Annotated in this window: 53 protein-coding genes and 2 pseudogenes (1 of these 55 running past the window's edge); 32 read left to right on the top strand and 23 right to left on the bottom strand. The window is 68.6% G+C overall.

The features are described 5' to 3' along the window. The 4 genes in view from MFF22_RS21220 to MFF22_RS21205 are tightly spaced (at most 39 nt apart) and all read right to left on the bottom strand, a layout consistent with a single transcriptional unit that may run on beyond the window. Positions 1-1,040: the start of a family 16 glycosylhydrolase gene (locus MFF22_RS21220; RefSeq protein ID WP_238252523.1), read on the bottom strand. It extends 1,174 nt beyond the left edge of the window; 1,040 of the gene's 2,214 nt are visible here — the first part of the coding sequence; it begins with the start codon at positions 1,038-1,040; the stop codon falls past the left edge of the window. Next, positions 1,037-2,410 (bottom strand): GumC family protein, encoded by a 1,374-nt coding sequence (locus tag MFF22_RS21215; protein ID WP_238252521.1) that lies wholly within the window; start codon positions 2,408-2,410, stop codon positions 1,037-1,039. The genes MFF22_RS21220 and MFF22_RS21215 overlap by 4 nt, the downstream gene beginning before the upstream one ends. A gap of 39 nt (positions 2,411-2,449) precedes the next feature. Then, entirely contained in the window at positions 2,450-3,298 is an 849-nt protein-coding gene (locus MFF22_RS21210; RefSeq protein ID WP_238252519.1) for a glycosyltransferase, read from the bottom strand. Beyond that, on the bottom strand, positions 3,298-3,963 hold the full coding sequence (locus MFF22_RS21205) for a sugar transferase (protein WP_238252517.1): 666 nt from the start codon (positions 3,961-3,963) through the stop codon (positions 3,298-3,300). The genes MFF22_RS21210 and MFF22_RS21205 overlap by 1 nt, the downstream gene beginning before the upstream one ends. 643 nt (positions 3,964-4,606) lie before the next feature. Between MFF22_RS21205 and MFF22_RS21200 the strand changes: the two genes are divergently transcribed. The 4 genes from MFF22_RS21200 (at position 4,607) to MFF22_RS21185 (ending at position 7,935) form a co-directional block, all read left to right on the top strand. Next, entirely contained in the window at positions 4,607-5,245 is a 639-nt protein-coding gene (locus MFF22_RS21200) for a Crp/Fnr family transcriptional regulator (RefSeq protein WP_238252515.1), read from the top strand. A gap of 386 nt (positions 5,246-5,631) precedes the next feature. Then, positions 5,632-6,561 (top strand): LysR family transcriptional regulator, encoded by a 930-nt coding sequence (locus tag MFF22_RS21195; RefSeq protein ID WP_238252513.1) that lies wholly within the window; start codon positions 5,632-5,634, stop codon positions 6,559-6,561. Positions 6,562-6,932: 371 nt separating this feature from the next. Further along, positions 6,933-7,592 (top strand): Crp/Fnr family transcriptional regulator, encoded by a 660-nt coding sequence (locus tag MFF22_RS21190; protein WP_238252511.1) that lies wholly within the window; start codon positions 6,933-6,935, stop codon positions 7,590-7,592. A 91-nt stretch (positions 7,593-7,683) separates the two neighbouring features. Further along, positions 7,684-7,935: a DUF6894 family protein gene (locus MFF22_RS21185; RefSeq protein ID WP_238252509.1), complete on the top strand. Its 252-nt coding sequence runs from the start codon at positions 7,684-7,686 to the stop codon at positions 7,933-7,935. 37 nt (positions 7,936-7,972) lie between these two features. On the opposite strand, the gene MFF22_RS21180 is transcribed toward MFF22_RS21185, so the two are convergent. Continuing rightward, positions 7,973-8,182, bottom strand: a complete 210-nt coding sequence (locus tag MFF22_RS21180) for a hypothetical protein (protein ID WP_238252507.1) — start codon at positions 8,180-8,182, stop codon at positions 7,973-7,975. Positions 8,183-8,586: 404 nt separating this feature from the next. On the opposite strand from MFF22_RS21180, the gene MFF22_RS21175 reads away from it, so the two are divergent. Then, positions 8,587-10,053 (top strand): 8'-apo-carotenoid 13,14-cleaving dioxygenase, encoded by a 1,467-nt coding sequence (locus MFF22_RS21175; protein ID WP_238252505.1) that lies wholly within the window; start codon positions 8,587-8,589, stop codon positions 10,051-10,053. Positions 10,054-10,090: 37 nt separating this feature from the next. On the opposite strand, the gene MFF22_RS21170 is transcribed toward MFF22_RS21175, so the two are convergent. The 3 genes from MFF22_RS21170 to MFF22_RS21160 form a co-directional block, all read right to left on the bottom strand. Further along, a complete protein-coding gene (locus MFF22_RS21170) occupies positions 10,091-10,924 on the bottom strand; it encodes a 2-keto-4-pentenoate hydratase (RefSeq protein WP_238252503.1) in 834 nt (277 codons plus the stop codon). Between the two features lie 47 nt (positions 10,925-10,971). After that, the gene (locus MFF22_RS21165) at positions 10,972-11,484 is read right to left on the bottom strand and encodes a hypothetical protein (RefSeq protein ID WP_238252500.1); all 513 of its coding nucleotides are present in this window, start codon (positions 11,482-11,484) and stop codon (positions 10,972-10,974) included. Positions 11,485-11,703: 219 nt separating this feature from the next. Next, positions 11,704-11,877: a hypothetical protein gene (locus MFF22_RS21160; protein WP_238252492.1), complete on the bottom strand. Its 174-nt coding sequence runs from the start codon at positions 11,875-11,877 to the stop codon at positions 11,704-11,706. Between the two features lie 45 nt (positions 11,878-11,922). Here MFF22_RS21160 and MFF22_RS21155 point away from each other — a divergent pair, with 45 nt between their 5' ends. The 4 genes from MFF22_RS21155 to MFF22_RS21140 all read left to right on the top strand — a co-directional run bounded on the left by MFF22_RS21155 (position 11,923) and on the right by MFF22_RS21140 (position 14,355). Then, positions 11,923-12,213 (top strand): aldo/keto reductase, encoded by a 291-nt coding sequence (locus MFF22_RS21155; protein WP_238252490.1) that lies wholly within the window; start codon positions 11,923-11,925, stop codon positions 12,211-12,213. A 203-nt stretch (positions 12,214-12,416) separates the two neighbouring features. Next, the gene (locus MFF22_RS21150; RefSeq protein WP_238252485.1) at positions 12,417-13,277 is read left to right on the top strand and encodes a cbb3-type cytochrome c oxidase subunit I; all 861 of its coding nucleotides are present in this window, start codon (positions 12,417-12,419) and stop codon (positions 13,275-13,277) included. Then, positions 13,274-13,900 carry a cytochrome c oxidase subunit 3 gene (locus MFF22_RS21145; protein WP_238252483.1) on the top strand — a complete coding sequence of 209 codons (627 nt, stop codon included), beginning with the start codon at positions 13,274-13,276 and terminating at the stop codon, positions 13,898-13,900. The genes MFF22_RS21150 and MFF22_RS21145 overlap by 4 nt, the downstream gene beginning before the upstream one ends. Then, positions 13,897-14,355 (top strand): cytochrome o ubiquinol oxidase subunit IV, encoded by a 459-nt coding sequence (locus MFF22_RS21140; RefSeq protein ID WP_238252480.1) that lies wholly within the window; start codon positions 13,897-13,899, stop codon positions 14,353-14,355. The genes MFF22_RS21145 and MFF22_RS21140 overlap by 4 nt, the downstream gene beginning before the upstream one ends. Positions 14,356-14,371: 16 nt before the next feature. Here MFF22_RS21140 and MFF22_RS21135 read toward each other — a convergent pair whose 3' ends face one another. Next, positions 14,372-14,581 carry a hypothetical protein gene (locus MFF22_RS21135; RefSeq protein ID WP_238252471.1) on the bottom strand — a complete coding sequence of 70 codons (210 nt, stop codon included), beginning with the start codon at positions 14,579-14,581 and terminating at the stop codon, positions 14,372-14,374. 109 nt (positions 14,582-14,690) lie between these two features. Continuing rightward, positions 14,691-15,050 carry an SH3 domain-containing protein gene (locus MFF22_RS21130; protein WP_238252469.1) on the bottom strand — a complete coding sequence of 120 codons (360 nt, stop codon included), beginning with the start codon at positions 15,048-15,050 and terminating at the stop codon, positions 14,691-14,693. 145 nt (positions 15,051-15,195) lie between these two features. Here MFF22_RS21130 and pufL point away from each other — a divergent pair, with 145 nt between their 5' ends. The 7 genes and pseudogenes from pufL (at position 15,196) to MFF22_RS21095 (ending at position 20,260) form a co-directional block, all read left to right on the top strand. After that, the gene (gene pufL / locus MFF22_RS21125) at positions 15,196-16,035 is read left to right on the top strand and encodes a photosynthetic reaction center subunit L (RefSeq protein WP_238252467.1); all 840 of its coding nucleotides are present in this window, start codon (positions 15,196-15,198) and stop codon (positions 16,033-16,035) included. A 41-nt stretch (positions 16,036-16,076) separates the two neighbouring features. Next, entirely contained in the window at positions 16,077-17,078 is a 1,002-nt protein-coding gene (gene pufM, locus MFF22_RS21120) for a photosynthetic reaction center subunit M (RefSeq protein ID WP_238252466.1), read from the top strand. After that, complete coding sequence (gene pufC / locus MFF22_RS21115; protein WP_238252465.1) at positions 17,075-18,169, top strand: photosynthetic reaction center cytochrome PufC; 1,095 nt, start codon at positions 17,075-17,077, stop codon at positions 18,167-18,169. The genes pufM and pufC overlap by 4 nt, the downstream gene beginning before the upstream one ends. Beyond that, positions 18,166-18,620: pseudogene (locus MFF22_RS21110) on the top strand (hypothetical protein); the annotation flags it as partial. The gene pufC and the pseudogene MFF22_RS21110, both read left to right, overlap by 4 nt. A gap of 24 nt (positions 18,621-18,644) precedes the next feature. Beyond that, positions 18,645-19,106 carry a PRC-barrel domain-containing protein gene (locus MFF22_RS21105; RefSeq protein WP_307441677.1) on the top strand — a complete coding sequence of 154 codons (462 nt, stop codon included), beginning with the start codon at positions 18,645-18,647 and terminating at the stop codon, positions 19,104-19,106. Further along, a complete protein-coding gene (gene puhB, locus MFF22_RS21100; protein WP_238252455.1) occupies positions 19,103-19,759 on the top strand; it encodes a photosynthetic complex putative assembly protein PuhB in 657 nt (218 codons plus the stop codon). The genes MFF22_RS21105 and puhB overlap by 4 nt, the downstream gene beginning before the upstream one ends. A 15-nt stretch (positions 19,760-19,774) precedes the next feature. Next, a complete protein-coding gene (locus tag MFF22_RS21095; RefSeq protein ID WP_238252453.1) occupies positions 19,775-20,260 on the top strand; it encodes an HPP family protein in 486 nt (161 codons plus the stop codon). On the opposite strand, the gene MFF22_RS21090 is transcribed toward MFF22_RS21095, so the two are convergent. The 3 genes from MFF22_RS21090 to MFF22_RS21080 all read right to left on the bottom strand — a co-directional run bounded on the left by MFF22_RS21090 (position 20,257) and on the right by MFF22_RS21080 (position 21,855). After that, positions 20,257-20,997, bottom strand: a complete 741-nt coding sequence (locus tag MFF22_RS21090; RefSeq protein WP_238252451.1) for a Crp/Fnr family transcriptional regulator — start codon at positions 20,995-20,997, stop codon at positions 20,257-20,259. The two genes, MFF22_RS21095 and MFF22_RS21090, sit on opposite strands and share 4 nt — an antisense overlap. A gap of 26 nt (positions 20,998-21,023) precedes the next feature. Next, positions 21,024-21,269, bottom strand: a complete 246-nt coding sequence (locus MFF22_RS21085; protein WP_238252449.1) for a DUF6894 family protein — start codon at positions 21,267-21,269, stop codon at positions 21,024-21,026. 73 nt (positions 21,270-21,342) lie between these two features. Then, the gene (locus tag MFF22_RS21080) at positions 21,343-21,855 is read right to left on the bottom strand and encodes a cobalamin B12-binding domain-containing protein (RefSeq protein ID WP_238252440.1); all 513 of its coding nucleotides are present in this window, start codon (positions 21,853-21,855) and stop codon (positions 21,343-21,345) included. A 438-nt stretch (positions 21,856-22,293) separates the two neighbouring features. Between MFF22_RS21080 and MFF22_RS21075 the strand changes: the two are divergent. The 4 genes and pseudogenes from MFF22_RS21075 to MFF22_RS21060 all read left to right on the top strand — a co-directional run. Continuing rightward, a pseudogene (locus MFF22_RS21075) lies at positions 22,294-22,543 on the top strand (IS3 family transposase); the annotation flags it as partial. 82 nt (positions 22,544-22,625) lie between these two features. Continuing rightward, positions 22,626-24,665 (top strand): YgiQ family radical SAM protein, encoded by a 2,040-nt coding sequence (locus tag MFF22_RS21070; protein ID WP_238252425.1) that lies wholly within the window; start codon positions 22,626-22,628, stop codon positions 24,663-24,665. 449 nt (positions 24,666-25,114) lie between these two features. Next, positions 25,115-26,587, top strand: a complete 1,473-nt coding sequence (locus MFF22_RS21065) for a short-chain fatty acid transporter (protein WP_238252423.1) — start codon at positions 25,115-25,117, stop codon at positions 26,585-26,587. A gap of 182 nt (positions 26,588-26,769) precedes the next feature. After that, a complete protein-coding gene (locus MFF22_RS21060; RefSeq protein ID WP_238252413.1) occupies positions 26,770-29,421 on the top strand; it encodes an MHYT domain-containing protein in 2,652 nt (883 codons plus the stop codon). Between the two features lie 307 nt (positions 29,422-29,728). Here the strand turns inward: MFF22_RS21060 and MFF22_RS21055 are convergent, their stop codons facing one another. Continuing rightward, positions 29,729-31,549 carry an ABC transporter ATP-binding protein gene (locus MFF22_RS21055; RefSeq protein WP_238252411.1) on the bottom strand — a complete coding sequence of 607 codons (1,821 nt, stop codon included), beginning with the start codon at positions 31,547-31,549 and terminating at the stop codon, positions 29,729-29,731. Positions 31,550-32,046: 497 nt separating this feature from the next. On the opposite strand from MFF22_RS21055, the gene MFF22_RS21050 reads away from it, so the two are divergent. After that, positions 32,047-33,405: a glycosyltransferase gene (locus tag MFF22_RS21050; RefSeq protein ID WP_238252409.1), complete on the top strand. Its 1,359-nt coding sequence runs from the start codon at positions 32,047-32,049 to the stop codon at positions 33,403-33,405. A gap of 190 nt (positions 33,406-33,595) precedes the next feature. Here MFF22_RS21050 and poxB read toward each other — a convergent pair whose 3' ends face one another. After that, on the bottom strand, positions 33,596-35,323 hold the full coding sequence (gene poxB, locus MFF22_RS21045) for a ubiquinone-dependent pyruvate dehydrogenase (RefSeq protein WP_238252407.1): 1,728 nt from the start codon (positions 35,321-35,323) through the stop codon (positions 33,596-33,598). 223 nt (positions 35,324-35,546) lie between these two features. Between poxB and MFF22_RS21040 the strand changes: the two genes are divergently transcribed. The 6 genes from MFF22_RS21040 (at position 35,547) to MFF22_RS21015 (ending at position 41,756) form a co-directional block, all read left to right on the top strand. After that, positions 35,547-36,464, top strand: coding sequence for a LysR family transcriptional regulator (locus MFF22_RS21040; protein WP_238252405.1), 918 nt, complete (start codon positions 35,547-35,549; stop codon positions 36,462-36,464). Between the two features lie 148 nt (positions 36,465-36,612). Beyond that, positions 36,613-37,338, top strand: coding sequence for a PIG-L deacetylase family protein (locus tag MFF22_RS21035; protein ID WP_238252403.1), 726 nt, complete (start codon positions 36,613-36,615; stop codon positions 37,336-37,338). Continuing rightward, complete coding sequence (locus MFF22_RS21030; RefSeq protein ID WP_238252399.1) at positions 37,335-38,024, top strand: 4-carboxy-4-hydroxy-2-oxoadipate aldolase/oxaloacetate decarboxylase; 690 nt, start codon at positions 37,335-37,337, stop codon at positions 38,022-38,024. The genes MFF22_RS21035 and MFF22_RS21030 overlap by 4 nt, the downstream gene beginning before the upstream one ends. A gap of 80 nt (positions 38,025-38,104) precedes the next feature. Next, the gene (locus tag MFF22_RS21025; protein ID WP_238252397.1) at positions 38,105-39,415 is read left to right on the top strand and encodes an MFS transporter; all 1,311 of its coding nucleotides are present in this window, start codon (positions 38,105-38,107) and stop codon (positions 39,413-39,415) included. Beyond that, positions 39,412-40,869 (top strand): MmgE/PrpD family protein, encoded by a 1,458-nt coding sequence (locus tag MFF22_RS21020; protein WP_238252395.1) that lies wholly within the window; start codon positions 39,412-39,414, stop codon positions 40,867-40,869. Before MFF22_RS21025 ends, MFF22_RS21020 begins: the two co-directional genes overlap by 4 nt. Before the next feature lie 116 nt (positions 40,870-40,985). Then, positions 40,986-41,756, top strand: a complete 771-nt coding sequence (locus MFF22_RS21015) for an SPFH domain-containing protein (protein WP_238252393.1) — start codon at positions 40,986-40,988, stop codon at positions 41,754-41,756. 437 nt (positions 41,757-42,193) lie between these two features. Here the strand turns inward: MFF22_RS21015 and MFF22_RS21010 are convergent, their stop codons facing one another. Then, positions 42,194-43,162: a GlxA family transcriptional regulator gene (locus tag MFF22_RS21010; RefSeq protein ID WP_238252551.1), complete on the bottom strand. Its 969-nt coding sequence runs from the start codon at positions 43,160-43,162 to the stop codon at positions 42,194-42,196. A 74-nt stretch (positions 43,163-43,236) separates the two neighbouring features. Here MFF22_RS21010 and MFF22_RS21005 point away from each other — a divergent pair, with 74 nt between their 5' ends. Beyond that, complete coding sequence (locus MFF22_RS21005) at positions 43,237-43,896, top strand: DJ-1/PfpI family protein (protein WP_238252391.1); 660 nt, start codon at positions 43,237-43,239, stop codon at positions 43,894-43,896. Positions 43,897-44,242: 346 nt separating this feature from the next. Here the strand turns inward: MFF22_RS21005 and MFF22_RS21000 are convergent, their stop codons facing one another. The 5 genes from MFF22_RS21000 to MFF22_RS20980 form a co-directional block, all read right to left on the bottom strand. Continuing rightward, a complete protein-coding gene (locus MFF22_RS21000) occupies positions 44,243-45,706 on the bottom strand; it encodes an MmgE/PrpD family protein (protein ID WP_238252388.1) in 1,464 nt (487 codons plus the stop codon). A gap of 10 nt (positions 45,707-45,716) precedes the next feature. Continuing rightward, positions 45,717-46,589, bottom strand: a complete 873-nt coding sequence (locus MFF22_RS20995) for an amidohydrolase family protein (RefSeq protein WP_238252385.1) — start codon at positions 46,587-46,589, stop codon at positions 45,717-45,719. After that, positions 46,586-47,941: a short-chain fatty acid transporter gene (locus MFF22_RS20990; RefSeq protein ID WP_238252383.1), complete on the bottom strand. Its 1,356-nt coding sequence runs from the start codon at positions 47,939-47,941 to the stop codon at positions 46,586-46,588. The genes MFF22_RS20995 and MFF22_RS20990 overlap by 4 nt, the downstream gene beginning before the upstream one ends. Positions 47,942-48,006: 65 nt before the next feature. Continuing rightward, positions 48,007-49,251, bottom strand: a complete 1,245-nt coding sequence (locus MFF22_RS20985) for a CaiB/BaiF CoA transferase family protein (protein ID WP_238252375.1) — start codon at positions 49,249-49,251, stop codon at positions 48,007-48,009. Next, the gene (locus MFF22_RS20980) at positions 49,248-50,108 is read right to left on the bottom strand and encodes an HpcH/HpaI aldolase/citrate lyase family protein (RefSeq protein WP_238252374.1); all 861 of its coding nucleotides are present in this window, start codon (positions 50,106-50,108) and stop codon (positions 49,248-49,250) included. The genes MFF22_RS20985 and MFF22_RS20980 overlap by 4 nt, the downstream gene beginning before the upstream one ends. Before the next feature lie 338 nt (positions 50,109-50,446). Between MFF22_RS20980 and MFF22_RS20975 the strand changes: the two genes are divergently transcribed. Then, the gene (locus tag MFF22_RS20975; RefSeq protein WP_238252372.1) at positions 50,447-51,346 is read left to right on the top strand and encodes a LysR family transcriptional regulator; all 900 of its coding nucleotides are present in this window, start codon (positions 50,447-50,449) and stop codon (positions 51,344-51,346) included. Between the two features lie 310 nt (positions 51,347-51,656). After that, positions 51,657-52,853, top strand: a complete 1,197-nt coding sequence (gene pcaDC / locus MFF22_RS20970; RefSeq protein WP_238252370.1) for a bifunctional 3-oxoadipate enol-lactonase/4-carboxymuconolactone decarboxylase PcaDC — start codon at positions 51,657-51,659, stop codon at positions 52,851-52,853. Between the two features lie 515 nt (positions 52,854-53,368). Here pcaDC and MFF22_RS20965 read toward each other — a convergent pair. Next, positions 53,369-54,265: a LysR family transcriptional regulator gene (locus tag MFF22_RS20965; RefSeq protein WP_238252368.1), complete on the bottom strand. Its 897-nt coding sequence runs from the start codon at positions 54,263-54,265 to the stop codon at positions 53,369-53,371. A gap of 90 nt (positions 54,266-54,355) precedes the next feature. Between MFF22_RS20965 and MFF22_RS20960 the strand changes: the two genes are divergently transcribed. Next, positions 54,356-55,237 (top strand): aldo/keto reductase family oxidoreductase, encoded by an 882-nt coding sequence (locus MFF22_RS20960; RefSeq protein WP_238252359.1) that lies wholly within the window; start codon positions 54,356-54,358, stop codon positions 55,235-55,237. Between the two features lie 163 nt (positions 55,238-55,400). Here the strand turns inward: MFF22_RS20960 and MFF22_RS20955 are convergent, their stop codons facing one another. Next, positions 55,401-55,766 (bottom strand): ArsR/SmtB family transcription factor, encoded by a 366-nt coding sequence (locus MFF22_RS20955; RefSeq protein ID WP_238252357.1) that lies wholly within the window; start codon positions 55,764-55,766, stop codon positions 55,401-55,403. Between the two features lie 63 nt (positions 55,767-55,829). Here MFF22_RS20955 and MFF22_RS20950 point away from each other — a divergent pair. After that, positions 55,830-56,009: SDR family NAD(P)-dependent oxidoreductase (locus MFF22_RS20950; protein ID WP_373320304.1), on the top strand; the 180-nt coding region annotated here is incomplete at its 3' end.

The following is a 56,009-nucleotide window of genomic DNA, read 5'->3' as shown; positions in this document are numbered from 1 at the left end:
CCGCCGCGGTAGTGGGGGAACACCCTCTCGACGATGGACGCGATCAGGGGAATGGCACAGGCCACGGCCCCCCCGAGCCCTAAGGCGACCAGGACGACCTCCCGCGCCAGGGCCGCGGCCCGGCGGGGGCAGGGGCCCTGGCGCGCGCCGGCCAGGACGGCCGGATAGCGGACCTGCGCCACCGTCATCAGGATGCCGATGGCCGTGAAACCCAGATTCGCCCCGAAGGCGAAGAGGCCGAACTCGACGGGTTCCGACAGGAGCGACGACAACCATCGGTTGGCGAGGAGGTAGACGAACCAGATCCAGCTGAAGGCGAACAGCGGCAGCGCGGCGCGCAGGATCGACAGGAGCGGAGCGGCATCCGGCCGCCCGCGGCCCGGAGGCGCCAGCAGAAGTGCCGCGAGGCCGAACCACGCCGCCAGCACGGCGAAGCTGCCGGTCACCCCGCCGACGAGGAGGCCGAGGAACCGCGGCGCCGTCATGCCCGCCTGGAGGAGAAGGGCCGCCGCGGTGAACGAGCGGATCCGCCCCAGCGCCCGGTCGATCGTCACCGGCCCCCCCGCCACCATCCCGGCGAAGCCGGCGAACAGGGCGAGGCCCGCGTCGAGGGGAGGGATGCGTCCCGTGGCCCAGGCGCACAGCATGATCGCCGGGGCGATGAGGGCGAACCCGGCGGCGCCCACCGCCCACCGGGCCCGGATGATGTCCTGCGCCCGGTCCGGGCCCGCCGCCCCGCCGCAGAGTTCCCGGTCGGCGAGCTGCGACAGGCCGAGGTCGGTCTTGCCGGCGAACTGCAGCAGGCTGCTCAGCAGGGCGAACACGCCGAAGGCCGTCGGCGCCAGGAGCCACGGCGCCGCCACCATCGTTCCGGCCCCGAGGAGGGAGAGGATGGGCGACCCGATCGTGTAGGCGGCCCGGTGCCCGAGCCAAGCGGGCGCCGCCAAGAACCGGACGGCCCGGGGCTCGGAGGAGCCGGAGGGGTCCGGGAGGGTGGGCGCAAGGGGGCCGGGCAGGGCAGGGGGGATGGCCACGATCATGCCCGGGCGATCCGTCCGGCGAACGCCATCGCCTGCCGCCATGCGGCCGCGATGGCGGCCAGGACCGCCATGGCCAGGGCGGCCAGCGCCGTGGGGACCGGCTTGGGGAAGGAGGCCCGGGTGGCGACCTCCGGCTCGCCGATCACCGTGGCGTCCGCCTCCACCGCCTTCGTCCGCAGGGCCATGGCCTTGAGCTTGGCCGAGCCATCGTCCATCGCCGCCCGCTCGGAATCGGCTGCGCGCTGGAGTTCGGCCGCCACCCGTTCCGCGGCGCGGCGCGTCTCGATCAGGCGCCGCGTCTCGGCCACCTGCGTGCCCAGCATCGTCTCGCGCTGTTCCCAGGACTTGGCCTCCGCCGCCGCCGCCGCGACGATGCGCTCGGATTCGATCGCGATCTGGCGCTCGATGGCGGCGGTCTCGTTGGACCACACCGCCGTCCGCGACATGGCCGCCACGAGGCCGTCCTTGAGCTTCAGGATCGCCGGCGAGGCGAGGATCTCCGGCGCTTGGTCGAGGACGTTGGCCTCCTTCATGGCGAGCAGACCCCGCGAGCGGGCCGTGGCCTCGACCAGATGCCCCCTCGCCTGGGCGGCCTCGACGGCCAGGATCTGCAGGCGCTGGTCGAGTTCCACCTGCGCCCCCGTGTCGAGCAGGCCCGACGCGGCGAGGTGCGCATCGAGGGCCCGGCGGGCGGTCTCGTAGTTCCCGGTGAGAAGGTGCAGGCGCTCCTGAAGCCAGTCCCTCAGTCCGGCGAGCGCCTCGCGTTTGCCGGCGCGCTGGGCGTCGAGATAGGCGGTGAGCAGCGTCCCGCTCATGGCCGCAGCCTTGACGGGATCCTCCGACCAGAAGCCGAGGCGGACCGTGTAGGACTTGCGGTCCCGGGTGACCTGGAGATGATCCGCCAGGGCCCGGCGCAGGTCCGCCGCCGTCCTCGGATGGGGCGGCGGAAGGTACGCCGCGGCCCAGTCCGGCAGGAGGGGCCTGTACTTGTCCAGCCCGGCGAATTCGGGATCCTGGTCGAGCTTGTGGGCGCGGATCACCGTGTCGGCGATCCCCGGGGCCGAGGCGAAGTCGACCTCCGATTGCAGCGCGTTCTCGTCCAGCGGCTGGCGCAGGGTGCGGTCGGCCTGTCCGTCGAGATCGGTCGGCCGCAGGAGGATGGACGCCGCGGCCTCGTAGCGCCGGGGGAGATACGGATAGGCGGCGGCGCAGGCGACGAGCGTCACGGTGAAGGCCAGGATTGCCCTGAACCAAGCCCAGCGGCGCCGGGCCGCCGTCCCCGGCGGGGCGACGACCGGCTCCCACGGGGCCTCGAGGCCGATCCGTGCGACGGCTTGGGCTTGCCCGGGGCCGGGCCATGGCTGATTCATCGTTCTGCCTCGGGAAAGGGAGCGGGGAGCGGCGATGCCTCAGGCGCGGGCGAGGCTGTAGAACCTCCTCTTCAGGGGCCCGGAGACCAGCCGGAACACGAGGTACAGGGGCGTCACGCCGAAGAGATTCCGCAGGCCGAGGAAGCCGCTGCGGTAGCAGGCGAACCGGAAGCGCATCTCCCCGAAGCAGTAAGCGAGGCCGCCCCGGCGCTCCTTCTGCGCGAGGCTCGACCGGACCCGGACGAGCACCCGCGGGATGACGTGGAACTGCGCCCCGGCCTGGATCAGCCGCACGAACAGGTCGTAATCCTCCAGCAGCCCGTAGCGCGACCGGTAGCCGCCGACCCGGCGGAGGACCTCCGTGCGGACGAGGACGGTGGGGTGCACGAGGACGTTGCGCCAGCGCATCGCCCGGGCGACCGCGGCATGGCGGGTGGGCGAAACCTTGATCTGTGGAGCGGTGCCGTCCTCGAAGAACTCCTCGCTCCAGGCCGTGACCACGTCGATCCCGGGGTGGCGCCACGCATAGGCCATCTGGATCTCCAGGCGGTCCGGCATGCACAGGTCGTCGCTGTCCATGCGCATGATCCATGCCCCGCGGCAGCGCTCGAGCCCGGCATTCAGGGCGCCCGCGAGCCCGACGTTCCGGGGGATCCGGACGAGATCCAGGGGCGGCGCGCCCGCGGCGGCGAAGGCGGCGATGGTCGCCTCCTGCTCGGGATCGACCGGGCCATCGACCACCAGGACGACGCGCCCGGGCCGGAGGGTCTGTTCCCGCAGGCTGGCCAGGGAAGCCCCGAGGCGGGACGCCGTCTCCCCGGCATAGGTCGAGATCAGCACGCAGACGTCGGGCGCCGTCGGCCTGTCCGGGTACGGGTCCGGGACCATCACGAGACCCCCTTCCGCCGGACGACCACGATGGTGGCGCGGGCCAGGAGGGCGATGTCCCTCAGGAACCCCCACTCCCGCAGGGAGCGTTCGTCGGGCTGGCCGCGGTCGCCGACCTGCCAGGGCCCCGTCAGCCCCGGGAGAACGCTCGGGCAGGCGGACGCCGGTTCCCCGGGGAGCGGGGCCTCCGCGGCGCTCCCCGCCCGGGGGCCGACGAGGCTCATCTCCCCGCGCAGGACGTTGAAGAGTTGGGGCAACTCATCGAGGCTGGTCGCGCGCAGCCATCGGCCGATCGCCGTGACCCGGGGGTCGAACGACACCGTCCGCTCTGAGTCCCATTCGGGCCCGGCCGGGGGATGGTAGGACAGATATTCGGAGAACGCGGCCTCCGCGTCGTCGATCATCGTGCGGAACTTCAGGCAACCGAAGGGGCGCCCCCCCTTCCCGATCCGTGGATGGCGGAACAGGACCGGTCCCCCATCGAGCGCCACGAGGATCGCCAGCATCGTCATCAGCGGCGCGAGCAGGATGAGCGCCGTCAGGGCGACGCTCACATCCAGGAACCTCCTGATGGTGCGCGCCGCGCCCCCGGAGGTGCCAGCGACGGCGGCTTGGGCGATGTGCTTGGAGGGTCCCTCTTGTTGACGCAACGAGACTTGCAGCATGTCACGTTCCTCCAGGCACGCGTTCCTTGAGCTGGAACCGAGCGGGGCACTGTCATGGGGCGTTGCAGCGACTGCGATATGGTTAGCGCAACGAAAACGATGGCATCACAACAATTGTACAAAGCGCCGCAAAAATTCCGCCAATTCTGGCTTACGTCCAAATGGCGGAGCATTCGGCGAATTCCAATTCATACCATTGGCCGTCTCACGATGAATAAGACTGTTTTCGCGCATTTCAATGGCCAAGCTTGGCGCTGTTTTTCAAAATTGGATGCCGACTTTTCATTTTTGCACTAGCAATTGATAGTGAATTTGTGGAAATCAGACATGTAACTGTCGAATCGTGTGTTTTGATATCAAATGTGATTCATGAATGACTGACGAGCGTTCGCAATCGGGCCAATCAGCCGCGGTGCATTGGATTTGTCGTCAGTATCAAGTCTGCACAGCCAAAGTCATTTGATCGTAGTCGGATCGACTTCCCCAGGCTGTGATTCAAAGGGAGCGACTTCAAGCAGGAGGGCGTAAGATGAAGCCTAGTCTTGGTATTGCCTCTAGACCTGGGCGTGAAATTCGTCTTGGCGTGCGGGTCAACCCTCTCGCTGCCGCGCTGCGGCGCAGCGGTCTCCTCGATGAAGAGGACATGGAGTTTCTGCGGGCGCTGCCGTACCGGGAGGCGTCGTTCCGGCCGGGGCAGATGGTCCTCGATGGGGGGCTCCGGACGAGGCGCATCCTCATCGTCGCCGCGGGGCTGGCCGCGGTCCAGACCGAATTCCCGAACGGCACCCGTCAGATCACCGACCTGCTCGTCGCGGGCGACGTCCACGGCCTGTCCGGCGTCCTCGGTCAAGCCATGGACCATTCGGTGTCGGCCATCACGCCCGTCCACTGCGTGACCCTCGCCGCGGACGACCTCGCCGGGGTCCTCGCATCGCGTCCCCGGATCTACGGGGCCCTGTTCTGGGCGCAGGCGCGGCGCGAGCGAGTCCTGCGCGACCATATCCGGATCGTGGGGGGGCGAACGGCCAGGAAGCGGGTGACGCAGCTGCTCTGCTGCCTCCAGGAACGGCGCGAGGAATTCTGCTCCGGCGCCAACCTCCCGTTCAGGCTCGAATTCAACCACACCATCATCGCCGACGCCGTCGGCCTGACGCCCGTCCACGTGGGGCGCATCCTGAGGAAGCTGTCGGATGAACGCCTCGTCCGGATGGGCCGTGGCAGGATCGACGTGATCGACGGTCCGCGCCTGAAGACAACGGCCGATTTCGCCGGGATCCACTGACGGGGCGATCGGCGCGGCGGCCTCCCCCGGTCGCCGCCATCCAGACCAAGCGACCGCGTCCCCGGCCCAGACCGGGCGCTCTGCGGGGCTGCCCGGCTCGTCCTCCATCGCCGCTCGGGGCCTCGGCCGCGTCGGATCGTGCCCTGGCCGGCCCCCCCCTCTCCACACCCCGACGGTGACGGCCGAGGCCGGCGCAAGGCCGCTGTCCGGTCTGGCGGATGGTCCTGCCCGGGCCTGCCCGCGCCATCACGGGCGGGCGTCAATCCCTCAAATTCTCAGTAGATTTCTCTCATGGTCATTCCGGCCATTGTGCATTGTAATGTTCGTGGGGAAGTCGGCTCTCGAGGGCGAGGGGGAGGACTGCAAGAACGACTGGTGTGGGGCGAATGCTCGACTGGGACGATCTGAGATTCTTTCTGGCACTCGCCCGGCACGGCACGTTGTCCGCCGCCGGCAAGGTCCTCCATGTCTCGCAATCGACCGTCGGACGGCGCCTGAGCTCCCTAGAGGCGACGCTGTCCGTCCGCCTGCTCAACCGCACTCCGGACGGCTACGTGCCGACCCTCGCCGGCCTGGAGGTCCGCGAAAGGGCCGAGCATGTCGAGGCGGAACTCATCGCCCTCGAACGCGAGGTGACCGGGCGCGACACCCGCCTGCGCGGCCTCGTCCGTGTCACCTGCTCCGAGACGCTGGCCGCCCACGTCCTGGCACCGGGGCTGGCCCGCCTTCACGGGCAGTATCCCGACATCAAGATCGAACTCATCCCCAACTCCCGGGAGCTGAGCCTGGCGATGCGGGAGGCCGACATCTCCCTGCGCATGCGGCAGCCCGAGCAGCACGACCTCGTCGTACGGCGCATCGGGAGCATCGCCTTCGGCATCTACGCGACGCCGGGCTACCTGCGGGACCAGGGGGAACCGGACCTCGCGGACGGGTTTGCCGGTCACCGCCTCATTACGCAACTCGACGACACGCAGGAGATGACGCAATCCGCGTGGCTCACCGAGATCGCGTCCCGCGCCACGGTGGCCCTGCAGACCAGCAGCCACGAGGCCGCCGTCGTGGCGGCGGCCACCGGCGGGGGGTTGGCCTGCCTTGCGCGATTCCGGGCGGACCGGGAGCCCAGGCTGATCAGGCTGCCGATGCCGACGGACCCGCCCTGCGCCGACATCCTGCTCCTGGTGCACAAGGACAACCGCCACACCCCGCGCATCCGGGCGGTGCTGACCCACATCACCGAGAGCGTCCACGCCCTGGCCGTCAGGCTGCAACCCGCCGATGCGGAGATGCCGGAGACTCACGCCGTCGGCGTGTGACGCACACGCGTCCGCTTGGGGAAATCAACGCGCGAGAATGATCTGGGTTCGGGCCCGGCGGCCAGGGCAGATCAATGCGAAACATATATTAGTGTGTCAGCGATGGATCTTGGTCTTCTCGGCGAATCTGCTGTGAGACCTTGTTGAATTCAACATATGAGTTATTATACATATCATGATCGGCTTGTCGGAAAAGTTGTCATATATTCGAATCGGTATAATCGCGATACGCCGCCTGGATCGGGGCGAAACGACCGTCGAAGAGTGCAACATGAATCATGGTCAATGTCTTCATACGCAAACTCGACGCCGCGGGTGGTCTCAACGAAACTGATCACGAGACATTGCGCCGCCTGAGTTCGCATGACCGCTTGGTCCCTGCGCGTCAGGATCTCATCCGCGAAGGGGACCGGACGGAGACGGTCTATCTCGTCCTCTCCGGCTTCGCATGTTGTTACAAGATCCTCCCGCGGGGGCGGCGCTGCATCTCGGGACTGATGGTGCCAGGCGATTTCTGCGATCCGCGCGCCTCGATCCTCGACGAGATGGATCATTCCATCGCGACCATGACCGACTGCACCGTGGTGGAGATCCCGCGCCAGACGATGTGGCGGCTGATCGAGGATCACCCGCGCATCGCCCATGCCGTGTGCTGGTCGATGCTCGTGGACGGCGCCGTCACGCGGGAATGGCTCATCGGCATCGCACGGCGGCTGGCGCCGGAGCGGATGGCCCATCTGTTCTGCGAGTTGCTGCTGCGCCTGAGGGCGGTCGGCTTGGCGGCGAGCAACGAGTACGCGCTCCCGTTCACCCAATCCGACCTCGCCGACATGCTCGGCCTGACCCCCATCCACGTGAACCGCGTGTTGCGAGACCTGCGGTCGAGGGGGCTGATCGTGCTGTCGCGGCGCCGCCTGCGGATCCTCGACGAAGCGCGGTTGATCGCGTTTTGTAGCTTCAATCCGAACTATCTTCATCGAATTCCTGTCATTGATCGAATTTCGACAGAAAAGGCGATGAACGACTACTAATGTGATATGACTAGTCGTGCTGCATCAGGTGAATTCCAGATTACCTGGCTGGGAGACTTGCTGCTTGACCCCGTGCTGAGCAGGAAATCCTATGCCACGCTATTTCTTCAATACCGATGACGGCGAGACACGCCTCCAGGATGGGGAAGGCATGGATCTGCCGGATGTTCAGGCGGCCCGCGCCATCGCGATGAGTTCGCTCCCGGACATGGCGCGCGACAAGCTCCCCAACGGGGACCATTTCACCTTTTCCGTCCAAGTCTGTGACGGGGTGGGAACGCTGCTGTACTCGGCCACCCTCGAATTCGCCGGACAATGGCATGTCCCGCCCGGGGGGGCCTGACGTCCGCAGCGTTCCCGATCGACCGCGCGTCGGCGCTTCAGCGCAGGGTCGGCGATTCGCCGGGCTTCAGGTGGGGTTCGCCCCCGTCGGGGCCGGCGAGGGCGACGTGATCGTTCAAGCGTCCCAGGTGTTCGAAAACATGTTCGAAGGCGTTCGTCACGGCCTGCTCGAAGGACCCGTCGCCTTTGCCCTGGGCCTCCTTGAGGGCGCTGAGCAGGGCGCGGTGCGTCTCGGTATCGCTCGACATGTCATCCTCCCGGCCGGCGTGGGCGCCGGTACGGTAAGCCAATTTCCCTGACCCATCCCGGTTCCGGCGCATCACCGGCGTCATCCCCGCCGGGGACGGCACCGCGTCATCGGGGCCGCGGTTCGCCCGACGGGAACCGCGCGTTTCCACCGCGACTAGCGCAGAGACCGATCATGGTGAGGCGGCCCCCAGCCTCTCACGTCAGGATGAGGGGAAGATCTGGCGAAGGCTTGCTGAACCAACTCGCTCGGGTTCGGCTCTAGTGCATCGATCCAGACGGAGGCGTCTGCCGGGTCTGGGACAATTGATGCCAAGACAAAGAGCTGGTGCTCAGGCGCATGAACGACGTGAGTGCGTCACTGCACTAGGTCCCTGCCTGTCATCTCGATCGGGGAGCACCGCCGATGCCAAATCCAGTCCAGGCGGCCGTCCGGGCCGCCCTCGAAGGCGGCATCGCCGTGGTGGCGGCCTGCAACAGGCTACGCCTGCCCGACACGCCGAACCCCTTCGTGGTCGGCGTTCACGAACCGATGCGGGAGGAACTGACCCTGCGCAACCTGCCCGTGACCGGGTCGATCCCGCCCAGGCTCGAAGGCCTCTACCTCAAGATGGGGGCCAACCCCGCCCGGCCGGTGACGCGGGGGCACGACTGGTTCCTCGGCGACGGCATGGTGCACGGTCTCGCCATCGGGGAGGGCAAGGCGCAGTGGTATCGCAACCGCTGGATCGGGTCGCGGACGGCGGCCGCCGCGCTGGGCCGGCCCCCCGCGGGCGGACCGCGCCGGGGCGGCAACGACACCGTCAACACCAACGTCGTCGAAATCGGCGGTCGGATCTTCGCCGTCGTGGAGGCGGGGAGCTTCCCCGTCGAACTCTCCCGGACCCTGGAGGCGCAGCACTTCAACCCGTTCGACGGGACGCTGGCTGGCTCCTTCACCGGGCACCCGCACCTGGACCCGCTGACCGGCGAGACCCACGCGGTCGCCTACGATGGCCGCGTCTGGGACAGCGTCCGCCATGTCGTCGTGTCGCCGGCGGGCCGGGTCGTCCGGGACGTGCCGGTGGCGGTCGAGCATGGCCCCTGCATCCACGACTGCGCCATCACGGCGCGCTTCGCCATCGTCCTCGACCTGCCCGTGACGTTCTCCCTGCGTGCGCTGGTCTCCGGCCACCGCTTCCCGTTCCGCTGGAACCCGGCCCACAGGGCCCGCGTGGGCCTCCTCCCCCGGCAGGGCGACGGCGCCGATATCGCATGGTGCGACGTCGACCCCTGCTTCGTGTTCCACGCCGCCAACGCCTACGACGACACGGACGGGCAGGTGGTCCTCGACGTCGTCGCCTACGGAACGGTGTTCGCCACGGCCGGGGGTGGCCTCGACGAGCCGGGTCGGCTCGAACGCTGGAGGATCGATCCGGCGACCAGGCGGGTCGAGCGGGTTGTGCTCGACCCCGCGGCGCAGGAGTTCCCGCGCATCGACGAGCGGCTCTTCGGGCAGCGGCACCGGTACGTCTACACGGTCAGCGTTCCCGCCGACGGCAACACGCAGCTGGCCGGCGCGACGCAGCTCTACAAGCACGACCTGGAGACGGGCGCCCGGCGCGTGCACGATTTCGGTGCCGACCGCATCCCGGGGGAGTTCGTCTTCGTGCCGGCCCATGCCGGGGCCGGCGAGGACGAGGGCTGGCTCGTCGGGCTCGTCATCGACACCGCCAGCAACACGACGGCTCTCGCCATCCTCGACGCCCGGTCGTTCGAGGCGCCGCCCGTCGCCGAAATCCACCTCGGGCACCGGATCCCGCCGGGCTTTCACGGCAACTGGTTTCCTGCCCGCGATCCCGCGCATGAGCGTCGCCACGATCCGCACCCGTGAGGGCAGGGCGGCGTCGGGCCGCCCTGCCTGCCGCCGATCAGAACGACATCCGGATGTCGGACAGGGGCAGGCCGGCGACCGCCGTGCTCCATTGCTCCCCGGCCGTGATGGGAAAGGCGTTCGTCAGGGTGCCGGTCGTCACGACCTCGCCCGCCGCCAGCGCCGGGGTGTCCGGGTTCCCGTGGAGCACCTCGACCGCATGCCCGAGCGCAGCCAGGGGGCCGCCTTGCAGGACGTTTTGGGCGCGCCCGGTCTCGATCACCCTTCCGTCGCGCCGCAGGGCGATCCGAAAGTCGCGGAGCGAATCATACCACCCATCCGCCGAGGCGGGGGTGATGACGGCCGGCTCGCCGAGGCAGAGCGCGCCGTGGAGACCGAAGGCGGCGACCGTGTCGGGTGCCCGGAAGCGCCAGCCGGGGAACAGCGATTGGACGATCTCGAACCCGAGGGCGACCCACTCGACGCAGGTGAGCAACTCCCGCTCGTCCATCCCCGGAGCGGGCTCGCGCGCCAGGCGAAACACGATCTCCGGTTCGATGCGCGGCTCGACGAAGGACGACGGCCGCACCGGGCTGGCCCCGTCCGCCAGCCGGTGAAGGGTCGTGTCGTACACATCGCCGCAGATCGGCGCGGCCACGTTGTACTCCGCCCAGATCGTGGTGTTGGTGAAGCCGATCTTGCGGCCGACCACCCGCTCGCCACGGGCTTCCCGCAGACGCCGGATCTCCGCGGCAATCCGGTAGGCGTCGGCGAGGCCGAACGTGGCGTCCGCCTCGGTCAGGGGTGGGATGGACGTCCGCCGGTCGGAGGCCGACAGGATCGTCGCGGCCCACCCGGACGGATCGGCCTCCCGCGGCTGGGTGATGCTCATCCGATCCTCCTGTCACGCCTTGCATCCCGGACCGCACCCGGTGCACGTCAACTCCCGGCAACGGCCACGATGCGCCGCGAGACCGTCCCCACGAGGACGAACTTGTCACCGATCTGGATGAATCCCAGGGGATCGCCGGCAATGGCGAGGTCGGCGAGTTCGGGCGGCGTCGGGTGCAGGTAGACCTGCGGCGGGACCGTCGTCCCGGGCTCCAGGGGGAACGACATGCGCGTGACCGGACGGACGTGCCGGCGTTCCGCCTGGGCCCGCAGGGCGTCGACCTGGGCGGGGGAGATCGTCGGGGCGCCGCTGCCCTCGGCCGCGTCCCGCGGCCTGAGTTCGCTGAGCGTGCGAGCGACGTCGGCCGCCCCGTCGGGCGTCGCCGGAGCGGGAGTCGTCGCCTCGCGCGGCCGGGTCGGGATCGACCTCACCGGATTGGCCGCGACCGCGGGCGCCTGAGCCGTCTCCGGGGCTCGCCCGCCATGGGGCATCAACCGGTACGTCAGCAGACCGACCGCCGCGATCGCGGCAACGAGGCTGATCAGGAGTAATCGGCGCATCTCGGACCCACGCTGGGAAAGGCACGGCCGTCTAGCCCGATGCAACCCTCAGGAGTAGTGCGGCCTCGGAAGGCTCAGCGTGTCCTGCGCCGCATGGCGGACGACGAACGCCGTCCGGACGTGGGGAAACCGCGTCCGTCCCGTGGGCCCCGGCCGATCAACCCACGACGAAGCGAATGATGAAGATGAGGATGCTCGACGCGAGGAAGTAGCCCGCGCTCAGGAAACCGTAGCGCACAGGGGACGCGGGATGTTGGGGTTGATCCCCATGTTCACGGCCGTCGAGGCGCGCAACCCGACTCCGACGAGCATCCCCAACCCGGCGGCCTGCGGAAGGGTCAGCACGGCGGGCCATCGCATCAGGACGGCGAGCGCCACTGTGGTGCCGAGCATGCAGAGCGACGGGCCGAGAGGCGCGGTACCGCGGTGCTCGCGGCGATGGACGGGGTCGCGGCGGCGCACGGCACCACGCACGAGGCCATCGCCCTCGCGTGGTCGAGACAGCAGCGGGCGGTCACCAGCCTCATCGTCGGCGCCCAGGGCGTGGATCAGCTCGACGCCAATCTGGCGAGCCTCGCCATCACCCTCAGCCCATCGGAGCTGGCCCTCCTCGGGGAGGCGGGTGCCCTCACCCTCGAATACCCTGGCTGGATGCTCGCCCAATCGAGCGCCGCGCGGGCGGACCTGCTGCGGACGGGCGAGATGCCACCGTGCCATCGGGCGTCGTGACTGCTCCACGCCCTGATGTCCCATGGCTGTGATCGTGGAACACCCGGCCTCGACTTGATTTAAGTTGTATGCCGCGGGGCCGAATAGGGGCTTTGAGGGTCTCTGGACCAGTCGCGCCCCGCGGGACGCGGCCCAGCTTCGCGCCGACGCCGAAGGTTGCCTCGAACCGAGCATTCCACCCTGAAACAGGCCGGCTGTTCGTCGTGGCGACGTCGCGCCTTCCGCCCCTCGACCTCGTGGTCCACAATTCGGTGTTCCTGGTCGCCCACTTCCACAACGTGCTGATCCCCGGTCTCCTCTCCGGGATGATCGCGGGATATCAGTACTGGTTTCCCAAGGCGTTCGGGTTCCGGCTGTCCGAGGGCTGGGGCAAGGTCTCGTTCGGCTGCTGGGTGGTCGGGTTCTATCTCGCCTTCATGCCGCTCTACGTGCTCGGGCTCGGCGACATGGCGCGCCGGACGCAATCGATCCTCGATGCGGATTTCCAGCCCTGGCTCACCGTGGCGGTGGTCGGCGCGTTCATCCTCCTCGCCGCTCTGGTGACGCTGTTCGTCCAGCTCTTCGTGAGCGTCCGCGACCGTGAGCAGAACCGTGTGCCGGTGGGCGACCCCTGGGACGCCCGCGGCCTCGAATGGTCGATCCCGGCCCCGCCCCCCGAGTACAACTTCGCCACCATCCCGACCGTGGATCGGCTCGACGCCTTCTACTGGTTCAAGGCGCGGGGCGAGGCCTACAAGCCCGCCGCGACCTACACTGACATCGTGGTGCCGAAGAACAGCTGGGTCGGCCCCATCGTCGGCGGCGCCGGCGCGGTCTGCGCCTTCGGCCTCGTCTGGCACATCGGCTGGATGAGCCTCCTGGGCTTTGCCGCGGCCTGGCTCGCGGTGATCGCCCGCAGCTTCGTGCGCGACACCCACCGGACGATCCCGGCCGCCGAGGTGAAGGCCAGGGAGGCAAGCTGGCTCGCCCTGGCGGCGCGAACGCGGCCGATCCCGCGCCGGCTGGAGGAGAGCCCCGCCAACCTCGGCTTGGCGGAGCCCTTTCCGGCGGAGGTGGCGGCGTGAACGGACGGAAATCCGCCCATATCGGGCTGAACCTCACCGGCTCGGAGCAGCGCTCTCCGGAGGAGGCCGAACTCGGAATCTACGGGTTCTGGATCTTCCTGATGAGCGACGCGGTGCTGTTCGCGCTGCTCTTCGCGATCTACGGCACGCAGATCGCCGCCACCGTCGGCGCCCCGGGGCCGGGTGCGGAGTTCAAGCTCGGCCCCGCCTTCACCGAGACGGTCATCCTGCTGACCAGCAGCCTGACCTTCGGGCTGTCCGGGATCGCCCTGAAATACGACCGGACCGGCGCTTCCCTCGTGCTCTGGCTCGGCGTGACGCTCGTCCTCGGCCTCGCCTTCCTCGGGTTCGAGTTCCACGACTTCGCGACGATGGTCGGCGACGGCGCCGCGCCGGACCGCAGCGGCTTCCTTTCGGCCTTCTTCGCCCTGGTGCCGACCCACGGGCTTCACGTCGCGGCCGGCTGCATCTGGATCGTCGTGATGCTCATCCAGATCGCCGTCCACGGGGTCGATGCGCGGGTCAGGCTCGATCTCTTGAGGCTCGGCCTGTTCTGGCACTTCCTCGACATCGTCTGGATCGCGATCTTCTCGGTCGTCTACCTGCAGGGAATACTCGGATGAGCGGGCGAGCCCCGTCCCGCGAGCAAGCCCCCTCCAGGGGTTTGGTGCTGCTGAAAGCTGTCGGCGCCGCGGCGCTCCTCGGGGCGACTCGCGCCGTAACGAGCGGCCCGCGGGCGCCCCTCGAAGGCCGCGGGGAGACCCGGTCCGAAAGGGCCGCCGCGAAGCGCCGCGACCTCGTCACCTACGGCGTCGGCTATGTCCTGGCGCTCGCGCTCACGGGCGTCGCCTTCGCGGTGGTGACGTGGGGGTGGGCCGCGGGGGCGAGGGCGCTCGGCATCGTCTTCGCCCTGGCCCTCGTCCAGGCCGTCGTGCACTTCAGCTGCTTCCTGCACATCGACCTGCGGCGCTCGCACCGCGACGACCTTCAGTTGCTCCTGTTCTCGACGCTCATCATCTGCCTGATGGTGGGCGGCACCCTGGTCGTGCTCTTCAACCTGCGCATGCGGATGCTGTAGCCGTCCAGGTCGCCGCTCACGCCGCCTCAGACGCGCCGGCAGGGTCCGCCTGCGGAATGGCGATGCGCCGGGCGCGGAACTGTGAGTAGAGGATCACGCTGGCCGCCGCGGCGTAGAGGCACCAGACCGACGTGAAGGCGTAGCCCTTCACGATCAGCGTCGTGATCACCCCGGCGAGGTTGAGCCAGCCGAACCAGCGCACCACCCAGTGGCTCGAGACGACCAACGCGCCGCAAGAGCGTCCCGCTTGAGCGGCTTCGGAAATCCTTGGATCGCGTGCTTTCCGTCCTTGCGAGCGGAGCGGAGCAATCCAGGGCCGCGGGACCTCAAACGCTCTATCGCTTCGGGAGGCAGAACCGCTCGTCCTGCCACGCCCCACCGCCCGGCTGCACCGCCTTGAAACAGGCCCCCTCCGGCCGGTGGCCGTCCGGCAGGACGTCGTTCGACGGCCCGTGCACGATCTCCTCCCGCACGAAGCCTTCCGTCTCGCCATACACGACCCGGCACCAGCCCTCTTGGCACGACTGGACGTCGAGGGGGGTCTCCCGCTCGACCTCATCGAGCACGGGGGCGCTGTTGTGGGGGGCCGCGTAGAAATATGTGTCCCAGCGGGCTGCCTCCGTGGCGGCGGATGCGGGCGACGCCCCGCCGCAGAGCAAGCCGGCCATCAGGGCCATCGGCCAGATCCGTCCCATCGACCCATTTCCCCGCTGGCGCCGATCCCGTTGGCGCGCTTTTCGGTAGCCCGTCCGCACCGCGTTCGACTTGATAAATGTCACACCGGGATGACAGTTTCAGTGTCATTTCAGGTTGACAGATGGGGTGCCAGGGGCCGCAGGCATGGCGATGCTCTCGTTCGAGCGGAAGTACCGGATCGCCGGCGGGACGCTGGTGGGCGGGAGCCTGTTCGATTTCTGGGTCGGGCCGTTCTACGTCGGCTTCTTCGGCGTCACGGCGGCGTTCTTCGCCCTGCTCGGCACGTTGCTGATCATCTACGGCGCCGCGATCGGCCCGACCTGGGCGCTGTTCCAGATCAGCATCGATCCGCCGCCCGTCGCCAACGGTCTGGCCTTCGCGCCGCTGAAGCACGGCGGCCTCTGGCAGATCATCACGGTCTGCGCGCTCGGCGCCTTCGTCTCCTGGGCGCTGCGGCAGGTGGAGATCTGCCGCAAGCTCGGCATGGGCTACCACGTGCCGGTGGCGTTCTCCTTCGCCATCCTCGCCTACGCCTCGCTCAACGTGGTGCGGCCGATCCTGCTCGGAGCCTGGGGCTACGGCTTCCCCTACGGCATCATGAGCCACCTCGATTGGGTGTCGAACGTCGGCTACCAGCACCTGCACTTCCACTACAATCCCGCGCACATGATCGCGGTGACGTGCTTCTTCACCACGACCTTCGCGCTCGGCCTCCATGCCGGCGAGATCCTGGCGGCGGCCAATCCCGGCAAGGGCAAGCCGGTGAAGTACGACGAGTACGAGAGCGCCTACTTCCGCGATACGATCGCGTATTCGATCGGCGAGATCGGCATTCACCGGCTCGGATACTTCCTCGCCCTCAATGCGGGGCTGTGGAGCGCGGTCTGCATCATCATCTCCGGGCCGTTCTGGACCCAGGGCTGGCCCTATTGGTGGGACTGGTACCTGAACCTGCCGATCTGGAGCACGGGCGGGAAGATCTGACCCACCCCCGGCCTCGACGACATCTCACGGAGATCACCCGGATGCCGCAGTTCCACACCCTGTGGACGCATATCGAGCTGCGCGGCCCCGACGAGGCCGGCCCGCCGCTCCAGATCGGCTCGCCCGGCCGGATCGGTAAGCCGTTCCACTCGCAATGGCTGGGGCGCATCGGCGAGATGCAGGTGCTGCCGACCCATCTCGGGCCGACCGGCGTCGCCTCCCTGCTCTGCGGCTTCATCGCCATCGAGATCATCGGTCTGAACATGCTGGCCTCGGTGGATTGGAACCCGGTGCGGTTCATCCGGCTGCTGCCGTTCCTGTCCCTCGATCCGCCCCCGGCCAAGTATGGCCTCAACCCGTTCCCGGCGCTGCGCGAGGGCGGCTGGTGGCTGATGGCGGGGTTCTTCCTCACCGCCGCGATCCTGCTGTGGTGGGTGAAGATGTACCGCCGGGCGCGGGCGCTCGGCATGGGCACGCACATCCCGTGGTGCTTCGCCAGTGCGATCTGGCTCTACCTCGTGCTCGGGTTCATCCGCCCCATCGCCATGGGCTCGTGGTCGGAGGCGGTGCCGTTCGGGGTGATCCCGCACCTGAACTGGACCGCGACGTTCTCGGTCCGCTACGGCAACATCTTCTACAACCCGTTCCATATGCTCTCGATCTCGTTCCTCTACGGATCGACGATGCTGTTCGCCATGCATGCCGGGACGATCCTGGCGGTGACGCCGCTCGGCGGCGAGCGCGAGACCCATCAGATCACCGACCGGGGCACCGCCGCCGAGCGCGCGGCCCTGTTCTGGCGGTGGACCATGGGCTTCAACTCGAACTACGAGTCGATCCACCGCTGGCTGTACTGGTTCGCCACCCTCGTCACCCTGACCGGCGGTATCGGCATCCTGGCCACCGGGACGCTCGTCGACAACTGGTACCTCTGGGGCGTCAAGAACGGACTCGCGCCGCAATACCGGCCGGCGCCGGACCTGCCCGTCGCGCCGCCGGCGAAGGCGCTCAAGACCATGCAGGACAAGGTGCTCGGACGATGAGAATCGGCCCTCCCATCCTGGCGGTCGGCCTCGTCTGCGCCGGCCTGTTCACCCTGTTCGTGCCGACCTGGAACCTGCCGACGAAGGGCACCCAGACCGGCCCGAACGGGCCGTCCCTCGTTCAGTATGCCCCGACGGGAAGCCCGCTGTTCCAGACCCGGAACGGCCCGCCGCCGGCCAACCCGCCGCTGGTCGAGGACACCCGCCCGGCGACGGAGGCGTACAAGAACGTCACCGTGCTGACCGATCTGAATGCCGGGCAATTCATGCAGTTGCAGCAGGCGATCACCAATTGGGTCGCCCCGCAGCAGGGCTGCGACTTCTGTCACGCGGGGGGCGATTTCGCCTCTGACGCGAAGCCGGCCAAGGCCGCCGCCCGGGACATGATCAAGATGGTCCGCCACCTCAACGCGGACTGGACTGAGCATGTCGGCGTGGCCGGCGTGACCTGCTGGTCCTGCCACCGGGGCCAGCCGGTGCCGGCGGAGATCTGGTTCTCGCGCCCGCCTCACCCCCAGGGCGCCCACATGGACAAGCCGGAGAACTGGAACGAATCCGGCGACAGCGTGCGCCAGTTCTTCCCGAATGCCGGCTACGAACTCTACCTGCTGCAGGACACGCCGGGCCTCGCGCAATCCTACACGGCGCTGCCCAACGGGCAGGTGGCCGACCAGGTCGTAGTGAAGCGCCTCTACGAGGTGATGATGCAGATGTCGGCCGGCATGGGCGTCAACTGCACCTACTGCCACAACTCCCGCGCCTTCTACGATTGGGGCCAGAGCCTGCCCGCCCGCTGGACCGGCTATTCCGGCATCCAGATGACCCGGGACATCAACCGCAATGTGCTGCTGCCCCTGGCCGTGCGGATGCCGGAGATCCGGGAGACGGCGGACGACCCCCACACGATCGTGCTGCCCGCCCGGATGCGCGGTCCGCAGGAGGGCAACGGCTTCGTGCTCTGCGCCACCTGCCATTACGGGCTGCCGAAGCCCGCCGACCACGCGCAGGAGCTGCTCACGGTCTTCCCCGGCCTGAAGGGCCCCGGCCGCGAACACGCCGCCTCCGCCACCGACCAGGGAGGCCAGCCGTGAACGAGGGCGTCAGCCAGATCGCCGGATCCGCCGGCCACGGGATCGACCCGGCCACCGGCATCGTCGGCAGCACGACCGCCAGCGAGGCGGTCGGGGCCTGGGGGTTCCACCTCGGAGCGGTGACGCAGCACGTCGACGGCGTCGTGGTGCTGTTCTGGGCCTTCGCGCTCTTCTTCGGCACCCTGTGCTGGTATCTCCGGGCCGAGGACAAGCGCGAGGGCTATCCGATGGAGGACCCGGCGCAGCCGCCCCGCGCCCATCCCCTCGTCGGCTTCCCGCCGCCGCCCGCGCCCAAGACCTTCACCCTCCAGAAGGGCGGGACCGTCACCCTGCCGAACTTCATCTCCCCCCGGAGGTGCCGGTCCGCCATCTCCATCCGTTCCCCGGCTCGGCCTTCGTGCCGACCGGCGCCAACCCGATGCGCGACCCCGTCGGCCCGGCCTCCTACGTGCTGCGCGACGAGGAGCCCCTCCTGATGGAGGGCGAGAAGCTGCAGCTCGTGCCGCTCCGCGAAGTCGGCGACGAATGGCATGTCCAGGGGGGTGATTCCGATCCGGTCGGGATGCCGGTGGTCGGCCGGGACGACAAGGTCGCCGGCCATGTCCGCGACCTGTGGGTGGATCGCGGCGCCAAGCTGCTGCGCTACCTTGAAGTCGAGTTGAACGACGGCCGGCGGCGGCTGATGCCGGTGTTCTTCGCCAACGTCAGCCCGAAGTTCCGCCGGGTGAAGACCCGCTCGATCTTCGCCGAGCAGTTCGCGGCGATCCCCGAACTGAAGGATCCCGACCGGATCACCGCCCGGGAAGAGGATCGGATCAGCGCCTACTTCGCCGGGGGCAAGATGTTCGCCGAGGGCGTGCGCCGGGGCGCGTTCGGCGGCCCATCCCGGGGCGGGCCGGACGTCCGCGACGGGTTCGGCCGGAGGCCCAGGGCATGACGATGCACACGCCACACCGCACCACCCCGTCCGGCGCCCCCGCCCGCCCCGTGGGCGTCCGCCTGGAGCCCGGCGAGCAGATCCTGTGGCAGGGCCGCCCGGAGGCGTCGGCCCTGCGCCGCCATCTCCTGAAGGGGCGCTGGCTCGCCGCCTATTTTGCGGTCCTGCTCGGGTGGAAGCTCACGCTGATCGTCGCTCTCAGGGGCCTGCACCCCCAGGAGATGTTCGACATGGCGGTGCTGCTCGGCCAGGGCGCGGCCCTCATGGGGATCCTCGCCTACCTCGCCTGGGCGCTTGCCCGCAGCACGACCTACACCGTGACGACCCTCCGCGTCGTCATCCGCCACGGGATCGCCCTCCAGGGCACCGTCGACATCCCCCTCCGGGCGATCCGCAGCGTCGCCGTACGGATGCATGGCGACGGGACCGGGGACGTGGCCCTGGCCGTCCGCGACGGGGGCGGGGTCGGCTACAGCAAGCTGTGGCCGCATGTCCGCGGCCTGAGCCCGTCCGCGCCGGTGCCGATGCTGCGCGGCCTCCGGGACGCGGCGATCCTCGGGACCCGGCTCGCCCGGCGCCTCGACGGTCCCGCGCCGGCCATGTCCGGGCAGGACATCCGTCCCGAGGCGGCGCCGCACGCGACGGCGGCCTGACGACGGGATGCGCCGATGACGTTGGATCTCATCCAGGCTCTCCTGGCCGCGCTGGTGCTCGGACTCGTCGGTGCCGTCTCCATCGCCCTGGGCGAGCCCCTGCTGGTGCCGAGCCTCGGGGCCGCGATCCTGCTGCAGGTCCACCTGCCGGATCTGCCGAGCGCCCGGGCGTGGAATACGGTCGTCGGGCAGCTCTGCGGCGCCGCCTGCGGCTTCGCAGCGCTCACCGCGCTCGGCGCCGCGCACGACCCGAGCTTCAGCGGGGTCAACCCCCTGACGGTCGGCCGGGTGGCCGCGACGATGGTCGCCGTCGCCGGAACCCTGCTGCTGCAGGCCCTCCTCGGCGCGATCAACCCAGCCGGCGGCGCGACGGCGCTGATCGTCACCCTCGGCTCCGAGGCCGCCACCCTCGCGGGGGCGCTGCGCCTGACGGGGGCCGTGCTGCTGGTGACGGCCCTCGGGGAAGGCGCGCGCCGGATCTCCATCAGGCTGCGCCGCTAAGCCGAGACCTTTTCGGCGGACTGGTGCCGATCCTCGTTGAAATGCAGGTAGACGGGATCGAACTCGGCCATGGCCACGAGTCCCATCCAGTCCCTGATCGTCAGCTGGCCGCCCTGGAGGGTGATCCGCCGCTGCGACCGCAGGGTCCGGAGCGACCGGTTGAAATGAACCGCCGTGACGCCGACGGCATCGGCGAGTTCCGCCTGCGTCGGCGGCAGCGGACAGGACAGGTCGTCCGCCAGTCCCACGGCGCACTGGCGCATGTACATCTCGCAGAAGAGATGCGCCGTGCGGCCCAGGGATTGCCGGCGGCCGAGGGTCATGATCCGCTCGCGGTAGACGGAGGCATCGACCAGCGTGTCGCGCCACAGGGCCGCCATGACGCCGGGCCGGCCGACGACGAGGGCGCGCATGGCCTCGTGCGGGATGAAGGCCAGGGTGCACGCCGTGAGGCTCGCGAGGGAATGGTCCATCACCGGCAGGTAGAGGTGCTGCAGGTCCGGTATGTCCCCGGCGATGTAGAAGGACAGGATCTGCCGGTCGCCCGCCGAGGTATAGGCGTAACGGTGGGCCCAGCCCTCCAGGACGAGGCAGCAATGGGCCGGCCGCTCTCCGACCGTGGCGACGTCCGTGTGAGGGCCGACCTGCCGGATCGTGTGCGGCAAGGCGAGCACGGCCCGGCGCTCCTCGTCGTCCAGGCGGATGACGCTCTCGAGCTTGCGAAGTAGCGGCGTCAAAGTCGGAGGGGGAGATCCGGCCACGGCTACGCCCCGTCCCGGTTCGACCAAGCGGTCGCCAGGGTCAACGTCATGTCCAACAGGGAGGCCCCGGCCGCATCGCGGACGCTGACGACGACCGTCTGCCGGTCGTGAAGGGCAGCCTCTTCCGCCGCGATCCCGATGAGCGTCCGCACCGCGATGGCGCGGACCTCGTCGAGATCGCGGCACTCCGAGCCGGTATCGTCCCTGTGCTGGCCCCCATTCTCGATGTCGAAGAAGTAGCGGGCCACAGCTGGGTCTCGGGGCGGGATCGTCCGCTCCAACCGGGCATGAGTGGAAAAGTTGCAGACCGTTCGGCGCCGTTCACACGGCCGAGTGTACCGGCGTCAGTAGGGCGGGATCGGTGAGGCAGGCATCGGCACCCCACAGGTCGGGCTCGGCTCCGCCCCGGGCGACGAGGGCCCCTCCGACAACGACGCGCAGCGTGGGATTGCGCGAGGCGCGGCGAAGCGCCGGCATCGCCCGCCGCAGGGCGGACGAATGGACGTCGCAGGCCAGGGAGAGGCCGAGGGCGTCGTACCAACCGGTCTCCAGCGCCCCTATGAGGGCCGCCAGGGGATCGGGGCCATTTCCTTCAACGAAGGCCGTCTCGCAGCCCGCATCGCGCAGCAGCCCGCCGACGTGTTGAAGGCCGTGGGTGTGGGTTTCCCCCGGCGCCGCGGCGAGAAGGATACGGCATCCGGGCCGTGCCTGGCCGTGCCCGACCTGGGGGCCGATCGCCTCATGCAGGACGGATTGAAGCCGTCCCATCCCCTCCGTCACGTCGAGGAAGTCACAGAGATCCTCCTCCCACATCACGCCGAGATCGCGCGCCACCGGAGCCAGTATCTCCGCGGCAAGAACGGGCCAAGGGGCACCGCGAAGCGCCTGCCGCCTGACCTCTGCCTGGAAACGCGCAGGATCGTCGAGCAGAAGGCTCGCCAACGTGCGGGGATCCTTAGCGACGGCTTCCACGGGGTCGCGGAAGAGGCATCGGAGTTGCGGCAGGATCTCCCGATCAACGATTCCCGATAGTATTCCGGCAGAAATTCCGGCGGCGAAAGATCCCTCGCGCCCGTTCGATTCCTGCATGAATTCGCAGAAAATCCTGTGTGATATTGATTTGTCACGCGAGAACGACAAATCATGCCGCCGAATCGCGTCGTTTGAGAATGCCGCGCTCATTGGGTTCTAGAGTGTCAGACATTTGAAATAGACGCATTGATGAAAATCAAGCTTGGTGAGGACAGTATCGCCACATTGTGCCGGCAGCAGGGCATCACGCGCTCGATGTCCTCCCGCTGGTACGACGCCTCACAGCGAGGCGGCCCCGAGGCCCTGGCGAACCGTCCCTCTCGGCCCATCCGGTTCGAGAATCGTCAGCCGACAGAAACCCGCGAGAGTGACGGGCCGCTTCATCGACGAGCGGCGCTCCTTCGTCTCGGAAGCGAGCGTCTACTGCCTGCTCACGGCCCAGGATCTGATCACCAGCCCAGCTTACATCGTGGTAAAAGCCGCTGATGACTCCTCATCGGTGGCGACTGTAGACACTTTGCCCGCTGGCTATTCATTGAGCTCGCGGCGTTGGAGGTCTATGCACCGACCCCATGGACCTCCAAGCTTCCACGAGCCGATCCCTGGCTCCCCTCGCCGGCAAGGTGCCGCCTCTCAGGAAGGCGGCGCCGTTCCTGCCCATGAGCCGCGCCGAGATGAATGCGCTCGGGTGGGACGCCTGCGACATCATCCTGGTGACGGGTGACGCCTATGTCGATCATCCGAGCTTCGGCATGGCCATCATCGGCCGGCTGCTCGAAGCGCAGGGTTTCCGCGTCGGCATCATCGCCCAGCCCGACTGGCAGTCGGCGGAGCCGTTCAAGGCGTTGGGCAGGCCGACGCTGTTCTTCGGCGTCACCGGCGGCAACCTCGATTCGATGGTGAACCGGTACACCGCGGACCGTCGCTTGCGCCACGACGACGCCTACACGGCAGGTGGCGAAGGCGGCCGGCGCCCGGACCGCTCGACCATCGTCTACACGCAGCGCTGCCGCGAAGCCTTCAAGGACGTGCCGATCATCCTCGGCGGAATCGAGGCTTCGCTGCGCCGCATCGCCCACTACGATTACTGGTCCGACAAGGTGCGCCGCTCGATCCTGGCGGACGCGAAGGCCGATCTGCTCATCTACGGCAATGCCGAGCGCGCCGTCGTCGAGGTCGCCAACCGCCTCGCGGCCGGCGAGGCGCCGCACGACCTCGACTCCGTCCGGGGCGTCGCCCTGTTCCGCCGCGTGCCCGGGCACTACACCGAGCTGCCCGCCGACGATCTGGACTCGGCCGACGAGGCCGCCACCCGTCGCCCCGGCGAGATCGTGATCCGGCTCCCCGCCTACGAGCAGGTCAAGGACGACAAGGAGGCCTATGCCCGCGCCTCTCGGGTGCTTCACCGGGAGGCCAACCCCGGCAACGCCCGTCCCCTCGTCCAACGCCACGGCGACCGCGATCTGTGGTTGAATCCTCCGCCGATCCCGCTCTCCAGCGAGGAGATGGATGCGGTCTACGATCTGCCCTACGCCCGCGCGCCCCATCCCTCCTACGGCGACGCGAAGATTCCCGCCTGGGACATGATCAAGTTCTCGGTGACGATCATGCGCGGCTGCTTCGGCGGCTGCACCTTCTGCTCCATCACCGAGCACGAGGGCCGCGTCATCCAGAACCGCTCGGAGGGCTCGATCCTGCGGGAGATCGAGCAGATTCGCGACAAGACGCCGGGGTTCACGGGCGTGATCTCGGATGTCGGCGGGCCGACCGCGAACATGTACCGGATGGCGTGCAAGGACCCGAAGATCGAGGCGGCCTGCCGCCTGCCGTCCTGCGTCTTTCCGGACATCTGCCCGAACCTGAACACCTCGCACGACGACCTGATCCGGCTCTACCGCAAGGTCCGGGAGGTGGAGGGCGTCAAGAAGGTGATGGTCGCCTCCGGCGTGCGCTACGACCTCGCGGTCCGGAGCCCCGAATACGTCAAAGAGCTCGTGACCCATCACGTCGGCGGCCGTCTCAAGATCGCGCCCGAGCACACCGAGCGCGGCCCCCTCGACCTGATGATGAAGCCGGGAATCGGGACCTACGACCGCTTCAAGGAGATGTTCGACGCCGCCGCCAAGCAGGCCGGCAAGAAATACTACCTGATTCCGTATTTCATCGCGGCGCATCCGGGCACGACCGACGAGGACATGATGAACCTCGCCCTCTGGCTCAAGAAGAACGACTATCGCGCCGATCAAGTCCAGACGTTCCTGCCCTCGCCGATGGCGACGGCCACGACCATGTATCACACCGAGATTAACCCGTTGCAGGGCGTGCGGCGCGGCGGCAGCGAGCCGGTCGACGCGATCAAGGGGATGCGGCAGCGCCGGCTCCACAAGGCGTTCCTGCGCTACCACGACCCCGAGAACTGGCCCTTGCTGCGCGAGGCGCTGCGGGCGATGGGCCGCGCGGATCTCATCGGGCCGAGGCCGGACCAACTCATTCCGCTCTCGCAGCCGCCGGGAACGGGGTCCGGTGCGGGCAAGGCGAAAGGCCAGCCGCGACCCATGCGCCATCCCGGCGCGCCGCGCTTCACCACGAAAGGCGTGCCGCTGCGGAAGTGACGCCCTGAAAAGCAGAACGCGGCCTGGGCGATGCGGCAGACCGCTCGTCGCGCTCAGGTCCCGTCGGACGCCGGCAGCCTCTCAGACGAATCGCGCTCTGCCTGCGATCACATTCGCCTCGGGCGTTTTCCGTCATCCTCGGATCACGTCATCTCCCCGGTCCTTGCGAGCGAAGCGAAGCAACCCAGGAATCCGCAACATCCTGAGGCGGCCCGCTGCCCTGGATTGCTTCGCTTCGCTCGCAAGGACGGAGAGCAGGGGATCCAACGGTTCCCGAAAATGCTCGCGGGCGTTGATCTTGCCGCATTATCCAACGCCGAACCGGCGTCCATTTCGGCGGAAAACGCTCTCGCTGTCACATTCTTGTTCGACCCGAGCTCTTGAGGGGTATCGATCGCGCGCCATCCTTCTTCCGCCGGCCTGGAAGAGCCGGACTCCGGAGGAAGTTCATGGCAGTCGCGCCAGCCGATCGAGCCGCGTCCACGCGTGTCGGGGCCACTGATTCTGGGCCCTCGCCCACTGTCGGAACACTCGAACGGCTCGGCATCCGCTTCACCGCCTGGGCGGAGCGCTGGTTTCCGGATGCATTCATTTTCGTCGCGATCGCGGTGGTGATCGTCGCGCTCGGCGCCCTGGCCAACGGCGCGCCGGCGGCGGCCATCGCCAAGAGCTTCGGAGACGGCTTCTGGAGTTTGATCCCCTTCACCATGCAGATGGCCTTCGTCACCATCGGCGGCTACGTGGTGGCGACCTCGCCGCCGGTGCGGGCGCTGATCGAGAGACTGGCACAGATCCCCCGGACCGGGCGGGGCGCGGTCGGCTTCGTCGCCGGCGCGACGATGATCTCGTCGTTCATCAGCTGGGGCCTCAGCCTGATCTTCGGAGGCCTGCTGGTGCGGGCGCTCGCCCGCCGAACCGACCTGCGCATGGACTACCGGGCCGCGGGGGCGGCGGCCTATCTCGGGCTCGGGGCGACCTGGGCGCTCGGCCTCAGTTCCTCGGCGGCTCAGCTTCAGGCCAACCCGGCGAGCCTGACCAAGAACCTCCTCGCCATCTCGGGCGTCATCCCGTTCAGCGAGACGATCTTCCTCTGGCAGTCGATGCTGATCGCTGCGGTCCTGTTCGTCGTCTCGGTCGGGATCGCTTACGCCTCGGCGCCGAGGCAGGAGACGGCTGTGACCGCCGAAGCGATGGGCGTCGAGGTCGCGCGCGAGGATACCGACATCGCGCCCCCGCGCCAGCCCGGCGAGTGGTTGGAGCATTCGCCGCTCCTGACGATCCTCCTGGTGATGATCGCCGGGGGCTGGATCGTGCAGGAATTCGCCCGCCAATCCTGGATCGTCGCGATCTCGAACCTCAACACCTACAATCTGCTCTTCATCACCCTGGGCCTGCTGTTGCACTGGCGCCCGAAGCGGTTCCTCGTGGCCGTGGCCAAGTCGGTGCCGGCCACCGCCGGTATCCTGATCCAGTACCCGCTCTATGCGGCGATCAGCGGCATGCTCACCGGTCCGAAGAATGCCGGCGGCGCCTCGGCCTCGGACGTCATCACGCACGCCTTCGTCAATCTCAACACCACCGGCAGCTTTCCGCTGACGATGGGGGTGTACTCGGCGATCCTCGGGTTCTTCGTGCCCTCGGGCGGCGGCAAGTGGCTGCTGGAGGCCCCCTACGTTCTGCAGGCGGCCAACGAGTTGAAGGTCCATCTCGGCTGGGCGGTGATGATCTACAACGCCGCCGAGGCGCTCCCGAACCTGATCAACCCGTTCTGGATGCTCCCCCTGGTCGGCATTCTCGGCCTGAAGGCGCGCGACATCGTCGGTTTCAGTTTCCTGCAGCTCATCGTGCACCTGCCGTTGGTGCTGTTCCTGCTCTGGGCGTTGGCCTTCACGCTGACCTATCACCCTCCCGTCATGCCGTGAGGGGCGAGGTCCTCGCCACGAGGACGGAGACGGCGGTCCCGTCGGCGACCTGCCCCAACGGTCGGGCGGGCTGAATTCAGTCCCGGCGCCGATCCGCCGTCGAAAGGCGTCCCGTCGCGCCTACATCATCCGCCCGTGCCCGAAGCGCCCCTGGCACGTCGTCTCTCCGGACTCGGTCCCCCATGGTTCATACCGGCTACAACCCGGCCCTCGTCGTGCTGTCCCTCGTGATCGCGGTGTTTGCCTCCTATGCGGCGCTCGACCTGGGTGCGCGCGTGCGCAAGCCCGACGTCGGGCCGCGCTGGGCCTGGGGCGCCGGCGCGGCGGTGGCGATGGGCGGCGGGATCTGGGCGATGCACTTCGTCGGCATGATCGCCTTCGAGATGGGCATGCCCGCCGCCTACGACCTGGGGCTGACGCTCCTGTCGTTGCTGATCGCGGTCGGCGTCACCGCCGTGGCCTTCGCCTGGGTGGCCGTGCGCGGAACCGGCATGCGCGGGCTCCTCGTCGCCGGGCCGCTCATGGGCGTGGGCGTCGCCGCGATGCACTACACAGGCATGGCCGCGATGCGCGTGCCTGGAAACCTCGCTTTCGACCCTGCCATCGTCGCAGTGTCCGTGGCCATCGCGGTGACCGCAGCGACGGTCGCCCTGTGGCTGACCTTCCGGCGCAACCGCCCCTGGCAGAAGCTCGCCGCCGCCTGCGTCATGGGCCTGGCGGTGGCCGGCATGCACTACACCGGCATGGCGGCGGCGACCTTCACTGCGGAAGAGGCCGGCGCCCACGCGGCGCATGCGATCGCCCTGGGCGCCAACCAGCAGAATCTCGCCCTCTCCGTGGCGGGCGTGACCTTCGTGATCCTGTTCCTGGCGATGATGGCCGGCTCCCTCGACCAGCGCCGGGTGCAACGCCGCCTGCATGTCAGCGAGGCCCGCTTCCGCTCCGCAGTCCAGGCGGTGGATGGCGTGATGTGGACGGCCAACGCCTCGGGCGACCTCGTCGAGGAGCAGCCCGGCTGGGAGCAGATCACCGGCCAGACCTCCGCGGAGTACCGCGGCAGCGGTTGGGCCGCGGCCATCCATCCCGACGACCTGCCGGACACGATGCGGGCCTGGACGGAGGCCGTCCGTTCGGGCGGATCCTTCGCGGTCGAGCATCGCGTGCGCGCGCCGGACGGATCCTGGCGCTACTACGCGGTCCGCGCCGTGCCGGTGCACGACCTCGACGGCACGATCCGCGAATGGGTCGGCGTGCACGCGGACATTACCGCCCGGCACCAGTACGAGACGGCCCTGCGCGAGGCGCGCGACGCGGCCGAAGGGGCCAACCGCGCTAAGAGCGCATTCCTGGCCAACATGAGCCACGAACTCCGCACGCCGCTCTCTGCGGTGATCGGCTATGCCGAGATGCTCGAGGAGGATGCCGAGGATTCGGGCGAGGACGGCCTCGTCGGTGACCTTGGCAAGATCAAGTCCAACGCCCAGCACCTGCTCGGGCTCATCAACAACGTGCTCGACCTGTCGAAGGTCGAGGCCGAGAAGATGGACATCTACGCCGAGGACGTGCCGGTCGAAGCCTTCGTCCGCGAGGCCGCCGGGACCGTCGAGGCGCTGATCGCCAAGAAGGGGAACCGCTTCGAGCTCGATCTCGCGCCGGAGCTCGGCCAGATGCAGACCGACGCGGTGAAGCTGCGCCAGTGCCTGTTCAACCTATTGGGCAACGCGGCGAAGTTCACGGAGGCCGGAACCGTCACGCTGCGGGTCCGCCGCGAGGGCGCCCCGGCGGGTGACCGCCTCACGTTCGAGGTGTCCGACTCCGGCATCGGGATGACACCGGAGCAGGTCGCAGGCCTGTTCGAGCGGTTCAAGCAGGCCGACGAGACCACCACCCGCCGCTTCGGCGGCACGGGGCTCGGCCTTGCCCTGACCAAGGCGCTCGCACGCCTGATGGGTGGCGACGTCAGGGTCACGAGCACCAAGGGCGTCGGCACCACCTTCACGTTGATTCTGCCTGCGGCCCTCCCGGACCTGGAGGACGGTGCGCCCGCGGCAGCGTCCGCCGCGGACGCCGAGCCTTCCGGGGAAGGCCGCGTGGTCCTGATCATCGACGACGAGCCGAGCCAGCGCGATCTGATGGTGCGCTTCCTCACCCGCCAGGGCTTCGTGGCCCGGGCCGCCGCGAATGGACGCAGCGGGATCGACTTGGCGCGGACACTCCGCCCGATGGTGATCCTGCTCGACGTGATGATGCCGGAGATGGACGGATGGACCGTCCTTGCCACGCTGAAGGCTGACGAGGTCACGCGGGACATCCCGGTCGTGATGGTCAGCTTCGTCGCCGACGCGGCGCTCGGAGCCTCGCTCGGCGCGGCTGAGTCGCTCCCCAAACCCGTGGACTGGCCCCGGCTGCGGAGTGTTCTCGACCGCATCGGCACCGATGCAGGCGACGTGCTCGTCGTCGACGACGACCCGGACATGCGCCTCAGGCTCCGGACGAACCTCAGCCGTCACGGGTTCGAGGTCCGCGAAGCCTGCGATGGCGCCGAGGCGCTCGCCCGGGTGCGCGAGGCACGCCCGGGCGTCGTGCTCCTCGACCTGACGATGCCGGTCATGGATGGTTTCACGTTCCTGCGCGAACTGCGCGCCATCCCGGCCTGCAGCGAGACCCCTGTGGTGGTGCTCAGCGCCAGGGACGTGTCCGCCGAGGAGCGACGCCAACTCGCGGGCGCGGACAGCGTCCTGCGCAAGGGAGACGCCAGCCTGCAGGACGTGGCGGCGGCCGTGGAGCGCTTGCGTCCACTTCCGGTCGACCGGGTCTCGTCATCCGCCCGCTGACCGCTCATGGAGCATCTTCCGCCGAAGTGGACGCCGGTTCGGCGTTCGAAAATGCGGTAAAAACAATCGTCTGAAGCGTTGTCCGGGAATTTTGGATCACGTCATCACCCCGGTCATTGCGAGCGAAGCGAAGCAACCCAGGGATCCGCTTAAGTTCCGAGATGTCCCGCTGCCCTGGATTGCTTCGCTGACGCTCGCAAAGACGGAAAGCGCGCGATCCAAGGATTTCAGAGCCGTCGCTCCAGACCTTCGCCTGTGCCGCCGTTTCTGATGCCGAACGGCCTCTGCGATCGGGATCAACCGCGTCTCACCGGTAGGCGGCGGCCTGCAACTCGAACAATTCGGCGTAGCGCCCGCCGTAGCGGACCAGGTCCTCGTGCGTGCCGGCCTCCCACACCCGGCCGTCCCCGAGCACGACGATCCGGTCGGCGCGGCGCACGCTCGAGAAGCGATGCGAGATCAGGAGGGCGGTGCGCCCGGCCGCAAGGGCGCGGAGGCGGGCGAACACCTCGGCCTCCGCGCGGGCGTCCAGGGCCGCGGTCGGCTCGTCCAGGACCAGCACCTCGGACTCGCGCATGTAGGCCCGTGCGATCGCGAGCTTCTGCCACTCGCCGCCGGAGAGATCGACCCCGTCCTCGAAGCGCCGCCCCAGGCGCTGGCCGTAGCCCGCCGGCAGCCGCCCCACCACGGAATCCGCCAGGGCGCGCGCCGCCGCGTCCTCGATGCGAGATGCATCCGCCCGCGCCTCGATGCGCCCGACCGCGATGTTCTCGGCCGCCGTGAGGTCGAAGCGGACGAAATCCTGGAAGATCACGCCGATGCGCGTGCGCAGCACGTCGGGGTCGTAGTCGCGCAGGTCTCGCCCATCGAGCAGGATACGCCCCTCCGTCGGGTCGTAGAGGCGGGCCAGGAGCTTGACGATGGTGGTCTTGCCGCTGCCGTTCTCGCCCACCAGCGCCACGACTTCCCCGGCCTTGATCGTAAGCGAGAGGCCGCGCACCGCCCAGCGTTCCGCGCCCGGATAGCGATACCCGACCGCCTCGAACACGAAGCCGTCGCGGATCGGCGTCGGGAACGGCGCAGGATGCTCGGGGGCGCGCAGCCGGGGGGTGATCGCGAGGAACGAGAACAGGTCGTCGAGGTATTGCGCTTGGCCCGACAGCTGGGAGAGGCCGAGGAGCAGGCCTTCGACGAGACCGCGCAGACGCAGGAAGGCGCCGGTGAGGAAGGTGAGATCGCCGAGCGTGAGCGCGCCGGTGGCCGCCCGCAGCGCGATCACGAGGTAGGCGAGATAATAGGCCAGGGTGCCGAGGCTGGCGAAGAGCCCGCCCGCCACGGCACGGCGCAGCGCGAGGCGGGTGTTCTCGCTCAGGGCGCGTTCGGCGAGCACGGCGAAGCGCTCGGCGAGATAGCCGCTGAGGCCGAACAGCTTGACCTCCTTGGCGCTCTCGGCCCCGGCCCCGAGCTGGCGCATGTAATCGCCCTCGCGCCGCTCCGGTGATCGCCGGTAGGCGAGGCGGTAGCCCTGCCGGTTGAAGTGGAGTTCGTTGAGGAAGGCCGGGATCAGGGCGAGCACGAGCAGGACGACGAGCCAGGGCAGGAACGCGACGACGGCCACGGCCAGCGAGAGCGCCGTGAGGCCGTCCTGCATCTGGCCGAGCAGTTGCCCCATCGGGTTCGCGCGCCACGCGACCTGACGCCGGGCCCGCTCCAGCCCGTCCTGCACGGCGGGGTCCTCGAACTGGGCGAGATCGAGGGTGGCGGCGTGCGCCATCAATCGCAGCGTGGTGGCGTTGCCGGTCATCTCGGACAGCACGCCGTCCACGAGGCTCGTGGCGCGCCCGAGGAGGTCGGAGGCGAGGGCGAGGGCGAACTCGATTCCGATCAGCAGGCCGACGTGCCGCACGAGCGGATCGGCGAACCAAGCCGAGGCGTCGGCCCGCGCAGCCGCATCGGCCCGGCCGGCGACGACCGTGTCGACGACGAGCTTGGCGACGTAGAGCATCAGCGTGGGCATCGCCGCGCGGGCGATGCGCAGCCCGACGCTGAGGAGCGTCAGGGGCCGGCTCGTCGACCATGCGAGCCGGAACAGGGCCGGCAGGTGCCGGAGCGAACTGATCCGGCTCACGGCCGCGCTTCGGAGCCGTTCGGTGGTGGATACAAGCAAAACGAGTCTCGTGCCGCCCGCGCGTTCCCCCCTGTATCGAGGACATTCGCGCGAAGTTCTGAGGGACGGGATGTAGGCGCACTCTTTTCGAGAACGACAGCCGGACCAGGACTTTTTAGATGCGGATGCTGACCGCCGGTCGCGCCATCGGCCGCCACCGGGCCGACACGAGGCCGGCCTCGACCGAGCCGGCGGCCCCATTGGGGATGCGGTAGGGGACCGGCATCGGCGGCAGGCGTATCCCCGGCCGAAAACAACTTAGGAAAGGAACGGATTGCGCCCAACCTGGTTTTGCGCCGCAATCCGTGGGGTCGGGTCCGACGAACCGCCCAGCAGGTTGCCGCCCGCGGAAACCCCGGTTGGCGCTCGGCGACCCGTGGAACCCATCCGCCTCGTCGTCGCCGGGCACTGCGCGGTGCCGCCCTGCGCGAACGATCTGACTTGGAAGTGCCGGCGACATGAGTCGAAACGATCGCAGACCGACGCGGATCCTCCTATCGACCTTCGGGAGTCATGGGGACGTTCTGCCGTTCATCGCCATAGGCAGGGGACTGGCCGCACGCGGACATGAGGTCAGCGTGGCGACATCCGGAAACTTCGAACGACACGTCTTGACGGCTGGCCTCGGCTTTCACGCGCTTTGCCGTGCCGAGATCATGAATGAGCTGCATGCCGATCCGCACCTCTGGCATACGACCAAGGGCTTGCGGCTGATGTTCGATCTCGCCGTCAAGCTGGCGCCGTCCGATCTCGGCATCCTCAGGCGCGAGATGTCCCGGGCCCAGGCCGACGGGCGCCCTTTCTCTGCCGTCGCCGGCACGCTGAGCTTCGGCGCGCGTCTGGCACGCGACACCGGCCGCTTTCCGCTCATCACGGCCTATCTGGCGCCCTTCCTCATGCGCAGCCGCCACGCGCCTCCCGAACTCCCCGGCATCGCTCTACCGTCCTGGCTGCCCGGTCCGGTCACCCACACCCTGCAGCGGATCATCGAGCATACGATCGTCGATCCCCCCCGCCTGCCTGCGTTGAATGCTCTCCGCAGGGAGCTTGGCCTGCGCGCGATCCGCAATCTGTCGGATTGGTTGCCCTCGCCCGATCGTCTGCTTCTGATGGCGCCGTCGTGGTTCGCGCCGCCGCAACCCGATTGGCCGAGGCAGACGACCCAGGTCGCCTTTCCACGCACGGGTTCCACCGGAGACAGCGATCGGATGGGCAAGGCTCTGCAGGATTTCCTGGACGCCGGTCCCGACCCGATCGTCATCACCTACGGGTCATCCATGCAGCACGGCCGCCGCTTCTTCGAGGCCGCCGCCCACGCCTGTGCAGGGGCTGGGCAGCGCGCCGTGCTCGTGTGCGGACGGCCGGAAGGGATCGAGGATATCCGCGGGCCGGATCAGATGATCGTCCGTTACGCGCCGTTCGATACCCTGTTCCGGCGGGCGCGGGCTGTCATCCATCATGGCGGGATCGGAACATGCTCGGAGGCTTTCGCGGCCGGCATCCCGCAGATCGTCGTGCCCAACGGCTTCGACCAGGGTGACAACGCGGCGCGCGTCGCGACGCTCGGCCTGGGCGCCCGCCTCAAAAGCACGGATCTGGCGTCTGCCGGCTCCGACATCGTGAGGCGAATCCTGTCCGATCCTGCCATGCCGCACGCCTGCTCACGCGTGCGGGCGCTTTGCGCGGACGCGGAAGGAATCGCCGACGCCTGCGACGTGATCGAGGCAGCTGCCACCCGATGCGATCCGATCCCGCCGCACCAGGGTTCGCGGGCATCGCGCGATGCGTCGCGAGGCTGTGCCGTCGCGGACATCTGAGCGCGCGCGAAGGACGGTCTCATCCGTTCTCATCTGCCGGCAACTAAGCCTTTCCAAGACTTGGAAAGGCTTGGACGGGCCGAGGAAGGATTCGGTCTTCGCCGTCTCCCGGATCGAGGGCGCCCCCCGCTGAGACGCGCGGGACGTCCGGCGGCTCCGGGGCGGGAGGCCGGTCACCGCCCGAAGCTGGTCATCGCCAGAGGTTGGTCTTGGCGAGATCGAGGATCTCGGTCCCGCGCCCGTCGATCACCGCACGGGCGAGCCACATCCCGAAGCCCGTGGCCTGCTCGAGGCCGATCTTGGGCGGCATCGCGAGTTCCTGGCGGGCCGAGACCACGTCGAGCAGGGCCGGCCCGTCCTGGGCGAGCATCTCGCGCATCGCGCCGGGCAGATCGGCCGGATCCTCGACCCGCCGGGCATGGATGCCGGCACCCCGGGCCATGGCAGCGAAATCGGGGTTCACCAGCGCCACGCCGGTCTCGAGGAAGCCGGCGGCCTTCATCTCCATCTCGACGAAGCCGAGCGTGCCGTTATTCAGCACCACGATCTTCACGGGCAGCTTGTGCTGGTTGAGGGTCAGAAGGTCACCCATCAGCATGGCGAAGCCGCCATCGCCGGAAAAGGAAATCACCTGCCGCCCCGGATAGGCCGCCTGCGCGCCGATCGCCTGCGGCATGGCGTTGGCCATGGAGCCGTGGTTGAGGGAGCCGATCAGCCGCCGCCGGCCGTTCATCGCGAGGTAGCGCGCCGCCCAGATCGTCGGCGTGCCGACGTCGAAGGTGAAGACGGCGTCCTCCGCAGCCGCCTCGCTGAGCGTCCGGGCGACGTATTGCGGGTGCATCGTGCCGCCGGGCTTGCCGACCGCCAGGGCGTCGAGGCCGGCGCGGGCCTTGCGGTAATGGGCGAGGCTGTCGTCGAGATGAGCCCGGTCGGTCTTCGGCCTCAGCTTCGGCAGCAGCGCCGTGATCGTGGCGCCGACATCGCCGATCAGGCCGAGGTCGATCCGGCAATGGCGTCCGAGGCTTCCGGCGCGCAGATCAACTTGCGCGATCTTGGCCTTCTCCGGGTAGAACTGGCGGTAGGGGAGGCCCGTGCCGAGGAGCAGGAGGGTGTCGCAGTCGAGCATCGCCCGGTAGCCCGACGAGAACCCGATCAGCCCAGTCATGCCCACGTCGTAGGGGTTGTCCCACTCGACATGCTCCTTGCCGCCGAGCGCGTGGACTACGGGCGCCTTCAGCGCCTCGGCGAGTTGCAGCAACTCGGCATGGGCCCCGGCGCATCCGCGCCCGCAGAGCAGCGTCACCCGGCCGGCCGCATCGAGCATCCCGGCCAGCGCGTCGAGGTCGGCGTCCCGGGGCCGCACCACGGCCGGGGACGGCACCAGGGCGCCCGACAGGGCCGGCGCGTCGTCGGGCATGGTCATGAGGCCGACATCGCCGGGGATGACGACCACCGCCACGCCGCGCTCGGCGACGGCGACGCGGATCGCGGTCTCGATCACGCCGGGCAATTGCGCGGGCGAGGAGACCAGTTCGCAATAGTGGCTGCACTCCTGGAACAGGTTCTGCGGGTGGGTCTCCTGGAAGTAGCCGCGGCCGATCTCCGCCGAGGGGATCTGGGCAGCGATGGCCAGGACGGGCACGCGGGAGCGGTGCGCGTCGAACAGGCCGTTGATGAGGTGCAGGTTCCCCGGCCCGCAGGAGCCGGCGCAGACCGCGAGCGCGCCGGTCAGGTGGGCCTCGGCCCCGGCCGCGAAGGCGGCGCTCTCCTCGTGGCGGGTGTGGATCCAGGCGATCGAGCCGTCCTGGCGCAGGGCTTCGGTCAGCCCGTTGAGGCTGTCGCCGACCACGCCGTAGATCCGCTTCACGCCGGCCCGTGCCAACGCCTGGACGAACAGATCGGCGACCTTCGTGCTCATGGGGGACCTCTCCAATGGCGTGACGGGTGCGAACCGGCGCGTCCGACGGATCGGGCTCCGCCGGCCCGTGTCCGGGTCGCAGGCCGCATCGAAGCACGCAGCTTCGGATTGACTGACGTATCTCGCAAGCGGCGAACAAGTTCCGGCACGCCGCGCGGGACGGGCGGCACGGCTTCTCGCCGGATCGCAGGCGTGCCACTCCGGTGACCGGAGTCGCGATCGCGTGGGAGGACGGCAGGGCACGATGGAGCGCGTGGATTTCCTGGGGCTCCAGGCTTTTCTCAGCATCGCCAACTGGGGGAGCTTCAACAGGGCCGCCGCCAGTCTGAACCTGTCCCAGGCCGCCCTGAGCCACCGCCTCAGGAAGCTGGAGGACGAACTCGGGGTGAAGCTCGTCGCCCGGACGACGCGGCAGGTCACCCTCACCCCGGCCGGCGTCGACCTGCTGCCGAGCGCCCAGCGCATCGTCGAGGAACTGTCCCAGATCTTCGGAAAACTGCGCATGCAGGGGCGCGAGAGCCAGGACCTCGTGCGCATCGGCTGCCTGCCGACCATCGCGAGCTCCCACCTGCCGCGCATCCTGCAGCGTTTCGGTGAACGCGACCCCGGGGTGCTCGTGCGCATCCTCGACCATTCGGCGACCGCCATCGTGGAGCGCGTGCGGGCGGGCGAGGCGGAGTTCGGCGTCACCATCATGACCGCGCAGCACTACGACCTCGACATCACGCCGATCCATCAGGAGCCCTTCGTGCTCGTCTGCCGCGCCGACGACCGGCTCGCGGGCGAGAAGGTGGTGACGTGGAGCGATCTGCGCGGCGAGCGCTTGGTCAAGATCGGCGAGCAGACCGGCAACAACCTGCTCATCGTCGCAGGGCTTGGCGGGCGCTATGCCGAGATGGGCTGGACCTACGAGGTACACCGCGTCGCCACGGCGATCGGCCTCGTGCGTGGCGGCCTCGGCCTCACGGTGGTGCCGCGCCTCGCCTTCGAGACGGCCCCAGGCAGCGACCTCGTCGCCGTGCCGCTGCGGGCACCCAGCATCTCGCGCACGATCGGCATCGTCACCCGGCTCGGCCATACGCTTTCGCCACCGGCCGAACGTCTCGCGCGGATCTTTCGCGAGTATTTCCTGACGATCTGAGCACACACAGCGGCCGGACAAGACGCGGTCCATTCATCGATTTCGTGCAACAAAACCGACAATCATTTCATTTGTCTCATACATCGACGTCTCCTAGTCATCGCTTCCGACAATCGCTCGCGGGCAGGATCACGGAGAGGCCGGCGTCATGACATCAGCGCACAAGTCGGGTCTCGTGGTGACCGCGCATCCGGGGGACTTCGTCTGGCGGGCCGGTGGGGCCATCGCCCTCCACGCGGCGAAGGGCTACCGCGTCAGGATCGTCTGCCTGTCCTACGGCGAGCGCGGCGAGAGCCAGTGGGCCTGGAAGAAGGCCGGGGTGCGCCTGGACGATGTGAAGGCGCAGAGGCGCGCAGAGGCGGAGGAAGCCGCCGCCATCCTCGGCGCCGAGATCGAGTTCCTGGACGTGGGTGACTATCCCCTCCGCGTCGGCGAGGCCGAGCTCGACCGCTTGGTCGATGTCTACCGCGAGCTGAACCCGGCCTTCGTGCTGACGCACGCGCTGGAGGATCCCTACAACTTCGACCATCCGGTCGCCGCCCACCTCGCGCAGGAGGCGCGGGTCATCGCCCAGGCGGCGGGCCACAAGCCCGATCCCGAGCGTCGCTACAGCGCCCCGCCGGTCTTCCTGTTCGAGCCGCACCAGCCCGAACAGTGCAACTTCAAGCCCCAGGTGATCCTCAACATCGACCCCGTCTGGGAGACGAAACAGCGGGCCTTCCGCGTGCTCGCCGCCCAGCGCCACCTCTGGGACTATTACGAGCGCGTCGCCCTCAACCGCGGTGTCCAGGGCGGCCGGAACTCCGGCACGGCAATGACCTACGGCGAGGCCTATCAGCGCCTCTTCCCCGTGGCGGCGGAGGTGCTGGCATGAGGACCATCGTCGTCCGGAACATCCCGCGCATCGCGCCCGAGGTGGCGCAGCGCCTCGCCGGGCACGGCGTCTCGACCGTGCACGAGGCCCAGGGCCGCACGGGCCTGCTGAAACCGTACATGCGTCCGGTCTGGGAGGGCGCCGCCGTCGCCGGGAGTGCCGTGACGGTGCTCGCCCAGCCCGGCGACAACTGGATGCTGCACGTCGCCATCGAGCAGTGCCGGCCGGGCGACGTCCTCGTCGTCGCCTGCACCGCCGACAACACCGACGGCATGTTCGGCGACCTGCTCGCCACCTCGCTGAAGGCCCGGGGCGGCATCGGCCTCGTCATCGATGCCGGCTGCCGCGACGTGCGAACCCTCAAGCAGATGGGCTTCCCGGTCTGGTCGCGGGCGATCTCGGCCAAGGGCACCGTGAAGGCGACGCTGGGCAGCGTGAACGTGCCGGTGGTCTGCGCGGGCGCCCTGGTCAGGCCGGGGGACGCGATCGTGGCGGACGATGACGGCGTGGTGGTCGTACCCTGCGCCGACGCGGCCTCGGTGGCGGAGAAGGCCGATGCCCGCACCGCCAACGAGGAGGCGAAGCGCGCCCGCCTCGCCTCCGGCGAACTCGGCCTCGACCTCTACCGGATGCGCGAGACCCTCGCGGCCGCCGGCCTCGACTACATCGACGACCCACAGGACTGACGCCCCGTCCCCGCAGCCAGTCAGACCGCCCGAAAGAGGCGGCGCGGGGCACGATCCGTCGCGGCAGGAGGACACGCACCATGATGAAGCTCGGCTGGTACCACCAACTCGACGCCACGGAACGGCGGACCTACTGGGCCTGCTTCGCGGGCTTCGGCCTCGATGCCATGGACACGACGATCTACGCCCTCGTGATCCCGGCGCTGATCGCCACGCTCGGCCTGACGCAGGCACAGGCCGGATACCTCGCCACGGCCTCGCTCGCGGGAGCCGCCATCGGCGGCTGGACTGCTGGCATCCTGGCCGACCGGATCGGCCGCGTGCGCATCCTGCAGCTCACCATCCTGATGGTGGCGGGCTTCACCTGCATGGCCTCCTTTATGAGCGACGTCTGGTCGCTCGCCATCGTCCGGTTCCTGCAGGGGGTGGGCTACGGCGGCGAGGCGGCCGTCGGCGGCGTCCTGATCAGCGAGGTCATCCGGCCGGCTCTCCGGGGGCGGGTCGCCGCCTCCGTTCAAAGCAGCTACGCGGTCGGCTACGCGATCTCGGTCGGCCTGCTGCCGGTCATCGCCGCGCTGTTCTCCGAGGAGATGGGCTGGCGGGTGTTCTTCGCCCTCGGCATCGTGCCCGCCGGGCTCGTGTTCTTCATCCGCCGCCTCGTGCCCGAATCCGGCATCTACACGCAGGCCAAGGCGGCGCGGCGCGACGGTGCGGTCACGCCGCCGTTCTGGACGATCTTCAACGGCCGTCACCGGCGCCGCACGCTCGCGGCGGCGGTGATGTCCACGGGGATCTTCGGGGGCGCCTACGTGATGATCACGTGGCTGCCGACCTACCTGCGCACGGCGCTTGGCCTCTCGATCAAGTCGAGCACCGGCTACCTTGCGATGAACATCCTCGGCTCCCTCGTCGGGCCCCTGCTCTACGGCTGGCTGTCGGACCGGATCGGCCGCCGTCCCGCCTTCATGGCGTTCCTCGTCCTGCAATCCTGCAACGTCGCGATCCTCCTCCTCGCGCCGATCGGCCTCGGCACCACCATCGTGCTGAGCTTCTTCCTGGGGGCGTTCCAGGGCGCCCTGGCATCCGGCATGCTGCCCACCTTCGCGGAACTGTTCCCGACGACGATCCGGGCGAGCGGCCAGGGCTTCTGCCTGGGCGGCGGGCGCGGGTTCGGATCGGTGGTGCCCGCGACCGTCGGCATCCTGGCCGCCGGCCTGCCCCTCGGCACCGCCATGGGCGCCTGCGCCCTGTGCGCCTACGGCGTCGCCTTCGGCGCGGCGCTGCTCCTGCCGGAGACCGCCGGCGCGGACCTGCACGGCGACCCCGGTGCCAGGGACCCGCGCTCCGCCGCGCCTCCGGCGGCGACGCTCGAGACGAGGAGCATGGCATGACCCGCAACGCCTCGGCACGCGGCCCCGCCCGACGACGCCTCCTGCAGGGGGCAGGTAGCCTCCTCGCCGCCGCCGCCTTACCGGCCCGGGCGGCCCCGGCCGGGGCGGAGATCACCGGGCGGCTCGCCCGCTACATGGTCGAGGCCCGCGACCGGCCGCTTCCACAGGAGGTGACGCTCGCCTGCAAGCACCGCATCCTCGACACGCTCGGCGCCATGATCTCCGGTGCCCGCATGCGGCCCGGCGAGATGGCGATGGCCTATGTGCGTGGCCTCGGCGGGGTCGAGGAGGCCACGATCGTGGCTTCGAACCTGCGCACAACGGCGATCAACGCGGCGCTGGCGAACGCCATGTGCGCCCATTCCGACGAGACGGACGATTTCGAGCCCGTCACGAAGGCGCATCCGGGCTCGGCCACCGTGCCGGCGGCGCTCGCCATGGCCGAGAAGGAGGGCCGCTCCGGGTTGGAGATGATCCGCGCTGTGGCGCTCGGCTACGACCTCTGCTGCCGCCTCCTCCTGGCGCTCGGGCCGGATCTCGTCCGGGGCTCCCACCGGAGCGCAGAGGGGACGAGCTCCACCTTCGGGGCACTCGGCGCGGCGGCGGCCCTCGCCCGCCTCGACGAACGGAGCACGCGCTTCGCGCTCTCCTACGCCGCCCAGCAGGTCTCCGGGCTCTGGAGCTGGGTCAAGGACGAGGACCATATCGAGAAGGCCTTCGATTTCGCCGGGATGGGCGCCCGCAACGGCGTCACCGCCGTCACCATGGTCCAGGCCGGCCTCACCGGGGTCGCGGACGTCCTCGACGGCACGCACAACCTGTTCATCGCGCTCTCGACCGACCCGAAGCCCGAGGCGATGCTGGACGGGCTCGGGAGCCGCTATTTCGTGACCGAGACCGCGATCAAGACCTTCTCGGTCGGGTATCCGATCCAGTCGCCCCTCGATGCCACGCTGACCTTGCGCGAGCGCTACGACCTGCGCGCCGCCGATGTGCAGCGGGTCGTCGTGCACCTGCCGACCGACGCTGTGGGCATCGTCGGCCACAGTGCCATGCCGGATGTGAACTGCCAGCACCTTGTTGCGCTTGCGCTCGTGAAGGGGGCCGTCTCCTTCAGCGACAGCCACGATGCGAGCCTGATGCAGGACCCCTCGATCCGCGCCGTGCGGGAAAAGGTCGAGGTGCTGGGCGATCCGGCCCTGATGATGCGGGAGGCCCCGCGCAGCGCGCGGGTCGAGCTGTTCCTCGCGGACGGGAGGCGGCTCGAACACGTCACGAAGTTCCCACCCGGAACCAAGGAGAACCCCCTGACCACGGAGCGGGTGAACGCAAAGGTGCGCGATCTGATCGCGCCGGTGCTGGGGGCGCCGCGCGCGGACGCGCTGATCGCGCAGGTCAACGACCTCGAAAACCTTTCTGACGTCCGCGGGTTACGGAATTTGATCGCACCCTGACGCCAAACCGAAGGGCGCTCCGCCGCAGCGGAACCGGATCGGCTTTCGCCGGCCGGGCGCGGTATGATCGCGGGCGTATCCGCTCCAGCTGGATCCGCAGGACCGGAGAGCGCGACATGGAATACGCGATCATCGCCACCTTGGTCGTCGTCGTCCTGGGGCTCGCGCTCAAGACGCTCGGCATCAACCAGGAATACGAGCGGGCGGTACTCTTTCGCCTCGGCCGCCTGGGAACGACGAAGGGGCCCGGCTGGTACTGGCTGATCCCGTTCGTCGACCGCGTCATGAAGGTCGATACCCGGACGATCACGGTCCAGCTCGAGACGCAGGAGACGATCACCCGCGACGGCGTCGCCGTGCGGGTCAATGCCGTGCTCTGGTATCGGGCGGTCGATCCCGCCCGCGTGGTCACGGCGGTCGAGAATTGGCGCGTCGCGGTGATCCAGGCGGCGGAGACCGGGATGCGCGACGCCATCGGCCAGAGCGACCTCGATCAGATGCTGAAGGATCGCATCGCCATCAACCGGCGGCTCCTCGAACTGCTCTCCGCGGCCGCGGAGCGGTGGGGCATCGAGGTCGATGCGGTCGAGATCAAGGATGTCGACATCCCCGAGCAGATGCAGCGCGCCATCGCCCGCGAGGCCGAGGCCATCCGCGAGAAGCGGGCACGCATCATCAAGGCGGAGGGGGAGAACGAGGCCGCGCAGAAGCTCGCCGAGGCGGCCGCCACGATCGCGACCGCGCCAGGCGCCCTGGAACTCCGTCGGCTGCAGACGCTCACGGAGATCGGCGTCGAGCACAACAGCACGATCATCGCCATGCTCCCCGTCGAGCTCCTGCACGCGGCCGCGAAGATCGCCGGATCGGGCAACAAGACCGCCGATTGAGATTTCGCCGGTCAGACCGTGCAGCAGGTTGCGCACGCGCCTGCGGCCGTGCCCATTCCAGAGCGGCGATGTCTGAGTGCGACGGTGGGAAGAGGTTCCGTCGTCCTCGCTGCACAGCCCGATGCCTTTGACCCGCCCACCGAGAATGCGTGCAAACGGCGGGGGGGGGTGATGTGCGCGACGCCGTTGCGCCTCCTTGGGATGGCACAGTCGTCGATTATTCCGCCTATGGTTCCCGGCCATGACAGGACGCTGGTCCCGGCGCGGGGGAGCGATCCGAATTGCACCGGCCGGCCTGTCCTGCGGTGAATGATGAGGCCACAGCCTCGCAGCCTGCCGTCGACGGCGAGATCCCCCATCGCGGGATCGCGCACGCGCCTTTCGCGGTCGAGCCAGAACCGAATGGCCCAGACCTGGCGGACATCGCCTCCTCCATGTCACCCATGGAACCGGTCACGGTAGGCGCTCGGGCCGACGCCCAAATGGCGTAGGAATGCCCGTCGCATCGTTTCCGTGGAGCGGAAGCCGCAGCGGGTGGCTGTTCGTGTCACGCTCGCACCCTCCTCCAAAAGCTGTCGGGCCCTTTCCAAACGGATGAGCTCGACCCCTTCGCTCGGCGTGCGACCCGTCCCGCGCCGATAGCGGCGACAGAACGTGCGAAGGCTCATGCCGGCGCGCTCGGCCAGTGTGGTGAGCGCCAAGTCGCCGCCTAGATGAGTGGCGATCCAAGCATGCAGCTCCGCGAAAGTTTGGTCCGACGCTTGAAGCGTAAGCGCGTCGCTGAACTGTGCTTGACCGCCAGGACGCTTGAGGAACACCACGAGCTGTCGTGCCACTGCCAACGCCAGCGGGCGGCCCAGATCTTCCTCGACCATGGCAAGTGCGAGATCGATCCCCGCCGTGACGCCTGCTGAGGTCCAGATCTCTCCGTCGCGCACGAAGATGGGATCAGGGTCGAGACGCACTGCTGGATAGCGCCCCTGAAATTCCGCGCAGCGCTGCCAGTGCGTCACTGCTCGCCGCCCATCCAGAAGCCCGGCCTCGGCCAAAAGAAACGCTCCGCTGCAGACGGAGGCGGTGCGCTCAGCCATCGATGCCCGCCGACGGATCCAGTCGATCAGCACCTTATTGCGGCGAGCTGCGTCCACACCGTAGCCGCCGGATACGATCAACGTTCCCAGCGAGCTTTGGCAAGCCGCCGCCTCGGGCTTCAACACCACGCCAGAACTGGTCACGACATCCGGCTCGAGTGACACGAGCGCGACCTCATAGGGCCTGGGCATGCTCGGGGGTGTCAGGTCGTTGGCCGTGGCGAAAACCTGTGCCGGTCCCGTGACGTCCAGGATTTGTCCCTTGGCAAAAGCCAAGATTTCGACGCGATGGGCAGGCTTCTCTCGCATTGGCATGAAACGAGCGATGATTGGCGCAATGGCCAACTGGTCCCGCGCTAGGGTCGGTGCGTCAAGACAGGACCCGATACATGACCCTTCGTTTCGGCATTCTCTGCTTTCCCGGCGTCCAGCAGCTCGATCTCACCGGGCCCTACGAGGTGTTCGCCTCCGCCAAGGGCGCGAGCGTCCATCTCGTCTGGAGAGACACGCAACCAATCCGCTCGTCCGCTGGGCTTACCCTGATCCCCGACATGACATTCGCCGAGGCCCCGAACTTCGATGTCCTTTGCGTACCGGGAGGCGGCGGGGTGAACGCGATCTTGACCGACGAGCCGGTGCTTGCCTTTGTCCGCGACAAGGCAGCAAAGGCTCGTTTCGTCACTTCGGTCTGCACTGGGGCGCTCGTTCTGGGCAGGGCGGGAATTCTCCGCGGCAAGCGTGCTGCGACGCATTGGAATGCGATGGACCTTCTTCCCCTGCTCGGCGCGATCCCGGTCGCAGAGCGCGTCGTCCGGGATGGGTCCCTGATCACCGCGGGGGGCGTGACGTCCGGTATCGACTTCGGGTTGGCCGTCGTGGCGGAGCTTCTCGGGCGTGAGGAAGCCGAGACGATCCAGCTCGCCTTGGAATATGCGCCTGCGCCCCCTTTCAACGCTGGAACGCCCGACACGGCCTCAGCAGCGATCGTTGAGGCCGCCAAAACCCGGATGGCCGGCTCACGACGGGAGCGGGAAAGGCTACTTGCGTGAGCGGCGAACCCGTTCGAATGCCTCACAGCCCCAATCCAAGAGGACGATTGGCGGCGGACAAACAATTGGTGGCCATTTACGTCCGCTGCGACGCAATTCTGTCTGTGAGCGGACCGTCCCAAAATCGCCCAGCCCGGACGCTCATGCGCGCGCGGCGCAATGGCAGAGCATGGCCGCAAGCGGACTAGCGGCCTCGGAGGAAGCGAGACGCAGAAGCGGACGGACTGCTGCCGAGCGAAATCTCGACAATCGTTCGATCCCGCTTTCGGCTTTGCACCCATCTCGTGGTTGGGCGCCGAGAAGCATACCGGCGCGCTTCGAACTCGCGCGCAACGCAGTCGCTCGCTTAAGCTAGGAGCGCCATGACGCCGGTAAGGTCGTGCCGCGTTTCGATTGCCCAGAAGGCTTCAAGAGCTTGTCGGATCCGGCGCTCGTCGAGGCGCTTGCCCGCATTCATTCGGAACTTGCGTTCCACGTCGACGCGGGTCATCGGCCGCGCCACGAAGCCCGGCACGTCATCGATTTGGCGGACGATCTCGCGCCCATCTGTCAGTTTCGCAGTGATGCGATTCGGCACCGCCCTCGGTTGGAGGGCCGTAAGGGCGGGATCCTCGGCGACGGTGATCCGGTCGATGAGGGCCAGCAGCGCGGGATCGCTCAGCTTGTCGGGGGCGTAGCTGTCGTTGGTGATCGCGCCGTCGAGCAATGCCCGCGCCGTGATATAGGGCAGGCTGTGATCGGCGGTGTCCTTCGTGGCCGGGCGCCATTTCTCCCGATCCCGGCCGGCGGTGACGTAGCCGAGATGAGTCGTGTCGATGTGCAGGTCGCGGATGGTGGCGGTCCCGCCGGCTTCCGACGCCACCGCGATGGCGGCCGGGATCGCCGTCAGGCAGTAGACCTGCGCCGGATAGGGCTTGATCCCGCATCGCGTGACCCGGAAGGGTCGCCCCGCCCCGCCGAATTCCGCGACATCGACCGTGAATGGGCCGGAGACCTGCTTGAAGAACCCGGCACGGCCCTCGAAGATCGGAGCGGGCCCGCTAAGGCCGGCGCGGGCGAGCCTCGCTGCGAATACACCCGCGCGGGTTGCCTCGGCATCGGCGACCCCCTTCCAGTCCGAGAGCGTCTGGACGCGGGTCTGATTCAGAGCGATGTGCCCATTGATCGCAAGGTTAACGGCCTGGGTCAGGGCTTCGGGCGCGAGGTGCATCAATTGGCCGGCGGCGAGCGCCGCGGCGGGCAGGCTGTAGACGGGGTGATCCCAGCCCCGCCCCGTGACCTCCGCGGCGTCGAGGAGACGGCAGTCGATCTCGTAGGCGAGGGCGATCGCCGTGACCAGCTCACGGCCGGTTGCGCCCTCGGCCTCAGCCACCGCGAGGCAGGCGGAGATGTTATCGCTCGGATGGCCGGGCTCCCGCCCGACATAGACGTCGTTGAAGTCCTCATAGCGGATCGCGACGCCGTTGGCGAAGGCAGCTAGGTCTGGGCTGGTGCGCCGGCTGGTGCCAAGGATGGTGGCGGAGCCTGCCCCATCCGCGAGCGCGACCTCCCGGCAGATCCGAACCGGGCCGGCATCCAGGGCGGCGAGCCCGCACCCGAGGGCGTCGATCAGATGGACCTTGACTGCCTCGACGGTGTCGGGAGCGAGGTCCTCGAAGCGCAGGGCATGGGCGTAGCCGGCGAGGCGGTCGGCCAGGGGAGGCTCCCCGCCGGGATCGGCCGCCGCCGAGCCCGGCATTAGGCCGGAGGCAGCCCCCGCGGCGAGCCAGGACGCGATTTGGCGGCGCGAGGGTTCGACGGGTGAGCGCATCGGTGCCTCGTCAGATGAAGCCGTAGAGCGTAGCCGGATTGTCCACCAGGATCCTGTCCCGGGCGGCGCCGCTGCCGGCCCAGTCGGACAGGAGATCGAACAGCACCGCATCGTCGGGCTTGTGCGCTTCTGTGACGTGCGGCCAGTCGCTGCCCCAGACGAGGCGCTCGGGCGCCAGCCGCACGAAGGACCGGGCGATCCGGGTCGCGTCGGCGTAATCGGGTGGACCATCCTCGGTATTGAGGTAGGCCCCCGACAGCTTCACCCAGGTGCGTCCCCCCTCGACGAGCCGGGCGATCGCCGCGAAGGCCGGGTGGTCCGGTCCCTGCCGTGGGGGAAGGCGGCCCATGTGGTCGATCACCACCGAACAGGGCAGGCGCGCGATCAACCCGGCGTGGTCCAGGATCTGGGCCGCCGACAGGTGGAGCTGCACGTGCCAGCCGAGGTCGGCGATCCGAGGGCCGAGCGGGGCGATCATCTCGATCGTCGTCACCGTATCGGCCGGATTCCACAGGCTGAATCGCAGGCCGCGCACGCCCCCGGCATGGAGGCGCCGCAGCTCAGCATCTGTCACGTTCGGGTGGACCACTGCGATGCCGCGCCCGTCGCCGCCCATCCGGGCCAGGGCATCGAGGAGGCAGGCAGGATCGGTGCGGTGGTACTTGGCCTGCACGAGCACGCCCCGGCGGGTCCCGATCCGGGTCTGGAGCCTCCCGTAATCGGCGAGCGTCATCCCCTCCGGGCGCCACGCGTCCGGCGAGGGGAAGCGCGGGTCGAGCACATGGAAATGGGCATCGCAGGCGTCCGGCGGCGCCGGCCGGCTAGCTGGCGGCGCGGTGCCCGCCGAGTTCGGGACCGCCAGCCCGTCGGCCGCAGCGGTCATGCGAACACCAGCAGGGCGGCGCCGTAGATCACCCCCGCCACCGCGAAAGTCACCACCGTGAAGCCGAGGACCCGCTGGATGCCGATGCCGGCCATCGCCACGACGGGCAGCGCCCAGAATGGCTGCATCATGTTGGAGACCTGTTCGCCCATCGCCACCGCCATCGTGGTGGCCGGGATCGAGGCGCCGAGGGAGACAGCCGCGGGGATGGCGAAAGGGCCCTGCACCGCCCAGTGTCCGCCACCGCTCGGGACGAGGAAGGTGATGAACAGCGAGGCGAGGTAGGTCCAGAAAGGCAGGGTGTGCTGGGTCGCGATCGCCACGAACCCCTTGGAGATCATCGCCGCGAGCCCGGTCGTATCCATGATGCCCATAATGCCACCGTAGATCGGGTACTGCAGCATCATCGAACCGGTCTGCTTGGCCGCGTTCTTCATGGCGTCGACGTAGGCGACGGGATAGCCGTGTAGCGCAATTCCCGCGATCAGGAAGATCAGGATCACCGTGTTGGCATCGAGGGACACGCCCTTGGCCGTCCAGGTGATCGCGAGATAGGCGGCCCCGAGCGCCACCAGGAACAAGCTCAGGAGCCGCGAATGGTTGAGGCGCCCGGCGGGGGTGTCGGGCCTCATCCGGGCCGGCGCCTCGGCCTCGTCACCGGGTACGAAGACCTGCATCTCGTCCTCGCGCGGGCGCAGCCGCAGGAACACGAAGGGCAGGACAATCACCACGAGGGCGGTGGGCACGAGGTTGAAGGCCGTGAACACGGTCTGCGAGAACGGCAGGATCATGCCGGTCAGCTTCTCGACGACGTTCAGGGCGTTCCCGTGGGTGGCCTGCGACAGGGCGATCGAGCTCGACGGGCCGCTCGCCCAGATCACCCAACCGGAATAGGCCGCCGCCACCAGCCAGCCGAAATCGAGGCGCACCCGCTTGGCGACCTCACGGGCCAGCACGGCCCCGATCACCAGGCCGAAGCCCCAGTTCAGCCAAGAGGCGACGGCCGCGACGAGGAAGGTGGTCACGACCGCCCGGCCGGGGCTCTCGATCGGCGCCACCAGGGCCTTCAGGGCCAGCTGAACCGGCGGGGCATGGGCGAGCGCATGTCCCGTCACCAGGATCAGGATCATCTGGAAGGCGAAGCCGAGGATGCCGAACACCCCCGTGTACCAGGAGGAAACGATCACCGTCGGGGCGCCGTTCGGGGCGAACAGGAACGCGGCGAGGGCGACGACGAGCGTGAGGCCGATGGCCAGCACGAACGGATCGGGCATCAAGCGCTCGAACACGTAGACCGAGCCGGCGACGAAGCTCCGCCGGTGTGAGGGGGGCGCAGTGGCGGGGGCGAGCATGGCGTGTCCTCCAGTCTTTTTTTTAATCCTCACCGCGTGCGCGTCGGAGCGCGCCGGGCTTCGGCTCAGGAACCTTCGCGTTCGCCACAGACGATGCCATCCCGCACGAGTTCCTCGAAGGCGTCGTCCGTGATTCCGACCTCGGCCATCAGCGCCCGGTTGTGCTCGCCGAGCCGCGGGGCGGGCGTCCGGATCGAGCCCGGCGTTCCCAGCATCCGTGGGACGACATGGTGCATCGGGATCGTGCCCATGTCGGGGTCGGGGTAGTCGGCGATCAGCTCGCGGGCGATGACGTGCGGGTCATCCACGAGCTGCGCGGCGTCGTTGATCGGGCCGATGGTCACCTCTGCCGCTTCGAAGAACGCGACGTTCTCGGCCTGGGTGCGCTCGGCGATGAACGCTCCGATGATCGCGTCGAGGGCCTCGACGTTGCGCAGACGGTCGGCGTTGGTGCGGAAGCGCGGGTCCTCCACCAGATTGGGCCGCCCGATCGCCCGAAACAGCCGCTCGGCCATCCGCTGGATGGAGCCCGACAGTCCGACATAGAGGCCGTCGCTGCAGCGGTAGGCGTTGCGCGGCGCCGAGTTCGTCGAGCGCGAGCCGGTGCGCGGCTTGACCTTTCCGGTGAGCCGGTAGTTCGCGGCCTGCGGGCTGAGGATCGCGAAGAGCGGGTCGAGGAGCGGCAGATCGATCACTTGGCCTTGCCCGCCATTCACCTCGACCTGCCGAAGGGCGATCATCGCCGCCGAGGCCCCGGTGAGGCCAGCCACCCCGTCGGCGAGATACATCGGCGGCAGCACCGGCTCCCGGTCGGCGAAGCCGTTCATTGCGGCAAAGCCGGAGAAGCCTTCGATCACCGTGCCGAAGCCGGGCCTCTGGGCGTAGGGGCCGTCCTGGCCCCAGCCGGAGATGCGGATGATCGTGAGGCTGGGATTCAGTGCGTGCAGCGTCGCGGGCGAAAGGCCCATCGTCTCCAGTACGCCCGGTCTGAAGCTCTCGACGAGCATCTGGCAGGAGGGCACCAGTGCTCGGATCACCGCGATCGCCCGGGGATCGCGAAGAGACAGACAGAGGCTCTTCTTGTTGCGGGCGTAGATCTTCCAGTGAGTCTCGACCCCCACCGTCTTCCAGGCGCGCAGGGTGTCGCCTTCCGGGGGTTCGACCTTGATCACCTCGGCGCCGAAATCGCCGAGCATCTGGGTCAGCACGTTGCCCGCGAACAGGCGAGACAGGTCGAGGACCCGCACGTCGTCGAGGATTCCCCGGGCTTCGGGATGGTAGTCTCGCCGGTGCAGCTCGCGCATGGTCATCGGGACTTCGCTTTGGCGTGGAGGTCGGCCAGCGCCACGACGGCGCGGGCGCGGCTGAGGAAGGGCGCATCGATCATCCGGCCATCGACGAGGATAGCACCGTGGCCGTGTGCCTCGCCCTCGGCGGCGGCGACCAGGATCCGCCGCGACCATTCCACTTCGGCCGGTGTCGGGAGGAAAGCCGCGTTGGCCATCGCGATCTGACTCGGGTGGATGCAACTCTTGCCGGCGAAGCCGTGCCGGCGGGCGGCCTCGCACTCGGCGCGGTAGCCGTCCGGATCCTTCACGACGGGAAAGGCCGCGTCGTAGGCCGGCAATCCCGCCTCGGCGGCGGCGAACCTCACGACGAGGCGGAGATGGGCCAGGGCAGCTTGGTCGGTACGGTCGATGCCGGTCGGCTCCAGCAGGTCGGCATAGCCGATCTGCAGGCCGGCGACGCGGGGATGGGCGCCCGCGAGCTCCGCCGCCCGGCGCAAGCCCCGCGGCGACTCGATGTTGACGAGAAGGCGGATATGCCCCGCCTCCGGCAATCGGTCCAGGCGGGCGGCTGCCTCAGCGATGGCGGCCGGTTCCTCGACCATCGGCAAGTTGATCAGGTCCGTGCGCGCGAGGGCGACCGCGGCCAGATCCTCCGCGAAGAAGTCGGTGCCGACCGCGTTGACCCGCACCACCATAATCTTATGGGTGAACGCCGCCCCGGCGAGATAAGTGCGGAGGTTCTCCCGTGCCTCGGCCTTATGGGATGCCGGCACCGAATCCTCCAGGTCAAAGGACAGAGCGTCGGCATCGCTCGCGGCGGCCTTCGGGAACAGCTCCGGACGCGATCCCGGGACAAACAGCTTGCTGCGCATCAGCATGGTGACGGGTCCGCTTGGGCAAGCAGGTCGAGAGAGGCGCGTAGCGGGATGATGCCGACCCATGCCTCCATGGCGCGCGTCCAGAGGGGCGCCGGGGATACCGCAGTGCGAGGGGCCGAGGTCGCAGCGAGAGGTCCGGCGACGGCGTCCAGACTCATCGTTTCCTCCGCGTCGCCCGGTTCACCCGGTGCTGTGCGCGTCTCGTGCCTGTCTCCAAACGAGGGCACCGGTTCGGACCGCGTCCGCGCCGGTAGCCCCGTCCAGGCGGCATCCGCCTTGTCCTCCCGACAGGATCGCGAGTAAAATGAATTGATCGCATCAATTCATGATTTTTTGGCATGAAACTCCCTGTCGATGGCGTACAGGCCTTCGTGCAGATCGCGGAACTCGGTAGCTACCGCCGGGCGGCCGAAGCCCTCGGGTTGACTCAGACGGCTCTGACCCGCCGCATTCAGAAACTGGAGGGATTTCTCGGCCTGACGCTCCTCGACCGCACGACGCGGACGGTCCGCCTGAGCCCGATGGGTGAGGAATTCCTCCCGCTGGCCGCACGGCTCATCGCCGACTTCACGCACGGGATCGAGCGCTTGCGCACCACCTCTCGGTTGGCGGTCGGCGACGTTACGGTGGCGACGATCCAGTCTATCGCGTTCCGCCGGATGCCAAACGTCCTGCGCGCCTACGCGTGCGACTATCCCCAGAACCGAGTGCAGATCCTCGAACGCTCCGGCGCCCTCGTGACCGAGGCGGTGCGCAAGGGCGAGGCGGATTTCGGCATTCACATCCAGCAGGAGCCCGACGCGGATCTTGTCGAGGACCGGCTGGTCTGCGACCCGTTCGTCCTCATCTGCCATCGTGGGCACCCCCTTGCCGGGCGAGGTGCCGTGCGATGGGCCGAGTTGGGTGACGCCGACCTCATCACGCTCGGAGGCGCCAGCGGCAATCGGCACCGTGTCGAGGCGCAGCTGCGTGCGGCCGGCCAGCCGCCGCGCGGCCGATTCGTCGTGGAGAGCACGCCGACTGCCTTCGCCCTCGTTTCGGCCGGGATCGGCGCCGCGATCCTGCCGGCGGCGCTGCAGGGCGCCTCCCAACGCGACGATCTGGTTGCGGTTCTTCTGATTGAGCCCGAGATCTCCCGCACGATCAGCCTTGTGCGTCGCCGCAACACGTCCCTGACGCCGGCCGCGGCCGCCTTCTATGAGATGCTCAGGGTCGAACTGTCGGGCGGCTTCGGTTGAACGCTCAGCCTAGACGACGCTGCCAGTCGCCGGCGAAGCCCGCCGGACTTTTCCCAACGGCAGACCTTCTCATATTCCACCGAAAACTGCCCCTGCAGTGAAACACTCACAGTGAAGGTTTGCCAATCGGTGGTCGAGAGGCGGTCCCGGGACGTGCGAATAGGCTCAGCCATGATGATGCGTGCGCTCTCGGCTTCGCCACCCGCCATTGACCTCGCCCACCCGGTCGTGGCGGCGGTTGCCGCCAGGGACCGACGCTCGCATGGATCGCGATCCACGACGCATCGTCCCGAAACGGAGCCCGAACCCCATGCCCCTGATCCGCGCAAACGGCACCGAACTGAACTACGACCTGTCCGGCCCCACCGGTGCGCCGATCCTCGCCCTCTCGAACTCACTCGGCACGACGCTTGCGATGTGGGACGGCGTTGCCGCGCATCTGCGCGGCCGGTATCGGATCCTGCGCTACGACACCCGCGGGCACGGCGCGTCGCCCACCCGCGACGCCGAGACCCGAATCGAGGATCTGGCAAACGACCTGATCGGCCTTCTCGACGCCTTGGGCATCGAGAAGGCGCATTTGGCAGGCCTTTCGCTCGGCGGCATGACCGTGCAGTCCGTGGCGGCGATGGCCCCCGAGCGCGTGCTCAGCCTGAGCCTGCTCGCGACCGCCGCCCACCTGCCGAGCCGCGAGAGCTGGCGTGAGCGGGCTGCCGCGGTGCGAGACCGGGGAACGGAGGCCATCGCCGCGGCTACCCTTGAGCGCTGGTTCACCAAAGGTTTTCGCGAAGCGGCGCCTCCCAGCCTCACACGGACCAGGGAAGAATTCACCGTCTGCGATCGCACCGGCTATGCCCGCGCCTGCGAGGCCATCGGCGATCTGGACCTGAGGCCCGTGCTCGGGCGCATCCGGGTGCCGACCCTCGTCGTCGCCGGGCGCGAGGATCCGGTCACCCCGCCTTCCGTGGCCGAGGAGCTATGCGCGAGCATCCCCCAGGCGGAACTCGTCCTGCTGCCACGGGCTGCCCATCTCTTCGCCGTCGAGCATCCAGCGGTCACCGCCGCCCATCTCGTTTCTTTCCTTGACCGGCATCGTGGCGAGGTCGCCGCGACCGGCGCGGTGGGCTTCGCGGCGGGGCTTGAGAACCGCAAAGCGGTGCTGGGGACGGTGCATGTGGAGCGGTCGCTCGCAGGCGCTGGCCCCTTCGCCAGCGCGTGGCAGGACTTCATCACCCGGACGGCCTGGGGCGAGATCTGGGGCGACCCACGCCTGCCCTGGAAGACGCGCTCCCTCGTGACGCTCGCCCTGATGGTGGCGCTGGGGCATGAGGAGGAGTTCAAGCTCCACATCCGCCCGGCGCTGGCGAACGGCATCGATCGCGACGAGTTGCAGGCGCTGCTCCTGCACACGGCGATCTATGCTGGCGTCCCGGCCGCGAACGGCGCCTTCCGCTGGGTGCGCGACACCCTGGGTGAGGAAGGCTCAAGCGAGCCGGGCCCCCGGTGAAATTTGCGGGGTCAAGTGCTGGCTTCGTGGTCCGAAACGGCTCAATGACGAGCTGGTTCGGAGATGGGTCAGCGGGGAGATCCTGCAGGCGGATCAATGACTATGCGGAAAGTTGGCTGGGGCGCCAGGATTCTCACCCAGAACGAACTCAGCCTAGTACCCGCTTCAAGTCTTTGATTTCACACACGCTTCCGCTTCATGCGCACAGGCAGTTGATACGATCCTGCGATCAGTGCCAAGCGCGCATTCCACGGCTCCACAAGAGATTGCAGTGGGCTGATTATCGAACGAAAGGCCGCTCGCTTGAAGTCTCGGCCATGTACAAGGTGTTGTTGGTAGAGCGTCAGATGCAAATGTCGCTGGTAAGCCCGAGAGCGGACGGCCTCCTATCGACCCAACCCGGTCGTCCACGCACGGTCATGCAACTCCCAAGAGCGGACGTATGATGATGCCCGCAATCAGGGGGTGTCGAGCGACGTCTGGTCAAGAAAGCGCATCAAGGCTCGACGTGCGCGTCATCGCTTGGGACCAATGAAGTCCACGAAAGCACGGAGCGGAGCGGGTAGGTATCGGCGCCCAGGATAGTAAAGGTACGGCCCCGAAAAACGCTGCCACCACGATTCAAGAACAGGTTCCACGGTACCCGTATCAAGATGGGGCTTCAGCCAATCCTCGAACAGCGTGAGAATGCCAACGCCTGCGATTGCCGCATCGACAGCGAGATCCGTCGCACCGCCCACGCGCACGATCAGCGGGCCGGCAGGATTGATGCGGACGAACTCGCCATCTCGTTCGAACTCCCACGGCAACGTCGCACCGCTGGCAAAACGCCCCCCGATGCAGGCGTGGTGAAGGAGGTCGTTCGGATGTCGCGGGCGGCCATGGCGGTGGAGATAGGCCGGTGAGGCCACCGTCGCGAAGCGTTGGTGACGCGGGCCGATTGGCACCGCGATCATGTCCTGCTCCAGCCGCTCGTCGTAGCGGATGCCGGCGTCGCAGCCTGCAGCCAGCACGTCGACGAAGCTGTCCTCGGCCAGCACCTCCAACCGGATCTCGGGATAGGCGGCGAGGAAGGCCGGCACGATGGCTGGCAACACCAGCCGCGCAGCGCTGACCGGCACGTTGAGCCGCAGCGTTCCGGCCGGCCGGTCGCGGAACCCGTTCATCACGTCGAGGGCCGCCTCGACTTCGCCCAGCGCCGGACCCAGCCGTTCCAGCAGCCGGGCCCCCGCCTCGGTAGGGGCGACGCTGCGCGTGGTGCGGTTCAAGAGACGCACACCGAGGCGGCTCTCCAAGCGGCTTACGGCCTCGCTGAGACCGGATGCGCTCCCGCCGTCGGCGCGGGCGCCATCGCGGAAGCCCCCGGCCCGCGCCACCGTGACGAAGGCCGCCAGGTCCCCAAGTTCCGCCATCGTTCGAAATTCCGAACAGCCCGTTCCAATACTGCCTGCTTATCCGATCAGTGGCGCGAGTCTACGTCTGTGAGCGAAGAGGAGACCGTCATGACCACCATCGCATCGGCAGGAACCTTCGCCCTGGGCGACCGTAGCGTGAAGCGCCTTGGCTACGGCGCCATGCAGCTCGCCGGCCCCGGCGTGTTCGGGCTGCCGAAGGACCGCAAGACGGCCCTCGCCGTGCTGAGGGAGGCCGTGAAGCAGGGCGTCGATCACATCGACACCAGCGACTTCTACGGCCCGCATGTGACCAACCAACTGATCCGGGAGGCGCTGCACCCCTATCCGGACGATCTGGTGATCGTCACGAAGGTTGGCGCCCGACGCGGTTCGGACGCATCGTGGAACCCCGCCTTCTCCACCGAGGAACTCGTGCAGGCGGTCCACGACAACCTGCGCAACCTGGGACTGGACAAGCTCGACGTCGTCAACCTGCGCCTGATGTTCGATGCCCATGGCCCGGCCGAGGGGTCGATCGAGGCCCCCCTTACGGCGCTGGCGAACCTCCAGCAGCAGGGTTTAATCCGGCATATCGGGCTGAGCAACGCCACCCGGCAGCAGGTCGCCGAGGGGCGACGCATCACCGAAATCGTCTGTGTGCAGAACCAGTACAATCTCGCCCACCGGGGTGATGACGCACTGATCGACGAACTCGCCGCCGAGCGCATCCCCTACGTCCCGTTCTTCCCGCTCGGAGGCTTCAGCCCGCTCCAGTCCAATACGCTGTCAGCGGTCGCTGCAAGGCTGGGTGCCACACCGATGCAGGTCGCCTTGGCATGGCTGCTCCAGCGGGCGCCCAATGTCCTGCTGATCCCCGGGACGTCGTCGCTCAAACACCTGCACGAGAACCTCGACGTTGCCAGCCTGACGCTGACCGACGACGTCTTTACTGAACTTGACCGGATATCGTCCGCAAACGCGAGGACGTGAAGTTTTCGCTTTTGAACGCGAACCTACGACGTCCGCTTCGGTGCCAAGTTTGCGCCGAAGCCGACGGGCAGGGATCCACTCTGAACAGCCCTTCTGATCCCGACCCGACGCAGTCGCCACCGATGGATTGAAGCATTCTCGGAAGCAGACCTAGTTCGCGCCTTTATTGAGATGCGGCTGTCTTCGCAGCACGCACATCGGAAGCGATGTCCGAAGCGTAGGCATTGATAATCCCCGCCAACAGACCGGGAAAGCGTGCCTCCACTTCGGTCCAGCGGGAATGGTTGCGCACCTCGACGCCATGGCGTTCGCTGCGGATCAAACCGGCCTCGCGTAGAACCTTGAAGTGGTTGGACAACGAGGATTTCGGAATGACCCGATCCCCAACCGCCGAGACGGCCGAGCAGGCCTCAACACAGCCCGCCCGCATGATCTTGGCGAAGATGGCTGCGCGGCTCGGATCGGCGAGCGCGTGTAGGATGGCCTCCGGCCGCACGTCCTCGATGGCAGGGTGAAACAGGGGTCTCATATTTCGTCCATATGGGGCCTTGAACGACGCTCCATTAGTTCCGAAGTTCCGAACTATGGGACAGTGGCTACCATTCTGGAGCCGCCCCAGTCGGAGATAGCACATATGTCGAAGCTTGAGGGTAAGGTCGCCGTCGTAACCGGGGCATCCAAGGGCATCGGTGCAGGGATCGCCAAGGCGTTGGCCCGGGATGGCGCCGCTGTGGTGGTGAACTACGCGTCGAGCAAGGCCGCGGCTGACGCC

The sequence above is a fragment of the Methylobacterium persicinum genome (assembly GCF_022179525.1).
GTDB lineage: Bacteria > Pseudomonadota > Alphaproteobacteria > Rhizobiales > Beijerinckiaceae > Methylobacterium > Methylobacterium persicinum.
This window is presented reverse-complemented; position numbering and strand designations above follow the sequence as displayed.

Coding starts and splice junctions, on each gene's coding strand:
- MFF22_RS21215 (WP_238252521.1), bottom strand. CDS start 2,410: ATGAATCAGCCATGGCCCGGCCCCGGGCAAGCCCAAGCCGTCGCACGG.
- MFF22_RS21210 (WP_238252519.1), bottom strand. CDS start 3,298: ATGGTCCCGGACCCGTACCCGGACAGGCCGACGGCGCCCGACGTCTGC.
- MFF22_RS21205 (WP_238252517.1), bottom strand. CDS start 3,963: ATGCTGCAAGTCTCGTTGCGTCAACAAGAGGGACCCTCCAAGCACATC.
- MFF22_RS21200 (WP_238252515.1), top strand. CDS start 4,607: ATGGAGTTTCTGCGGGCGCTGCCGTACCGGGAGGCGTCGTTCCGGCCG.
- MFF22_RS21195 (WP_238252513.1), top strand. CDS start 5,632: ATGCTCGACTGGGACGATCTGAGATTCTTTCTGGCACTCGCCCGGCAC.
- MFF22_RS21185 (WP_238252509.1), top strand. CDS start 7,684: ATGCCACGCTATTTCTTCAATACCGATGACGGCGAGACACGCCTCCAG.
- MFF22_RS21180 (WP_238252507.1), bottom strand. CDS start 8,182: ATGTCGAGCGATACCGAGACGCACCGCGCCCTGCTCAGCGCCCTCAAG.
- MFF22_RS21175 (WP_238252505.1), top strand. CDS start 8,587: ATGCCAAATCCAGTCCAGGCGGCCGTCCGGGCCGCCCTCGAAGGCGGC.
- MFF22_RS21170 (WP_238252503.1), bottom strand. CDS start 10,924: ATGAGCATCACCCAGCCGCGGGAGGCCGATCCGTCCGGGTGGGCCGCG.
- MFF22_RS21165 (WP_238252500.1), bottom strand. CDS start 11,484: ATGCGCCGATTACTCCTGATCAGCCTCGTTGCCGCGATCGCGGCGGTC.
- MFF22_RS21160 (WP_238252492.1), bottom strand. CDS start 11,877: ATGCTCGGCACCACAGTGGCGCTCGCCGTCCTGATGCGATGGCCCGCC.
- MFF22_RS21155 (WP_238252490.1), top strand. CDS start 11,923: ATGGACGGGGTCGCGGCGGCGCACGGCACCACGCACGAGGCCATCGCC.
- MFF22_RS21140 (WP_238252480.1), top strand. CDS start 13,897: ATGAGCGGGCGAGCCCCGTCCCGCGAGCAAGCCCCCTCCAGGGGTTTG.
- MFF22_RS21130 (WP_238252469.1), bottom strand. CDS start 15,050: ATGGGACGGATCTGGCCGATGGCCCTGATGGCCGGCTTGCTCTGCGGC.
- pufL (WP_238252467.1), top strand. CDS start 15,196: ATGGCGATGCTCTCGTTCGAGCGGAAGTACCGGATCGCCGGCGGGACG.
- pufM (WP_238252466.1), top strand. CDS start 16,077: ATGCCGCAGTTCCACACCCTGTGGACGCATATCGAGCTGCGCGGCCCC.
- pufC (WP_238252465.1), top strand. CDS start 17,075: ATGAGAATCGGCCCTCCCATCCTGGCGGTCGGCCTCGTCTGCGCCGGC.
- MFF22_RS21105 (WP_307441677.1), top strand. CDS start 18,645: ATGGAGGGCGAGAAGCTGCAGCTCGTGCCGCTCCGCGAAGTCGGCGAC.
- puhB (WP_238252455.1), top strand. CDS start 19,103: ATGACGATGCACACGCCACACCGCACCACCCCGTCCGGCGCCCCCGCC.
- MFF22_RS21095 (WP_238252453.1), top strand. CDS start 19,775: ATGACGTTGGATCTCATCCAGGCTCTCCTGGCCGCGCTGGTGCTCGGA.
- MFF22_RS21070 (WP_238252425.1), top strand. CDS start 22,626: ATGGACCTCCAAGCTTCCACGAGCCGATCCCTGGCTCCCCTCGCCGGC.
- MFF22_RS21065 (WP_238252423.1), top strand. CDS start 25,115: ATGGCAGTCGCGCCAGCCGATCGAGCCGCGTCCACGCGTGTCGGGGCC.
- MFF22_RS21060 (WP_238252413.1), top strand. CDS start 26,770: ATGGTTCATACCGGCTACAACCCGGCCCTCGTCGTGCTGTCCCTCGTG.
- MFF22_RS21050 (WP_238252409.1), top strand. CDS start 32,047: ATGAGTCGAAACGATCGCAGACCGACGCGGATCCTCCTATCGACCTTC.
- poxB (WP_238252407.1), bottom strand. CDS start 35,323: ATGAGCACGAAGGTCGCCGATCTGTTCGTCCAGGCGTTGGCACGGGCC.
- MFF22_RS21035 (WP_238252403.1), top strand. CDS start 36,613: ATGACATCAGCGCACAAGTCGGGTCTCGTGGTGACCGCGCATCCGGGG.
- MFF22_RS21030 (WP_238252399.1), top strand. CDS start 37,335: ATGAGGACCATCGTCGTCCGGAACATCCCGCGCATCGCGCCCGAGGTG.
- MFF22_RS21025 (WP_238252397.1), top strand. CDS start 38,105: ATGATGAAGCTCGGCTGGTACCACCAACTCGACGCCACGGAACGGCGG.
- MFF22_RS21020 (WP_238252395.1), top strand. CDS start 39,412: ATGACCCGCAACGCCTCGGCACGCGGCCCCGCCCGACGACGCCTCCTG.
- MFF22_RS21015 (WP_238252393.1), top strand. CDS start 40,986: ATGGAATACGCGATCATCGCCACCTTGGTCGTCGTCGTCCTGGGGCTC.
- MFF22_RS21010 (WP_238252551.1), bottom strand. CDS start 43,162: ATGCCAATGCGAGAGAAGCCTGCCCATCGCGTCGAAATCTTGGCTTTT.
- MFF22_RS21005 (WP_238252391.1), top strand. CDS start 43,237: ATGACCCTTCGTTTCGGCATTCTCTGCTTTCCCGGCGTCCAGCAGCTC.
- MFF22_RS21000 (WP_238252388.1), bottom strand. CDS start 45,706: ATGCGCTCACCCGTCGAACCCTCGCGCCGCCAAATCGCGTCCTGGCTC.
- MFF22_RS20995 (WP_238252385.1), bottom strand. CDS start 46,589: ATGACCGCTGCGGCCGACGGGCTGGCGGTCCCGAACTCGGCGGGCACC.
- MFF22_RS20990 (WP_238252383.1), bottom strand. CDS start 47,941: ATGCTCGCCCCCGCCACTGCGCCCCCCTCACACCGGCGGAGCTTCGTC.
- MFF22_RS20985 (WP_238252375.1), bottom strand. CDS start 49,251: ATGACCATGCGCGAGCTGCACCGGCGAGACTACCATCCCGAAGCCCGG.
- MFF22_RS20980 (WP_238252374.1), bottom strand. CDS start 50,108: ATGCTGATGCGCAGCAAGCTGTTTGTCCCGGGATCGCGTCCGGAGCTG.
- MFF22_RS20975 (WP_238252372.1), top strand. CDS start 50,447: ATGAAACTCCCTGTCGATGGCGTACAGGCCTTCGTGCAGATCGCGGAA.
- pcaDC (WP_238252370.1), top strand. CDS start 51,657: ATGCCCCTGATCCGCGCAAACGGCACCGAACTGAACTACGACCTGTCC.
- MFF22_RS20965 (WP_238252368.1), bottom strand. CDS start 54,265: ATGGCGGAACTTGGGGACCTGGCGGCCTTCGTCACGGTGGCGCGGGCC.
- MFF22_RS20960 (WP_238252359.1), top strand. CDS start 54,356: ATGACCACCATCGCATCGGCAGGAACCTTCGCCCTGGGCGACCGTAGC.
- MFF22_RS20955 (WP_238252357.1), bottom strand. CDS start 55,766: ATGAGACCCCTGTTTCACCCTGCCATCGAGGACGTGCGGCCGGAGGCC.